Source organism: Fischerella muscicola PCC 7414, assembly GCF_000317205.1.
Lineage (GTDB): Bacteria > Cyanobacteriota > Cyanobacteriia > Cyanobacteriales > Nostocaceae > Fischerella > Fischerella muscicola.
This window is the reverse complement of sequence record NZ_AJLK01000196.1, coordinates 1-57,671: the sequence shown is the minus strand read 5'-3', so window position 1 is coordinate 57,671 and position 57,671 is coordinate 1. Positions and strand designations below refer to the sequence as shown.

The 57,671-nt window shown below is 40.9% G+C and carries 45 protein-coding genes, 1 tRNA gene and 1 pseudogene (1 of these 47 running past the window's edge); 20 read left to right on the top strand and 27 right to left on the bottom strand.

All coding sequences use genetic code 11. The features are described 5' to 3' along the window. The 6 genes from UYI_RS0130145 to UYI_RS0130115 all read right to left on the bottom strand — a co-directional run. Positions 1-623, bottom strand: partial view of an ABC transporter ATP-binding/substrate-binding protein gene (locus tag UYI_RS0130145; protein WP_016870409.1) — the beginning only. 1,381 nt of this gene lie to the left of the window's left edge; 623 of the gene's 2,004 nt are visible here — the first part of the coding sequence; its start codon is at positions 621-623; the stop codon falls past the left edge of the window. 85 nt (positions 624-708) lie between these two features. Continuing rightward, positions 709-1,548: a nitrate ABC transporter permease gene (gene ntrB / locus UYI_RS0130140; protein ID WP_016870408.1), complete on the bottom strand. Its 840-nt coding sequence runs from the start codon at positions 1,546-1,548 to the stop codon at positions 709-711. A 107-nt stretch (positions 1,549-1,655) separates the two neighbouring features. After that, on the bottom strand, positions 1,656-3,020 hold the full coding sequence (locus UYI_RS0130135; RefSeq protein WP_016870407.1) for a CmpA/NrtA family ABC transporter substrate-binding protein: 1,365 nt from the start codon (positions 3,018-3,020) through the stop codon (positions 1,656-1,658). Positions 3,021-4,191: 1,171 nt separating this feature from the next. Beyond that, positions 4,192-4,500, bottom strand: a complete 309-nt coding sequence (locus UYI_RS39385; RefSeq protein WP_235148045.1) for a hypothetical protein — start codon at positions 4,498-4,500, stop codon at positions 4,192-4,194. Between the two features lie 103 nt (positions 4,501-4,603). Continuing rightward, the gene (locus UYI_RS0130120; RefSeq protein WP_016870404.1) at positions 4,604-5,563 is read right to left on the bottom strand and encodes an alpha/beta fold hydrolase; all 960 of its coding nucleotides are present in this window, start codon (positions 5,561-5,563) and stop codon (positions 4,604-4,606) included. A 38-nt stretch (positions 5,564-5,601) separates the two neighbouring features. Then, the gene (locus tag UYI_RS0130115; protein ID WP_016870403.1) at positions 5,602-5,799 is read right to left on the bottom strand and encodes a hypothetical protein; all 198 of its coding nucleotides are present in this window, start codon (positions 5,797-5,799) and stop codon (positions 5,602-5,604) included. A gap of 220 nt (positions 5,800-6,019) precedes the next feature. Between UYI_RS0130115 and UYI_RS0130110 the strand changes: the two genes are divergently transcribed. Continuing rightward, the gene (locus UYI_RS0130110) at positions 6,020-7,129 is read left to right on the top strand and encodes a precorrin-8X methylmutase (RefSeq protein WP_016870402.1); all 1,110 of its coding nucleotides are present in this window, start codon (positions 6,020-6,022) and stop codon (positions 7,127-7,129) included. Positions 7,130-7,845: 716 nt separating this feature from the next. Continuing rightward, positions 7,846-10,800: a DUF4912 domain-containing protein gene (locus UYI_RS0130105; protein WP_016870401.1), complete on the top strand. Its 2,955-nt coding sequence runs from the start codon at positions 7,846-7,848 to the stop codon at positions 10,798-10,800. Positions 10,801-11,043: 243 nt separating this feature from the next. On the opposite strand, the gene UYI_RS0130095 is transcribed toward UYI_RS0130105, so the two are convergent. From UYI_RS0130095 to UYI_RS0130080, 4 genes are all read right to left on the bottom strand, one after another. Further along, positions 11,044-11,937, bottom strand: a complete 894-nt coding sequence (locus UYI_RS0130095) for an ABC transporter ATP-binding protein (protein WP_016870399.1) — start codon at positions 11,935-11,937, stop codon at positions 11,044-11,046. A gap of 93 nt (positions 11,938-12,030) precedes the next feature. Further along, complete coding sequence (locus UYI_RS0130090; RefSeq protein WP_016870398.1) at positions 12,031-12,804, bottom strand: ABC transporter permease; 774 nt, start codon at positions 12,802-12,804, stop codon at positions 12,031-12,033. A 160-nt stretch (positions 12,805-12,964) separates the two neighbouring features. Further along, on the bottom strand, positions 12,965-14,440 hold the full coding sequence (locus UYI_RS0130085) for a M16 family metallopeptidase (RefSeq protein WP_016870397.1): 1,476 nt from the start codon (positions 14,438-14,440) through the stop codon (positions 12,965-12,967). 81 nt (positions 14,441-14,521) lie between these two features. Continuing rightward, the gene (locus UYI_RS0130080) at positions 14,522-16,096 is read right to left on the bottom strand and encodes a M16 family metallopeptidase (protein WP_016870396.1); all 1,575 of its coding nucleotides are present in this window, start codon (positions 16,094-16,096) and stop codon (positions 14,522-14,524) included. Between the two features lie 150 nt (positions 16,097-16,246). On the opposite strand from UYI_RS0130080, the gene UYI_RS0130075 reads away from it, so the two are divergent. After that, positions 16,247-16,861: a TetR/AcrR family transcriptional regulator gene (locus UYI_RS0130075; RefSeq protein ID WP_009458512.1), complete on the top strand. Its 615-nt coding sequence runs from the start codon at positions 16,247-16,249 to the stop codon at positions 16,859-16,861. Here UYI_RS0130075 and UYI_RS0130070 read toward each other — a convergent pair. Beyond that, positions 16,858-17,295, bottom strand: a complete 438-nt coding sequence (locus UYI_RS0130070) for a DUF4332 domain-containing protein (RefSeq protein WP_016870395.1) — start codon at positions 17,293-17,295, stop codon at positions 16,858-16,860. The two genes, UYI_RS0130075 and UYI_RS0130070, sit on opposite strands and share 4 nt — an antisense overlap. 59 nt (positions 17,296-17,354) lie before the next feature. Beyond that, positions 17,355-17,477, bottom strand: a complete 123-nt coding sequence (locus tag UYI_RS39900) for a hypothetical protein (protein WP_258003646.1) — start codon at positions 17,475-17,477, stop codon at positions 17,355-17,357. A 157-nt stretch (positions 17,478-17,634) separates the two neighbouring features. On the opposite strand from UYI_RS39900, the gene UYI_RS0130065 reads away from it, so the two are divergent. From UYI_RS0130065 to UYI_RS0130040, 6 genes are all read left to right on the top strand, one after another. Continuing rightward, positions 17,635-17,859, top strand: coding sequence for a hypothetical protein (locus tag UYI_RS0130065; RefSeq protein WP_016870394.1), 225 nt, complete (start codon positions 17,635-17,637; stop codon positions 17,857-17,859). Between the two features lie 150 nt (positions 17,860-18,009). After that, positions 18,010-19,392 (top strand): aminopeptidase P family protein, encoded by a 1,383-nt coding sequence (locus UYI_RS0130060; RefSeq protein WP_016870393.1) that lies wholly within the window; start codon positions 18,010-18,012, stop codon positions 19,390-19,392. Between the two features lie 468 nt (positions 19,393-19,860). Beyond that, entirely contained in the window at positions 19,861-20,313 is a 453-nt protein-coding gene (locus tag UYI_RS0130055; RefSeq protein WP_016870392.1) for a phosphate-starvation-inducible PsiE family protein, read from the top strand. Positions 20,314-20,377: 64 nt separating this feature from the next. Then, a complete protein-coding gene (locus tag UYI_RS0130050) occupies positions 20,378-20,833 on the top strand; it encodes a nitrate reductase associated protein (protein ID WP_016870391.1) in 456 nt (151 codons plus the stop codon). Between the two features lie 129 nt (positions 20,834-20,962). After that, a complete protein-coding gene (locus UYI_RS0130045) occupies positions 20,963-21,565 on the top strand; it encodes a DJ-1/PfpI family protein (protein WP_016870390.1) in 603 nt (200 codons plus the stop codon). A gap of 300 nt (positions 21,566-21,865) precedes the next feature. Beyond that, positions 21,866-23,242, top strand: coding sequence for a PrsW family glutamic-type intramembrane protease (locus tag UYI_RS0130040; RefSeq protein WP_016870389.1), 1,377 nt, complete (start codon positions 21,866-21,868; stop codon positions 23,240-23,242). A gap of 452 nt (positions 23,243-23,694) precedes the next feature. On the opposite strand, the gene UYI_RS0130035 is transcribed toward UYI_RS0130040, so the two are convergent. From UYI_RS0130035 to ndhM, 5 genes are all read right to left on the bottom strand, one after another. Then, positions 23,695-24,339 (bottom strand): hypothetical protein, encoded by a 645-nt coding sequence (locus UYI_RS0130035; RefSeq protein WP_016870388.1) that lies wholly within the window; start codon positions 24,337-24,339, stop codon positions 23,695-23,697. 432 nt (positions 24,340-24,771) lie between these two features. Further along, positions 24,772-26,358, bottom strand: coding sequence for a CHAT domain-containing protein (locus UYI_RS0130030; protein WP_016870387.1), 1,587 nt, complete (start codon positions 26,356-26,358; stop codon positions 24,772-24,774). A 137-nt stretch (positions 26,359-26,495) separates the two neighbouring features. Continuing rightward, positions 26,496-28,829 (bottom strand): protein phosphatase 2C domain-containing protein, encoded by a 2,334-nt coding sequence (locus UYI_RS0130025; RefSeq protein WP_016870386.1) that lies wholly within the window; start codon positions 28,827-28,829, stop codon positions 26,496-26,498. 889 nt (positions 28,830-29,718) lie between these two features. Next, positions 29,719-31,077: an esterase-like activity of phytase family protein gene (locus tag UYI_RS0130020; RefSeq protein ID WP_016870385.1), complete on the bottom strand. Its 1,359-nt coding sequence runs from the start codon at positions 31,075-31,077 to the stop codon at positions 29,719-29,721. A gap of 108 nt (positions 31,078-31,185) precedes the next feature. Beyond that, positions 31,186-31,569 (bottom strand): NAD(P)H-quinone oxidoreductase subunit M, encoded by a 384-nt coding sequence (ndhM, locus tag UYI_RS0130015; RefSeq protein WP_016870384.1) that lies wholly within the window; start codon positions 31,567-31,569, stop codon positions 31,186-31,188. Between the two features lie 1,322 nt (positions 31,570-32,891). Here ndhM and UYI_RS0130010 point away from each other — a divergent pair. After that, positions 32,892-33,173: an Npun_R1517 family heterocyst differentiation transcriptional regulator gene (locus tag UYI_RS0130010; RefSeq protein WP_009458549.1), complete on the top strand. Its 282-nt coding sequence runs from the start codon at positions 32,892-32,894 to the stop codon at positions 33,171-33,173. A gap of 758 nt (positions 33,174-33,931) precedes the next feature. Here UYI_RS0130010 and UYI_RS0130005 read toward each other — a convergent pair. From UYI_RS0130005 to ctpB, 4 genes are all read right to left on the bottom strand, one after another. Continuing rightward, on the bottom strand, positions 33,932-34,627 hold the full coding sequence (locus tag UYI_RS0130005) for a response regulator transcription factor (RefSeq protein WP_016870383.1): 696 nt from the start codon (positions 34,625-34,627) through the stop codon (positions 33,932-33,934). Positions 34,628-34,814: 187 nt separating this feature from the next. Next, positions 34,815-35,615, bottom strand: coding sequence for a GAF domain-containing protein (locus UYI_RS0130000; RefSeq protein WP_373278997.1), 801 nt, complete (start codon positions 35,613-35,615; stop codon positions 34,815-34,817). 251 nt (positions 35,616-35,866) lie between these two features. Further along, positions 35,867-36,835 (bottom strand): glycosyltransferase, encoded by a 969-nt coding sequence (locus UYI_RS0129995; RefSeq protein ID WP_016870381.1) that lies wholly within the window; start codon positions 36,833-36,835, stop codon positions 35,867-35,869. Positions 36,836-37,007: 172 nt separating this feature from the next. Next, entirely contained in the window at positions 37,008-38,348 is a 1,341-nt protein-coding gene (gene ctpB / locus UYI_RS0129990) for a carboxyl-terminal processing protease CtpB (protein WP_016870380.1), read from the bottom strand. A gap of 305 nt (positions 38,349-38,653) precedes the next feature. Here ctpB and UYI_RS0129985 point away from each other — a divergent pair, with 305 nt between their 5' ends. Beyond that, positions 38,654-39,358, top strand: coding sequence for a YdcF family protein (locus UYI_RS0129985; protein ID WP_016870379.1), 705 nt, complete (start codon positions 38,654-38,656; stop codon positions 39,356-39,358). Between the two features lie 152 nt (positions 39,359-39,510). Here the strand turns inward: UYI_RS0129985 and recJ are convergent, their stop codons facing one another. The 3 genes and pseudogenes from recJ to UYI_RS33730 form a co-directional block, all read right to left on the bottom strand. Then, positions 39,511-41,850 (bottom strand): single-stranded-DNA-specific exonuclease RecJ, encoded by a 2,340-nt coding sequence (gene recJ, locus UYI_RS0129980; RefSeq protein WP_016870378.1) that lies wholly within the window; start codon positions 41,848-41,850, stop codon positions 39,511-39,513. A 167-nt stretch (positions 41,851-42,017) separates the two neighbouring features. Next, entirely contained in the window at positions 42,018-42,650 is a 633-nt protein-coding gene (locus tag UYI_RS0129975; RefSeq protein WP_016870377.1) for a GNAT family N-acetyltransferase, read from the bottom strand. Positions 42,651-42,833: 183 nt separating this feature from the next. Next, a pseudogene (locus tag UYI_RS33730) lies at positions 42,834-43,663 on the bottom strand (PD-(D/E)XK nuclease family protein). Positions 43,664-43,821: 158 nt separating this feature from the next. On the opposite strand from UYI_RS33730, the gene UYI_RS0129965 reads away from it, so the two are divergent. The 5 genes from UYI_RS0129965 (at position 43,822) to UYI_RS37385 (ending at position 49,226) form a co-directional block, all read left to right on the top strand. Further along, complete coding sequence (locus tag UYI_RS0129965; protein WP_016870376.1) at positions 43,822-44,589, top strand: N-acetylmuramoyl-L-alanine amidase; 768 nt, start codon at positions 43,822-43,824, stop codon at positions 44,587-44,589. Positions 44,590-45,034: 445 nt separating this feature from the next. Beyond that, on the top strand, positions 45,035-46,015 hold the full coding sequence (locus UYI_RS0129960; protein WP_016870375.1) for a hypothetical protein: 981 nt from the start codon (positions 45,035-45,037) through the stop codon (positions 46,013-46,015). A gap of 473 nt (positions 46,016-46,488) precedes the next feature. Next, positions 46,489-47,286, top strand: a complete 798-nt coding sequence (locus tag UYI_RS34305) for a nucleotide exchange factor GrpE (protein ID WP_016870373.1) — start codon at positions 46,489-46,491, stop codon at positions 47,284-47,286. Positions 47,287-47,373: 87 nt separating this feature from the next. Beyond that, the gene (locus UYI_RS34300) at positions 47,374-49,068 is read left to right on the top strand and encodes a CFI-box-CTERM domain-containing protein (protein WP_016870372.1); all 1,695 of its coding nucleotides are present in this window, start codon (positions 47,374-47,376) and stop codon (positions 49,066-49,068) included. 17 nt (positions 49,069-49,085) lie between these two features. Further along, positions 49,086-49,226, top strand: coding sequence for a hypothetical protein (locus UYI_RS37385; protein ID WP_162140433.1), 141 nt, complete (start codon positions 49,086-49,088; stop codon positions 49,224-49,226). 20 nt (positions 49,227-49,246) lie between these two features. On the opposite strand, the gene UYI_RS0129930 is transcribed toward UYI_RS37385, so the two are convergent. Next, positions 49,247-49,320 (bottom strand) — tRNA-Pro (locus UYI_RS0129930). A gap of 157 nt (positions 49,321-49,477) precedes the next feature. On the opposite strand from UYI_RS0129930, the gene lipA reads away from it, so the two are divergent. The 4 genes from lipA to UYI_RS0129905 all read left to right on the top strand — a co-directional run bounded on the left by lipA (position 49,478) and on the right by UYI_RS0129905 (position 54,030). After that, positions 49,478-50,350 (top strand): lipoyl synthase, encoded by an 873-nt coding sequence (lipA, locus tag UYI_RS0129925; protein WP_016870370.1) that lies wholly within the window; start codon positions 49,478-49,480, stop codon positions 50,348-50,350. 192 nt (positions 50,351-50,542) lie between these two features. Continuing rightward, a complete protein-coding gene (locus UYI_RS0129915; protein WP_016870368.1) occupies positions 50,543-51,466 on the top strand; it encodes an NAD(P)H-dependent glycerol-3-phosphate dehydrogenase in 924 nt (307 codons plus the stop codon). Between the two features lie 480 nt (positions 51,467-51,946). Beyond that, a complete protein-coding gene (gene sigC, locus UYI_RS0129910; protein WP_016870367.1) occupies positions 51,947-53,197 on the top strand; it encodes an RNA polymerase sigma factor SigC in 1,251 nt (416 codons plus the stop codon). Positions 53,198-53,574: 377 nt separating this feature from the next. Beyond that, positions 53,575-54,030, top strand: a complete 456-nt coding sequence (locus tag UYI_RS0129905; protein WP_016870366.1) for a Fur family transcriptional regulator — start codon at positions 53,575-53,577, stop codon at positions 54,028-54,030. Positions 54,031-54,153: 123 nt separating this feature from the next. Here UYI_RS0129905 and UYI_RS0129900 read toward each other — a convergent pair whose 3' ends face one another. Further along, positions 54,154-55,314 (bottom strand): peptidoglycan-binding domain-containing protein, encoded by a 1,161-nt coding sequence (locus UYI_RS0129900; RefSeq protein WP_016870364.1) that lies wholly within the window; start codon positions 55,312-55,314, stop codon positions 54,154-54,156. Between the two features lie 31 nt (positions 55,315-55,345). Next, positions 55,346-57,671 (bottom strand): cobaltochelatase subunit CobN (cobN, locus tag UYI_RS0129895; protein WP_016870362.1); only part of this gene is annotated, 2,326 nt, incomplete at its 5' end.

Sequence of the window (57,671 nt, the reverse complement as noted above, 5' to 3'; positions counted from 1 at the left end):
CTGTCAGAAAGCAGCACTGCTTCGTCTACATCGTGTGTCACCATGACGGCAGTGACTTCGTTTTCTTCGCAGATTTGCATTAATTGTTCTTGCAAGTTACCCCGTGTGAGGGCATCCAACGCCCCAAAGGGTTCATCTAATAATAGTAACTTGGGGCGAATGGCTAAAGCGCGGGCTATAGCTACCCGTTGTTTTTGTCCTCCTGATAACATTCCGGGTGGTTTGTCTGCATGGGGACGCAAACCGACCATATCTATATGTTTTTCGACAATAGCCCGACGTTCCCCCGCAGGCAAATGTGTCATCACAGAATCTACTGCTAAGGCGATGTTTTCTCTGACTGTTCGCCAAGGTAATAGAGAATAGTTTTGAAACACCACCATTCGATCTGGACCTGGTTTGGTGATGCGTTTTCCTTCTAAGGTGACTAAACCTTCTGTTGGTAGATCCAAACCTGCAATCATATTTAATAAGGTGGATTTACCACAACCAGAGTGACCAATTAAGGAAACAAATTCGCCTTTTTTAATTTGGAGGTCAATTCCTTTGAGGGCAATATATTGACCGCCACCAGTGAGATTAAAAACTTTATCAATTTGGTCAACAGCAACGAATACGCTCATCTTTTTTTGTTGATGGTTGATGGTTGATGGTTGATGGTTAGTTGAACTGCCTAATAACTACTAACCACTAACTACTAACTAATAACTACTTTTGTTCTGCTGGCACAATTAGTGTTTGAATCCAAGCCGTGAGTTTGTCCAACAACAGACCGACAATACCGATATAAACCAGGGCTAGTATGACTTCGCTGACGTTGTTGTTTTGATAAGCATCCCAGATGAAAAAGCCAATTCCCACAATCCCGGACATTACGATTTCCGCAGCAATAATTGCCAACCAAGCAAGACCGATCGCAATTCTCAAACCAGTGAAAATGTAGGGTAAAGCAGCAGGAATGAGAATATTAAAAAAGTAATCTTTCTTATTGAGTTGCAGAACTTTGGCGACGTTGTTGTAGTCTTGGGGAATTTGAGTCACACCTACATAGGTATTGATTAAGATTGGCCAAATAGCGGTGATAAAAATCACGAACAATGCAGCAGGTTCGTTTTGTCTTAAAGCTGCCAAAGAAATGGGAACCCAAGCTAAAGGTGGTACGGTTCGTAATAACTGAAAGAGGGGATCTAAAGCTTTGTAAATTGTTTTATTAACACCGATCGCAATCCCCACTCCAATACCAACGATCGCAGCTAAAGTGTAACTAATTGCAACCCGTTGCAGACTCGCCCAAATCTGCCAGAACAGACCCTTATCGATACCACCCTTGTCATAAAAGGGATACATAATTAATATCCAGGTATCTTGAATAACCTGGATTGGACCAGGTAATGTTGCTCCCGGAAGCCAAGAGAAAGCCTGCCAAACAACAAGAAAGATAATAAGGGCGATCGCAGGAGGTATCAGGTCAGGAAATTGTTTTTGTAGACGCGATATTAAGCTATTATCAAAATTTGTATTATTACGGCGTCTGCTGGCTACTGTCATTGCTCTTTTCCTTTATGTGGTGGTTGATGCTTGGGGGATAGTAGATAGTGGTTGGTGGTTGATGGTTGATGGTTGATAGTTAGTTCCAAACAACAAACAACAACCAACTAAACACTGACTTTCTTGATTTTCAAACTCTTCAAATATGCTTCTGGTTGTTTGGGGTCAAACTTAACGCCATCAAAGAATTCTTCCACACCACGAGATGTACTTGTGGGGATATCAGCCGCTGGTATGCCTGCTTCTTTTGCTGCTTCTTTCCAAATATCTTCGCGGTTGACTTTATCAATTAATGCATTGGCTTTTGTTAAATAATCTTTTGGTAAGAAACCCCAGCGAACACTTTCTGTGATGAACCACATATCATGGCTTTTATATGGATAAGAAACGCTTCCTTTTTCATCTTTCCAGTAGTAAGGAGCCATTGATTTATCATCAATTGTGCGCCCATCTCCCATGTCGTACTTGCCTTGGAATGGGCCTGCAAGAATTTCTTCTGACAAATTGAAATAGTTGCGTCCAGCCAGGATTGTAGCGGCTTCTTTACGGTTGTCAAAATTATCTAACCACTGCTGTGCTTCCATAATGCCTTTAAGCAGTGCTTTGGTTGCTTTGGGATTTTTATCAACCCAGTCTGCCCGCATGGCAAAGTATTCTTCAGGGTGATTCTTCCAAATCTCTGCTGTTAATGCTGCCAAAAAGCCTATTTTGTCTTTCACAATACGGTAGGGCCAAGGATCACCCGTACTGAAAGCATCCATTGTCCCTGTCTTCATGTTGGCGACAGTTTGGGCTGCTGGAACTGTTAGCAGTTTGATATCAGCATCTGGATCGATGCCACCAGCAGCTAACCAGTAACGAATCCAAAAATCTTGGTTGACGTGGGGGAAAGTAAATGCTGCGGTGAAGGGAGTTGATGATTTCAGTTGAGTAAACAGAGATTTAGCACTAGCAAGTTGTAAACCAATACCCTTTCCTTGATGCTTGCTAGCAACAGCAATTCCATTCCCATGGGTAATTAACTGTGCCAAAACATACATGGGAATTTTTTGATTGCCTTTGGTAATTAAACCTTCTGTAATTAAGTGTGGCATTGGCATTTGCCATTGACCACCATCAATACCGCCACCAGCAGATCCAATTTCGATGTTATCTCTGGCTGAACCCCAAGAAGCTTGCTTGGATAGTTCAACATCAGTCATGCCATATTTAGCAAAAAAGCCTTTTTCTTTAGCAATAATTAAAGGCGCTGCTTCCACAATTGGGACATATCCCAATTTGACAGTTTTCGTTTCTGGTGTTTGTTCTGGGCTAATATTGGCAACTGGCTGTGCTCCTGATTGGGTTTGAGCGCTACCTCCACCTGGTTCTGGTGGATTACCCAAACAACCCTTGAGAAATACTGCACCCGCGGAAGCAGTAGCTGTAACTATAAACTTGCGGCGAGAGATTTGATGAAAAAATTCTGACATAACATCTCCTTTAATGAATTTCATCTTTTACACATGAAAATTAGGCACAGGAAACATTTGATGTTTCTTGTACAAGAAAAACCTGTTTAAAACTATGCATGGCGGATTTACATCAGCCCATATCATTCAAAGAAAGGCGACGAAAATCCCTTGTAAAAAATTTGTGTTTGCAAGTACAGCTTTGTGTATCTTATTGAAACAATCATTAAACAATCATTAAGCCTGTTAGAAAATAGCTTACAGCTTTTCCAGCCAAAATGGTTCATTTCTAAATCATTTTTATTAAAAAAATATTGGATTAATTAGATAAGAAAAAGTTTATATATACAGTCAAATCATAGTTTGAGGTGTATTGAGCATTTAAAAAATTATGATGTCTATAAATCAGAATCTATACTTACTCAAATTTGGGTATAAACCGGGATTCACAGAGAAATAATCAGCAAAATGCCTGCTTTTGAGCAAATTAATAGATTTGTGGATTGTAGATATTAAGAGATATGAAGTTAAGTAGCGATCGCGCGTATAATTTGCATATTTAACTTTGGCTTTTCTGAAAGTTGTTGAATTTAAATAGCCTTGAAAAATCTATAGTAATTAGAGATTTTTTCTATGAATTAAGTAAGTCAGTATAAAAACTTATAGCAATCTATATGATTTGTGAGAATCGCAAAGCCCCAGAACCCCGACTTCTTTAAGAAGTCGAGGTTCTTGTCTCTCACGAATAGACTTCTTGCAAAAGTTGAATTAACCCCTTAATCACCCCATGATCGGCGAGGAAGAAATCTTACTCCCTCGGAGTTTCGCTTAACTCAAAATTTATGCTTGGATTTATCACATTGAGAAAGGAGAAGTTTTAGCATACGACCCCGACAAACACGCCTATGTCTTGCCCCAAAGCCAGCTCCTAGAATTAGAAATAGATGAAACACTTAAACCCCAGTTTCCAACTAGCGATATAGCAATCCATTTTGACCAAAGCCAGCAAGGGGAGGTTGAAGCTCCTCACAAAATCACTATCTCTGCACATGAGCGGTTTCCAATGACACAACTCTCTCCTGAGCAGATGGAGCGAATTTATCGAGGATCGACTCAGGCAAATTGAGATATGAATGAAGAAGATATCGATCAGGGAATCTGGGGACAGGTACAAGATGCGATCGCTGCATTGTCACTTGTGCTTTACAAATGACAAAGGACTAATAACTGATAAAGCTAGGTTCAGGCTCTTTGTTGGTAAACACAGCCGCTCTGGTAACTGAATGTCTTTGAAGCTGACAGTGTGTAAATTGTAGCTTTTGTATTTCAGACATTGTACCCCAAGCTCAGCTAGTGTAACTTTGCTGAGCAAGTGGTAGTGAGTGTCTGGATCGATAGCATGTTTTGTGTGTTTGAGATGATCAAAGGGAAGCAGAGTAATGATTTTGTCAAAGCGATCGCTCTGGCTGAGTTCATCTAGATAAGTTGAGCAGTGTATCATCTCCATGTTGGTGTTTTTAGACTTTGTAGCATTAGTAGGGGGAAAGGTTACTTTTGCAAGAGGTCTTTTCTATCCCTCGCCTTTTCCCTTTTATCAAACCGTATTAGTTAAGGTTTGTGTTATTTTTGTCAATCTGTTTGCCAATAATATTTATGGCGTTGATCACTGCTTGCGGCTGGGTTTGGGGGATAGCATGGCCTGTGTCGGGTAAAATAATCAATTGCGCGTGAGAAAGGCGATCACGCAATCGGTAAGAATTATCTTTAGCAGAGACAAAATTATCACTGTCACCTACAACAATAACAACAGGGACTTCAATCTCGCTGTAGCGTTTTTTCATTTCATCTAACGCTGATTGCAAGTTTTTACTGTCTTCTAGGGAAGCTTGAATTTGAATTGGTCTTGTCCACAATGCCTGTGCTGCTTTTAAATAATCCACGTTTGGGGACTTTGGTAAAAATCCTTTCTTTAAGTGTGCAAAAAGAATATACCCTACTAAATTAGGTGGAATAAGTTTAAGCAAAAATTCCAATAATGAGGACTGTGCAAATTTTGCTAGCGGTAAAAGTGCATGATTAACTTTGTAGGCTATAGCAGAAACCAGAACAATGCCCGCAACCTCGTCAGGATAACGTAGTGCATAGGCAAGAGCGATCGCACTACTCCAAGAGTATGCAACTAATATTGGTTTCTCAATCCCAATTTTTTGTAAGGCGCTACGCAGTAATTGAGCTTGTACAAGTGGTGTGGCTATAGCTGGACGGTCACTGTAACCATGTCCAGGCAGATCAAAGGCATAAAGACAATATTCTTGAGCGATGCGATCAATAGTTTCGGGTGGATAATCTTGTACAGAACCAGGATTACCATGTAATAAAACCACCGCTTGCTCAGAACCTTTGCAAATATAGTGTAATCTCACTCCAGCTACCTTCACATATTTTCCTTGGGGAGGAAAATCAGCCTCAGCTTGGCGGATTGCTCGGTCGGTGTAAAAAGAACAAGCGATCGCAACTGCTATCAAAATCCCCAATAGGGGTATCATAAGTATCAGCCAGAGCATTGATTTACCTTTGCAAATTTTCTGCTTCCAGCTCCAGTCTACTGCCTTAGAAAACTATCTTGCAGTAATGCAACTACAGAGAAAAAATAAGTAACAATTTTTTTACAATTAAATCGGGAAACATTTGGGGTAATCGCACTTACAAAAATCAAACAATGCACTTCTGAAAACAGGCGATCTTTGTTTACATTCCCTGTAGCAACTTCGGTCTTGTTTGCAGCAACTTCTGCTTTCACGTTTGCGTGTTTCGCGCAAGCTGTAGCAACTTCTGCTTTCGCGTTTGCGTGTTTCGCGCAGGCTGTAGCAACTTCCGCCTTGACCGAACATCGGAGGGCGCCTCAAGACCCCGTCCTTAAGGACGGGGTCTTGAGGCGCGGGTGCGATCGCGTGCATGACTATTTGAAAAATAACCCTAATGTTAGTCAGAGCGATCGTGATCTTTGCGATAATTAGCCTATGAAAGCTAATGGTTTGACGATCAAGGAACTAACTGAGGCAGTCGGGGGTGGAATCACACCCCGGATGGTACGACATTACCATCAGTTAGGATTATTACCCCAGCCCATGCGATCGCGCAGCAACTATCGTCTCTACACAGATACAGATGTCATCCGGCTGCAACGGATTGTGGCGTTAAAGCAACAGGGTTTTCAACTCAATCACATTCGTCAAATTCTGGAAGTCGAACCACCAAGCAATCCAGATGCCAATTTGATGATGCAACTACAACAGCAATATCGAGCAGTTATCCAGCAAATTTCCCAACTGCGGCAAACTGCGTCTGCATTAGAGGGTTTGTTGGGACGCGATCGCGATTGTCAAATTATCCAAGCTGAAGTCCTTGCCCAACTTAAGTTAATAGAGGTAGAAACAAAAGTCGGACTAGGGGAGTTAGAAAAACTCTGGAGTGGTTTAGATGCCCAAATTCATGCTCACCCAGAAGATTTTCATGAATCATTAAAGCATTTGTTACCAGATTTATCGGCTCGTTCTGAAATTGAACAAGACCTGATTTCTCAACTAGTGTTAGCGTGTGGAGATGTGAGTTTAGCCTCGTTTGTCAAGTTGAGTCAGAGAGCGATCGCAGCAAGTCGTGATGCTCTTAAGTTAGGATGCGAGATTATTGCAGATATTCCCACCGTTGCAACTGCTTTGGATCAAACCCGACTAGTTCATTTGGGATGTCGTATCGAAACCTTAATTGACAATCCTCACGTGACTACTGCTGTTGAGGCAGAACAAGCTTTTTGGCAGCAGCAAAAATGGCGGGAAAAGTTACAGCAAGTAAAAAAAGGTTGCATTTTTGTGGTTGGCTATGCACCTTCGGTATTACTGTCTATCTGCCAAGCTATCAAACAACAGCAAATTCAACCAGCATTAGTTATTGGTATGCCTATCGGCTTTAGCCATGCACCTGCTGCCAAACGGCAACTTATGCAAACAAACGTTGCTTGGATTGTGGTTGAGGGAACTATTGGAGGTGGTTTATTAGCAGCTACTGCCCTCAATGCCTTAGTTGAGTCAGTGATTGAGAAACCTGATTGTCATTGTTATCTGAGTCATTAGACTTCTTGCAAAAGTTGCCCCCCTTCACGGGTTACTGTGTGCACACAAATCTGAAATAGCTTAAGAATCCTATTTTTACCCCAATACAGTTCAGATAAGACTAAAACCTTTACCGGGAGGCAATGTAGAGACGTGCCATGGCACGTCTCTACATCTGGTGGAATAACGAAAAATCGTTCAATGAGGGGTGTCACCCCTGATTTGCCAGCTGCATCTTGTAAAGGGGAGGGAACTGGATCTCTGGTAAGTATTTATTACAGACTAATTGACAACTTGGGCTACACAGATAATATGTTAATTTCAATACAAAAATTTTGTTAAACATATTGCTATACAAATGTATCTTGATAAAAACCATCACCACTGGCATGAAGTTGACAAAGTATGTTTTTTGGCAAAAAATTCTGTTTAACCACGCCAACAATCAAATATTCTAGGAAAAATTTATTTTTAAAGGAGAATATCTCAACTACAATACTATCCAAAAATCATATGTCAAATAACTCCTGACAATCTAAGGATTACCTGCGAAATCAGTCAACAAGTATTCATGAGATTTTCTGATATCCTGGTAGTCGTTTAAAACCTTAAGCATTGAATACAATTCTCCGTTCAGAACTATAATTAGCGCCTTTACTCAAATCAAGAGCGATTAAGACTGGCTTATTTTCCGTTTACTCTACCTAGTTTCCTCTAACTACTTGATCAGAGGGCATATGTGGCAAAAAGAAAAAAAAGATAATTCGATAGTCAGCTTGGCGTTATTGCTAACATTAGCAACAACCCCAGTAGCGGCTTCTGTTGTAGTGTCAGACTTAGCACTGGCACAATCTAATGATGTTCCGTCTTTCAAGCTACCGAAAGCAGTGCAAAGCGGCACTACTGTGCGGATCGATGGCTCGAGTAGCTTGTATAAGATTAATCAAACCATGAAAGAACGGTTTGAGCAGAAGTTTCCTGGCACGAAAGTGGAAGCTGCTGCTAATGGTGCGGATGTGGCGTTAATAGCTTTGAAAGAAGGATTAATAGACATAGCAGCAATTGGTCGTGGTTTAACGCCAGAGGAAAAAAAACAAGGTTTAGAACAACTGCGCTTACGTCGAGAAAAGATTGCGATCATAGTTAGCGAAGAGAATCCCTTCCAAGGAAACCTGAGTAACCGGGGATTTGCCAGAATTTTTCGGGGAGAAGTCACAGATTGGTCAGAACTAGGAAGAGCTAGTGGTAAGATTCGGGTTATAGATCGTCCGCCTAATAGCGACATACGCGAGTCTTTTCGCAGCTACCCAGCTTTTGAGAATGCCAAGTTTGAAACTGGTGCAACTGCTGTTCAGCTAAATGAAGATAGCGCAGTCGAAGTTGTCAAACAGTTAGGCAGAGACGGTATTGGCTATGTTTTGGCTAATCAGGTATCAAAACTCAAAGGTGTGCGAGTTCTTAGGGTGAGTCGAACCTTACCAGACAATCCTAAGTATCCTTTTTCCCAGCCTTTGGTGTATGTCTACAAAAAAAATCCTGGTGTGAATGTGGCTGCTTTTCTTGGCTTCGTCACAAATGCACCAGGACAGGAGGCTATAGAAGCAGCAAGAACAGCAGAAGCAGAAGCGATCGCAGCTGCAATAACTGATGAGTCCCCAACAGCAACCACAACTGACACCGCTACTACTTCACCCAACGCGGATACTACATCTGCTGCAAATGTCTCACCAACGGCAACTGATGAAAACAATATCACTACTGCTGATAGTTCTACGTTAGCGGCTCCTGCCCAAAGCGAGCAAACAACCCAAGATAACAAATTGCTTTTGTGGGCAATTTTGGCAGTATCAACTGTAGCTATTGCCGGGTTGCTATTGTGGTTTTTACGTAGAAGACGCCCAACTGACAGAAAAGCAACAGACGTTACAATTAAATCTAGTCCCCCTGATTCTCCTATAGATACAAGTACACCACAGCCAACAGCAGATATCAACTCTGCTACTCAAACAACACCTAGTGACCTAACACAAGACGTAACTAGTGTCCCATCTGAGCAAAATACAGCCAAACATTTGACTCCTACTATGGCTGCTAGCATTGCAGGTGGTGCTGCAATGGTGGCAGGAAGCACATTAGTATCAAAATGGTCTGAGAAAAATTCAGAAATCACGGCTGAAGATAAGACAGAGGTGAATCATTCATCTTCTGTGCAAGTACCATCAGCTGATGGATCTCGATTAGACTTAGAAGCACCAGTAACGGTTGTTAATGCTCCCTATGCGCAAGTGTCGGATAAATTTCATGCATCTAATCCGCAAGCAACATTATTGCAGGACAATACTCAGATATTATCTGCCCATCACTCAGATGTGACAGATCACCAGACACCAGCAAATGTTGATCTTACCGAAGTGCAAGCGCCAACAGCAGAAGCGGCAAATTCATATTCTCCATTGCCAAATTTTTGGGACGATGCAACTCAAGTGCAAACACCGTTAGCAACACAGTCCGAGATTACGGAAATCACATCGACGCAAGACACACCAACTGTTCCCCAACAACCGGATTTAGAGTTACCTGAGATTACGGAAATCACATCGACGCAAGACACACCAACTGTTCCCCAACAACCGGATTTAGAGTTACCTGAGATTACGGAAATCACATCGACGCAAGACACACCAACTGTTCCCCAACAACCTGAGACAAATCAAGAAGTTGTGGGTTTGGAAACGCCACCGACAGTCGTCAATACTGTATATCCTCCACTGCCAGATGTTTGGGAAGATACACCCAATGAACAAAATAATACAGTAGACTTAGATGGAGAAACGACCATAGAGCAACCCAAGGCATCCGAAGAGTCACTGGATATAGTAGCAAATACAGCCGAACCTACTGTAAATTTAACGGAGGAAGTAGCTCAAACTACCCCAACAGCAGATTCCTCTGTAATTAACTCTCATCCCCCAGAAGAAGCAACTCCATCGACAGGTACAGAAATTGGTACATGGGCTACTATTTATGGGATTGGAAATAATCAAAACTTAAATACTGACTCACCACAAACTAATATTGTCGATGAAGCTACCCCAGCCACCACAGCAACTGCTAAACCAAAAGATGTAGAGTCAGAAAATATTATTGTTCTCACACCGCGTACCCCTAAATGGGCTTATGTTTCTTGGCAAGTGTCTGATGCTGCCAAACAAGCACTGCAAGAACAAGGTGGATCGCAATTCACACTGCGACTATATGATGCTACTGACATTGACCTGAGTTATCAAACTCCCGTACTTGTGCAGCAGTATGAATGTGAAGAGACAACAGAAGACCGCTATGTAGCAATTCCGGCAAGCGATCGCAATTACATGGCTGAGATTGGTTATACTACAGCAGATAATAACTGGTTATTACTTGCCCGTTCAGAAATTGTTCGTGTTTTCAGTCGTCCAGAGAAAGATTTCTGGTTTATTGCTGATGCAGAGTTAATTATTCATGGGGCGACTGAACCTGGTGCAAGTGTTACTGTTGCTGGTCATAACATTAAACTCAAACCAGATGGTACTTTCCACCTGCGTATTCCCTTTACAGACAGCTTAATTGACTATGTGATGACTGCAACAGATGTTGATGGTCAACATGCTAAAACCATTCGTATGCACTTTTCTCAGCATGATCCCGAAGGTTGAAGAAGGCAGGAGGCAGGAGGCAGAAGGCAGAAGGCAGAGGGCAGAAGGGGTTCCCCACAAATTCGCTCTCCGAATCGCGAATTTGTGGGGGCCCCGCAGGAGGCAGAGGGCAGGAGGCGAATAATAAATAGTGAGTTGTTAGTGGGTACAGACGCGAGGAACATCACGTCTGTACATTAGTGGTTAGTATTCTATGGGCGCAAAGCGCCCTATCAACAATCAACAACCAACCCCCAACACTAACTAACATTTTTGTGTTAACTCAAGATAAATATGCTCTAATCTGATTGGCTGTCGTGAAATAGAGTCAATAGAAATGCCATCAAAACGTGCAATAATGTCCTTTAATTCTAAATGCTCCGGTAGCCAAAAAGCTAAATCGTTACCATAACGCCGGGGTGTGAAACCACATGCAATTGCACGTGCGATCGCTTTCTCTGCTTCTGGTGTTTGCACCACTAAAATTTCTTTAGCTGGAATACAAGTACGTAACTCCTCAAGGCTACCTTCAGCTAAAATCTGACCATTTTTTAAAATACCAATTTTATTACACAGACGCTCTGCTTCATCTAAGAAATGAGTAGTTAATAAAATAGTAATTCCTTGATTTCTTAATTGTCTAATTAACTCCCAAATCTCATATCTTGCTTCAATATCTAAACCTGTAGTTGGCTCATCTAAAATCACTAACTTCGGCTGATGCACCAAAGCTACAGCTATATTTAACCGTCGTTGCATTCCTCCACTGAGGGTTTCTACGGGACTTTTGGCTCTATCTGATAAATTTACAGCCTTGAGAGTCTCCTTAATTCGTTTTTGCCTTTCTGTTCTGTTTAAACCATAAATTTTGGCAAAAAATTTGATGTTTTCTTCACAAGAAAGACCTCTGTATAATAAATTTTCTTGTGGGGCAATACCTATGATTTTTTTGGTTGCTTCTGAAACTAACTGATGATTAACTTTGACGATACCACTATCCGCTTGTAATAAATTACAAATAATATTGATTGTAGTAGTTTTTCCTGCTCCATTTGCACCCAGTAAACCATAAATTTCCCCAGGAGCAACATATAGTGTTAAATCCTGAAGGACTTGCCTGTCTTTAAAAGACTTATTGAGCTTTTCTATATACAGCATAATAATTAGATTGTTTGGTGTGAGCGAATCAAAATAACTTCGTGTGGTGGCTGTTAGTAGTTAGTAATTATTTATTTTCTTCAATTTCACTGATTACAGCCTTTTTTCTAGCATTACCATCCTTCGATAAGAAAACCATCCACCTAAGATCATTATCAAAGTAAACCCTGATAAAAACTGGAAATGAGACGCAATATCTTGTAAGTTTTCCCCCTGGGTTGATACTGCTAAAAGAGCTTGATTCATGTGATAAATAGGATTTATTTTGGCAAGTTCCAGTAGTGTTTTTGGTAAAAAACGAATTGGAAAAAAAGCTCCGCCTAAAATCAACAAAGGTACACCAAAAGCAGCTACTAAAGAATTTACATCTTCAGTACGGCGGGCTAATTGAGTACCCAAAATAAAGCCTAAACCAACATAAGCAACAATACTCATTAAGATAATAATTGCACCCAAAAATACAGAACCTTTAAACGTAGTACCCCAAAAAGCAGCAATAGTATAAATAATTAGTGTTTGTCCAAAACCAATACAACTATGAGCTAAAAAAATTCCCAAAAAGTAGGATGTACCACTTAAAGGTGAAATAAATAAGCGTTTGAGGGTTTGCTGTTCTCGTTCTGAGACTACAGTGGCAACACTACCACCTAAACAACTAAAAAATAGTGCTGCTCCTACCAAAGTTGAGGGTGCAGCATATGCAAAACCCTCTTCTGTTGATAGCTGCATACTTTCTGCTAACACAAATCCGTTGATCAGCAGAATAGAAATAGGGAAAATAATCCAAAAAATTAAACTGCGTCTTCGCCGCAATAGTTCAATTAAAATACGCTGAGTTATAGCGATCGCTTCACACCAGAATTTCATCTTGTTAATTTATTTGCAACAGTATCTAGTCTAAATTAGTTCTGAAATTTGACAAATCGGGAGCAGGAAAACAAGCTATGTCTAATTAAAACGGACTAACTTATATAAATAAAAAACCCGGCTGAGATCATCAACCGAGTTCTCATGATACTGAATCAACTTAACTTTGTACTTGGGGTGAACCAGGAATAGTCACATCTATTGATGTTATTTGTTTAGCTAGCTGTGTCAATGGTGGGTTGATCGCTGTTTGATTCCCCACAACCAAAGTTACTAAAGCATCTGGTTTGAGGTATTTCTGTGCTACTCTCTGGACATCAGCTGCTGTGGTTGCTGCTACTGCTTTTTGGTAACGGAAGAGAAAATCAGAGGGATAGCCATAATATTCATATCGCATCAAACGCGATAAAGTTTGCGCGGGGTCTTCAAAATTGAAAACAAATGAATTGAGAGTAGACTCCTTAGCAAAAGCCAACTCTTTAGCTGTGACTGGTTGAGTTTGGATGCGTTTAATTTCCGCTTGCAAAGATTTCACAAACTGTACAGTCGCATCTGATCGCGTTTGTCCACCAGCAACGAATATACCAGGATAATCATAACGCGGACTCCAGTAACCGTATACAGAGTAAGCTAAACCCTGACGCGATCGCACTTCATTAAACAAACGTCCACCAAAACCATTTAATACCCCATTTAACACATCCAACGCTGGATAGTCGGGATTGTTAAATTGTCCTCCCAAATGACCAATGAGAATGCTACTCTGAGTCAGTTGTGGTCGATTGACAAAAAAGACGCCGCCACCTTTGGCTGTGACTTGTGGTAACTGGGGTTTAGTAAGATTGGGATTGGGTTTCCAGTCACCAAACTTAGCTTGAATCAGGGATTTCATCTTTTTAGAGTCAAAATCGCCCACAATCCCCAAGATCATATTGTTGGGATAAAAATACTGTTGGTAAAACTTCACCAAATCCGGACGAGAAATTTTATCCAACGTCCCATACTCTGTTGTACGGGCATAAGGACTATCCTTACCGTAGACTAATTTCTTAAATTCCCGTTGGGCAATTTCATTGGGATCATCATTGCGGCGGGAAATCTTACCCCGTTCTTGCGTCTTTGCTAGGGCTAGTTTATCCTCAGCAAACATAGGTTCACGCAGTATCTCAGCAAACAACCCCAATACAGTATCTACATCTTCACTCAGCGCTTCAAAATTAGCAGTGCCACTAGTTTCATTAATATCAGTCTCTACCGAAGCTGCCCGTTGTTCCAACATCTGGTTTAACTCATCAGGTGTATGGGAACGAGTTCCCCCAGTCCGCATCACCGTCCCTACCATCTGAGCTAAGCCTACTTTATCTGATGGTTCAAAGCGATCGCCAGTACCAATCAACGCCGCACCACTCACCAACGGTAATTCGTGATTTTCCATCAAATAAACCACCATACCGTTATCCAACTTATATCGCTCATACTTCGGCAACTTAATCTCAGGTAATGGCGCAAACTCTAACTCTGTATAATGCTTCGCTGCTGTCGCCGCCCAAGAAAAATTAAAAGTTAAAAGTACCAAGACAAAAGCAGCAACCACTGCATAAACCAACCCCTTAAATTTAAAACCTTGGATTTTCATCTGCTTTTTGCCCGTTCTTTTATACCTCTTCATACCTCTTCTTTTTTCCTCTGCGTCCTCTGCGCCTCTGTGGTTCATTCCTCATCCCTGTTGTGACAACAATTTACCAATTGTGCGATTCTCGGATGTAAAAGTTGCCTTTGCTACTCGCTGAACATCCGCAGCGCTCACAGCTTGCAATTGCTCCAACTGCTTAAATAAATTTCGCCAAGAACCAGTTTTCACCTCATACTCCAACAACTGCTGCGCCATGCCCATATTAGAATCAAGCGATCGCAACAATTCTGCCCTTGCTTTGGTTTTGACTCGATCTAATTCCATCGCTGACACAGGTTCCGTCTTGAGTCTGTCAATTTCCTGGCGTAAAGCGATCGCGACTTCATCAACCGTATGTCCCGGAGCCGTGAGAGCATAAAATAACATCAAATTCGGATACTTATCTCCGGGAAAACCACTAAAACCTTGGGCTGAAAGTGCTAATTGCTGTTTTTCCACTAAAGATTTATACAGACGTGATGTCCGTCCATCGCTGAGCAAACTACCAATAATTTCATAAACAGCATCATCTGGATGGGTAAGTGCCGGACGATGATAACCTTCCAAGTACCAAGGTTGAGAATTTAACTTGACAGTTACTTCCCGAGTTTGTTTTTGTGGCGGTTCCACTGGCAGTTTTGCCACAGCTTTGGGTTTAGCTTTGTAGCGTCCAAAGTAGATTTGCGCTAGTCTTTTAACTTCGTTAGGGTTAACATCTCCCACAACAGCCATAGTTAAATTACTCGGCACGTAGTACGCATCAAAAAACTTTTGCACATCTTCCCGCGTCAAGTTGCGGATATCTTCGTCATAACCAATGATTGGACGCCTGTAGGGATGGACTTGGAAAGCTGTATCGATAAACTTCTCTAACATCAGCCCAATTGGAGAATTATCTACCCGCAGGCGTCGTTCTTCCAAAATCACATTTTTTTCTTTATAAAACTCCCGAAATACAGGTTCAAGAAAACGTTCTGATTCCAGCGACATCCACAATTCCAATTTGTTAGCAGGAAAGCTGTAAAAATAACGGGTGGCTTCTGTGGAGGTATTAGCATTTAAGTTTACACCTCCCGCCTGTTCTACAATTCGTCCCAATTCATTTTGATTGACAAGTTTGGCTGCTTGTGCTTCTACTTGCTCAAATTGCGCTGTCAACTTAGCCACTTCATCTTTCTTGCCGGCAGCTTGGGCAGCTTCAATTTGGGCAGCTAGTTGATCCAACTTGTCTAGTAAGGGCTTTTCTGCTTTGTAGTCTTTTGTACCAATTCTCGTCGTACCTTTAAAAGCTAAATGTTCTAAAAAGTGTGCTACACCAGTTTTTTTATCTGGTTCATCAACACCACCGACATCAGCATAGGTAAGAAAAGAAACTACAGGTGCTTGATGGCGTTCCAAGACAATGAACTTCATCCCATTGTCAAGACGAAACTCACTCAACTGCTTAATCACTCGATCCAGATAGGGTTGAATTGAGCTTTGGGCTGGTGGAGTTTGAGTTTTAGCAAAAGCAACTTCTGGTGATAATCCCCACCACAAAGTTAATGCTAAAAGCAAAATGGCAATCAGACGACTTGCTTTGTGTCTCAACATTGGCAATCCAAAATTGGCATGATTCATAAGCAAAATTAGAAGTAAAGTTTTGTTACCGAAAACCCGAGCTACTTGCGAGTAGAGCGTTAATCTTGTATTAAGCTTTCTGTGTTTTTTGTACTTGTCGTAAGACAATAATGCTACGAGTCCTGTTCCGGATATTTCACTATAACTGTTATGCGTGTTTTTAATTCTCCTCCGCCATCAGAGGCACAAACCCGTGGCCGTATTTTACAGGCAGCACGGCGCTTGTTTGCCTCCCAGGGATTTGATGGTACCACCACCCGCGACTTAGCACAGGCTGCTGGAGTCGCGGAAGGGACGCTATTTCGTCATTTTCCAAATAAAAAGGCCATTTTGGTAGAGGTAGCAACTGCTGGCTGGGTGGAGATTCTCACCGATTTGCTGACAGAATTAAGTGAAATGGGCAGTTATAAAGCAGTGGCGCAGGTAATGCGCCGCCGGATGTGGAACATGCAAAAAAGTGCCGACTTGATGCGGGTGTGTTTCATGGAGGCACAATTTCACCCAGATTTGCGCGATCGCATCCAGTCAGAAGTGATTGACAAAATGACTGATGTTGCTGAAGCCTTTTTCCAAACCGCAATGGATAAAGGCATTTATCGCCAAATGGATGCCAAATTGGTGGCGAAAGTCTTCTTGGGAATGTTTGCGATCGCAGGTTTTTCTCACAATACCCTGATGGAACCTGATGCTTCCCCTCAACAAATGCAGCAAATGGCAGAAGGACTCGCTGATATTTTCCTCAATGGTGTGTTAGCTAAAGATTAGGTGATCGCTTGAGCTTCCTGAATCCACTGCTGTACTTGCTCAACAGAAGGACATAAATCTCGTCGTTGCATTGTCGCCACTTGCAAGCGCAAAATTTGTTTGTGTAATCTGTGAGTGGGAAGATTCGCCAGTAAGGCTACAGAACCAACACCAGCATGAAGTAACAAGCCACAATACTGAGTACCAACACTAGGAATTCGGGCTAAATCTGCTAATGCTACCCATTTATTAACATACTGAAGATGAATTTGCAGTTTATTGGCGAGTTTCACTTTAGCCTGAAGAGTTGGGCTTTGTTCAATTAGCGCTTTTGTAGTGGCAATACCGCAATTTTGCAGTTGAGATACTTCTTGCTGAGATAATCCTGGTAATTGTTCAATCGGCCAGTCACACGATTGTACAAGATTAACTGGCGCTTTAGGTTTAGGAGACATTTCTATAATTTAACAATAAGCTCGCACTTACTAAATTAACGTTGATCACAAAAATCGGTTCATCCATAGAGAACATCGTAATGTTTGTGACCAACGTTGTAATGTTCTTTATGAATGAAACCACATTCGCCACAAACGTGAAAGCGATCGCAAATAACGATTAAATTTAAGTACCGACGCAAAAATATTTATCCATTTTCCCAGAAACAGAAATCGCTGTATCTGTTTGCTATTCCCTGTTTGCCGTTCTCTTTTGCATCCGATTCTCTAGCGTCTCTAACTTAAAAATTCCAACTCGCAGTACCTTAAAAATAAGTAAAGTTTCAAAAAATCAAGTCTATGTTCCATATCGAGCGTTGGAGAAAAAAAGACATTTGGGCTATTCTCGCTGCTGCTAGCTTAGTCATCTTACCAGGGGGATTAGTTGCCTGTAACTTTGGTGTAGGAGGTGAAACTCAAGAACAACAAGAGAATAACACAAATCAATCAGAGTCAGATGACGATGATGACGACAGACAAAATAACCAACGACAAAATAACGATGATGACGACGATGATGATTAGAAATTAAATTCAGTTAACAGTTAACAGTTAACAGTTATCAGGCATATTCTGGAAATAAGCACCACCAAAGCCCAACACCAATTAGTGCGGTGTTTCGCCAGTAATGAAACTGATAACTGATAACTGATAACCACTTAACTTTCCTCTGCCATGCTCATCCATAATACCTGCACTTCCCTTATCGAGACCCTACGCCAGCGCAGACAAAAATTAGCTAGCCACATTGATTTTCCCGCAATTCTTTGGTCAGGAAGCAGTAGTCCACGCAATTTTCCAGCCAATGTTTTTCCTTTCCGGGCTAGCAGCCATTTTCTCTACTTTGCAGGATTACCCCTACCAAACGCCGCTATTCGCCTCGAAGCAGGGAAGCTGGAGTTATTCATTGATGATCCCGCCCCTAGTAGCGCCCTGTGGCATGGTGAAATGCCCAGTCGAGAAGAAATAGCTACCCAAATCGGGGCAGATGCAGCCTATCCAATGGCAGAATTAGAGTTATATCTAGAAGAAGCAGCGACAATTCCTGTCCAAGATGCAGCTACTTGGACACAACAATCACAACTATTGAATAGATGGGTACTACCACGAAATCAACTGCAAGGCATTGATTTAGAGTTAGCCCAAGCCATTATTGAGTTACGTCTCACCCACGATCAAGGAGCATTAGCCGAATTGCGAAAAGCTGTTGCTGTCACCGTTGAGGCACATAAAGCAGGTATGGCAGCAACACCAAGCGCCAAAATAGAAGCAGAAGTGCGCGCAGCGATGGAAAAAGTCATCATCGCCCACAATATGACTACTGCCTACCACAGTATCGTTACCGTTCACGGCGAAGTTCTCCATAACGAACAGTATCACCACTCTCTACAACCAGGTGACTTATTGCTTGCTGATGTCGGTGCTGAAACAGAAATGGGTTGGGCAAGTGATGTGACTCGTACCTGGCCTGTGAGTGGAAAATTTTCATCTACCCAACGGGATATTTATGATGTAGTCTTGGCAGCCCATGATGCTTGTATTGCCCAGGTTCGGCCTGGTGTAGAATACCGAGATATTCATCTGTTGGCATGTACTGTTATTGCTCAGGGTTTGGTAGATTTAGGCATTTTGCGAGGAGATGCCGAAAATTTGGTGGAAAGGGATGCCCATTCCTTATTTTTTCCTCATGGTATTGGCCATCTGCTGGGTTTGGATGTCCATGATATGGAAGATTTGGGCGATTTAGCCGGGTATGAACCAGGACGAAAAAGGAGCGATCGCTTTGGTTTGAGCTATTTGCGTTTAAATCGTCCTTTACAGGCAGGTATGTTAGTCACAATTGAGCCTGGTTTTTATCAAGTCCCAGCGATTATAAATGATCAAAAAGTACGTTCTACCTACCAATATACAGTAAACTGGGAGCGTTTATCTCTGTTTGCAGATGTACGTGGTATTCGCATTGAAGATGATATTTTAGTTACAAATAATGGTTGCGAAGTACTAACAGATACTTTGCCAACTAATGCTAGTGCAATAGAGGAATTAGTTAGTGGTTAGTATTACATCTGTGTTGAAAATGGGTGTGGGGGGTGTAGGGGTATGGGAGGAGTTGCGAGGGGCAAGATCCCCGACTTTTTAAAAAAGTCGGGGATCTTGTGGGTAAGCATAAATTAATGCAATAGACCACTAGTTAGCTAAAAGCTAACTTGAGCTTTTAGTCCCAATTTTATTTGAGGGCGGGATATTTTTATTTTCCAGGCAGGTTTATTATTAATTTCCAAAGATTTATTTTGGGCGAACACAAAATATTAGCGAAAAACTATCTGAGTTTTATAAGCATATCTATATCTAATGCTTTATATACATTTTGACTTATGATTAAAAATAATTTTATTGCAATAACTTTTGTAGATTGATTCGAGTTTACACGACCCAATAGCATTATTTTTCCCAAGGGGTTGACCCTGGAATCATAACCAAGTTATGTAATTGCTATCACCGATTATCTAGCAGAGGGTGTGGCAGATGAGAAAACTGTTTAAGCGCATTCGGGAAACAGGACAAGATGAAAACTTTATGCACCTGATTGAAAATATAGAGGTGCTTGTATCAAAAGTTCTCTCTGTGATGATGGTGGTAGTAATTTTTGTGGCTGTGTTTGATTTAGGTATTTTTTTATTGAGAGAATTATTTGATACGCCATATGGTAAGTTCAACACAACTTTATTTAAAATTTTTGGCTTATTTTTAAATATTTTGATTGCTTTAGAAATTCTTGAGAATATCACAGGTTATCTCAAAAAACATGTTCTACAAGTAGAATTAGTAATTGTAACTTCTTTAATTGCTGTAGCACGTAAAATTATTATTTTGGATTTAGACAAAGTTTCTGGAATTGATATTATCGGTTTAGGCATCGCTCTACTTGCTCTTTCAATTAGTTATTGGATAATTCGTCGAACTAACAGTAAAAATTAAATATGGGGTAGAGGCGCAAAGCTTTGACTCCCACGGTAATTACTTGTTTATTTTGCTCAAAGTTATGGCAACAGAATTTTTTCAATTTGAAGCAGATTTTGTTGATTCTCTGCGTTGTATCCCTATGCAGGTACGTTGTAAGCTCGATACCTGTGGTATCAAACTGAAATTATCAGATTGGAATCACATGACTCAAGTAGAGCGTCAACAACTTGTTGAATTACCTTGCACTACAGAATCTGAAATTCAAGCTTATCGCAAATATATTCAAGATTTAATTTTACAACGCACTGGTACACCTGTAGCAGAATTAACTGTTGAATTTCATCCAGCTTGGATGGATACTACTACTGTGCCAGCTAGTGTGTATGAAAAAGCTCAAGAGATGGGTGTAACTCTTACCACTGAACACTGGTCAAATCTCAATGATTTACAACGCTTTGCCCTGATTAAATTAAGCCGTTCTCACCATGAGAACAAAAACTTTTTACCGGCTTTGAAGGAATTTAATTTGTTATAAAAATTTTGGGATTGTTACTGAAGCAAAGTTTTTGATATAAAGTGTTTGATCATACCGAGACACCAAGACATCAAAATCATGTAGGTGTTTGTGAAATTATTTTTTACCATGCAAGCGAGGATATAAAATATGGCTGCCAAGAAAATTTTAATGCTCGTTGGGGATTATGTAGAAGACTACGAAGTGATGGTTCCCTTCCAAGCGCTACAAATGGTTGGACATACTGTTCATGCAGTTTGCCCTAACAAACAAGCAGGCGAAAAGGTGCGAACTGCTGTTCATGACTTTGAGGGAGATCAAACTTATAGTGAAAAACCAGGTCACAATTTTACTTTAAATGCCACTTTTGATGAAGTAAAACCTGATACTTATGATGCTCTAGTTATCCCTGGAGGACGCGCACCAGAGTATATCCGTTTGAATCAAAAGGTGTTAGAAATTACTCGGCACTTTGCCCAAACAAATAAACCAATAGCTGCTATATGTCACGGTTTACAACTACTAGCAGCAGCAGATGTATTAGTAGGAAAGAGTTGTACTGCTTATCCTGCTTGTGGTCCGGATGTACACCGTGCAGGTGGTCATTATGTCGAGATTCCAGCTGATGAGGCAATAGTTGATGGTAACTTGGTAACTGCACCCGCTTGGCCAGCTCATCCTCGTTGGCTAGCAGAATTTTTGAAGGTACTTGGTACAAGGATTGAACATGCCGAGATAGCTAAAGTTGGTTAAATTAGTAAACCGTTATCAGTGAACAGTAAAAATTTCTGAAAAATTATACTCAAGGAAGTTACTCACCTGACAAAACTGATCACTGATAACTGAATAACAAGCTCAGCTCATCTAATGTCTAAAGCTGATATTATCTAACTGTCAGCAGCAAAAGATATCATTTATTTTGATTTTTATAATTTATAATTCCTGAGCAAAGAGTGAAGCTATAGTGGATTTAGCGATTCTGCTAATTAGTGCAGCTAGGATTAGTTCTTACTGCCAATTATGTTTTTGCAATAGTTTATACCCTGCAACTCGATGACAGGCAAATACGCAAGACAAAATGCATTTCTGCGGCTAGTGTCTGGTAATGGGGCAGCTTATGGGTCTGATTTTCGCTATTCGCTGTTTCCCACTAAAGAAGTAGTAATTGGACGTGACCCTAGCTGTCAAGTTGTCTTAGATGCCATGATGTACAGAATGGTATCTCGTCGTCATGCGGTGGTTCGTCCTCTTCCTCCTTCCCCAGATAGCGAATTAGGTTGGGTAATTTGTGATTTGAACAGTGCTAATGGCACTTATCTAAATGGACAACGCTTGCAGGGTTGTCAACAATTAATGAATGGCGATCGCATTACTCTTGGCTATGATGGTCCGGAATTATTGTTTGAGTGCGAATTTAACCACCAATCTACTTTAATATCTTCCATTGCTGAAGCCACATCCTTACCACCAGCTAGCTACCAAACAACAAACATACCAGATTCTTCGGTTAGTTTTACACAACTGTTTCCCATTATTTCCACTGGCAAAGATTTAACTCGTAAAGCTTATCTCATACCTGGTGTTCTCACAGTTATCTTTGTTGTACTAATGTTTGCTACTGTCGGTAATCTCCAAGCGAATCAAGTAGTTGTGGGGACTTACATAGCTTTTGCCGCCTATTACTTTATTTACCAGTTGTGTGGCAAACGCAAGCCTTGGTGGGTGTTGATGGGTTCGGGATTGACAACAATGTTAATCTTGGTGAGTCCTCTCACAGATTTTTTTATCTTCTTCTTTCGCGAAGTTCTGCCTGGTAGTTTGCCTGCAAATCAGCAGGAATCCGTTACCTTTACAGAATTACTCATCCGGTACTTTTTTGGTGCTGGGTTGATGGAGGAATTACTCAAAGCCTTACCAATACTAGGAGCGTATGCGATCTCCAAAGGTTTATCATCACCTTGGCGGGAACGTGTCGGTGTCTGGGAACCTCTTGATGGTATTCTTCTGGGAACTGCCTCTGCTGTAGGATTTACTCTGTTAGAGACATTGGGGCAGTATGTACCGCAAATAGTTCAAAGCGTGAGTTTCCAAGCTGGGGATGGTGCTGGTCAACAAGCAGGATTGCAACTGCTGATTCCCCGTATTTTGGGTTCTGTAGCAGGACATATGGCTTACAGTGGCTATCTAGGCTATTTCATCGGTTTAGCTGTTCTCAAACCCAGGAAAAGTTGGCAGATTTTGCTCGTCGGCTATTTAACTGCCGCAGGACTCCATGCTTTATGGAATGCTACAGGAACGATCAACGGCTTATTGTTAGTGGTTGTCGGTGTATTATCTTACGCTTTTTTGATGGCTGCTATTCTCAAAGCCAGGGCGCTATCACCAACAAGAGAGCAAAATTTTGCTACCCGCTTTCTTGGGCCGAAGTAATCCCGTTTCACTATTAAGTTCACTACATCTGAGGACAAGGAAGACAAGGAAGACAAGGAGGACAAGGGGGACAAGGGGGAAGATTTGTATCAAGAATTGTTTTAAATTCTATTAACAATATAAATAGGCAACGGGGAATGTACTGTGTTTTTTTCAAAAATTAAATAGGAATTCTTTAGTTAATTGATTGTAAATAAGGGCACACAACTGTGTGCCCCTAAAATTTTATATATTCCAGACTCTACGTCATTGAGAACATCCATAATTTTTTCCCTCTTTAGGTAGATGACGCTGGTCTTGCAACTTGGTAACTTTCGGATACGATGAAAGCTCTATAATCTTGAAAGAGAAAAATAGAACATTCCACAAAGTTTGCAAGACGAGCGCCATGCAAATATGAGGCTACTTGCAAGTAAAAGAATTCAAGCAGACTACAAGAAAATGGGTTTTTTTTAAGCTTCCCCCTGAAAGCTGTTGAGTTTTTGCAAAGCATAGTAAGCGATCGCCATACTAACTTTAGCTTGTTCGATATCAGATAGATCTGTCCATTCGTGTTCATCAATTTGGTTAAGAACGGTTTCTGCGGTCTTTTGTGATTCGCTACTCCGCATAGCATAAGCGTAAGGACGGGCTAAAACCAATAAATCTTCGGTTCCCCAGTTCGGTAATACAGACTGAACACATTCCACTAATTTATCTGCCATTAATTGTTGGGTAGTACAAATATCAGCAGCTTTTTGAGCGATCGCCTTTAACCATTGTTTTGGTACGCCTGTAGTCAGACAACTTTGTAAAGTTTCTTGAAGTTGAACTACTATGTTACTGTCTGTAGTATGATTGTAGGGTACAGCATGAGAAGTCCATAGCGCTTCTAGATGATTGTAAAAATCTTCAGAGCGTGTTGTGAGTTCTTCTTCTAAAACATCTTGCAGCAAAAACTGCTCTTCCAAGTGGTGAAAATATTCTTCTGATTGCTCATCAGCTGGATTCCAAGGATAAGTGCCATCCTCTGGTTGCAGTAGTGCTTCTAAAAATTCTAGTTCGATTTGAGAGGGGATTGTTTGGAGTTTTTCTAAACCGTTGATTTGTTTGTTCATTTTGTCGTCTCCTGATTAATTATTTTGTGGTATTTACAGCTACACCAGCTTGCAACTAATTTCCGCACACAAAGTTTAATTTTGCTGGGTTTTCTGTAAGTTTTTTGCTGAGATTGGAAAATAGAAACAAAACACTGGAGTCAAAAGGCTAGGAGCTAGAGAAAATAAGAAGTTGTAAGGATTTTCTTTGCCTGATTGTGGACAATTACTTCCAAGATGTAAGTTGTCCAAAATGGTAAATTTGGCTACAAAGAAACTGACTGATAATTACTTGATAGTACAAGTCTCCAGATTCCAAAAGTAGAAAGGCACTCTCTGTGGCGAACCTAAACTGCCACCCATGTCTCACCAATCCCAAATCCAAAATCCAAAATCCAAAATCTAAAATCGGATAATCTGCTGTTTTCTCTTCTGCCTTTATGACTCCTCAGTTTAGGAACTCTCAATCATAAACTCCCAAGGATGACTATTTCTACTACCAAACTTTAACTGCATTCCTGGTTCAAGCAGAACTTCCTGGTGGTGGATTTGTTGCCAATCATTATTAGTAGAGCTAGAAATCCAAGTTGTACCGTAGGTAGAGTTTTCTCTTAGGTAATATGTCCGCACTGGAGTAGCGCCTGTGAAAGTATTCCGACACAAGATTTCAGCTTGGCGTCGAGAAACAGAGGGTTGTGGAATTACAATGTCATTATCTGTAGTACGGCCGATGCGAGTAACTCCGGCGGTTTTGAGTTTATAAGTGATCCCAGCTGATCGCAAGCAAGCCATAGGCAGCAGGGAAGCCATACCTGGTATGGAAGTTTCTGGTAATTCTGTATTACCCTCTTCGTAACTCCGAATCAGTTCGCCATCAAATTGTGGATGTAGATAGAGAACAGGTAATGTCCAAGGCAGTTGGTTAAATCTATAAACTGCCAATAGATGTTGTCTTGCTTCTGCTACAGCATGGTCGATTGGCAGTCGTCTTCGCAAAGCTTGGACAAAGGTATGAATAAAAGTCAAACTTTCCTCGTCAGCAATTTGGTCACGCATTCCTAAAGCAGCAGGAACGCCATTGCGAATCAGCACCTCGATCAAACTGCTGCAAGGTATTGCCTGACCGTTAACAGTAGCAGGTTGCGCTCCCCAACAGGCATTTAAAACTGCTAATTTCACTCCCGTATGGCTGAGAACTTGTGCTAATTCCATACCATTGAGACGCATCCCAGGACGCAAATGCAAATACCCACCATCGGGACCTCGGGAACCATGACCTCCATAGAATAAAATGTTGTAATTTCTGGTTTCTAGTTCTTGGATCAACTGCTGTGGGGTTGGTTGCACTAGTTTCTTTACTGTACAAGGTGCATATCCTTGGGTATGACTTCCCACTATAGAGCCATTAGAAAGAGTTTGCTCTAAAATATCAGCTTCCCTATCCAGTTGGAGATTATTTTCATCCTCTCCCAGAACTAGCAGAATATTTAATGATTGATCAGGTCGCAAACGCAGTGGTAGCGGTTCAACCTCATTAGTAGTACGACTAAATAGAATGTTTTGAGACAGTGACATTGCCGATTGACCAACTTCGCGCTGCATAATTTCCCACGGCAAAGCAGTTAAATTTGGGTCACGAATTTCTAGTCGAAAGCGCAAACGTGTATTTTGACCAGCGGCAATACCACTACTGTATTCCAGACTGCCCAAGATTGGCCCATCGAACAACCAACGCCACAGGCTAATTCCCAAATATTGCATCAAACGACTAGTGTAACTCATCTGACCAGAAGTTGGTGAAAGCAACTCATTTGGAAGTGGATTTGATGTTGCGGGTATGGCTGTGGGGGAAATATCGATACAACTGTCAGGAGCAAACATCTCCTGCCACTTTCGCCAAGCTTGAGTTAACTCCGCTGACCAGACACAATCGTGAATATCACGAGCGCCGGGGTAGGGAGCTTCAAACACACAAATAGCGAAATGGTCAGGGCCAGCATTGACGAGACGCTTAACCGCCAAGTTCAGGGATGGATTCATTACATACAAACATCAAAATCAAAAATTTTCGATAACCAGCCACAAAAGACAACAAAAATAATTGCCTTTTGTTGAATTTTTTCTTTTAGCTTTTACCTGTATTATTTCAGGTTTCTACTAGTTTATCGAGTTTTTGACTATTCAGTGTTACGACGGGGTTTAGTCTGTTTCGAGCCTGATTCTCGTTGATTTGAAGACGCAGGTGTACGGTTAGGCTGTGCCTGACATTGATCTATAACTTCCGGCGAGGGTGTAGAGATATTCTGTGCCTGTGATAATTTTTGATATTCTGACAATTGTAGTGTGTATACTTCACCAGCTTTCACCACAGGTCTCCTTTCTATAGGAGATAGTATTGGCTTGGATGAGTTTGAACACACTCGCAGATAGACTAAAGCATTTAAATTTGTCGGTTCTGCTGTTATTACTTGACTATTATGAATTTTAAATACACTACCAGCGGGTGCGATCGCTTGTTGTGGAGGTGATGTATTTGTCAACAATTGTATATCAGTTGCTGTCTGAATTACATCAAGGCGATCGCTTGCCGTATAAGGTACAACAGATGGCTCGAGTTTCACAGAGGGAGTATTATTAATTGTCGGAATCCCAGGAGCATTTTGTTTCTTACCGAAGATTCCGCCATTGAGCATCCAAAAAGTTCCTAATAAACCAGCACCTAGCACTAATCCTACAAGGATAATCAACTGTAGTGGGACAAAAGTCGGTCGCTTACTTGGCTGGGTATCTGGGATGACTTGAGTTTTTTGATGATAACCGCCTTCTGTTCTTGGTAGTAGGGTTTTGGCTGGGTAAACACTGCTACCAGTTGCCAGATCAGATATGTCAGACAAAACTAATTGTGGTTTTGTCTGTGGTTCTGAGTACTTAAATTGGTAGTGTACTAGGGCAATAGTGACATTGTCATGTCCATTTTGGGTGTTAGCAATTTCTAGTAACTTCTCTACCACACTCATTGCATCAGTTTTACCGTAAATTAACGGTAAAATTTCTGTTTCCCAATGCTGTTCTACACGATCAAAGTCACTCAATCCATCAGAACAGAGCAAGAAAATACAATCTTCGTCGAGAATAAAGCGTTCTGCTGAAGGATGTAATGAGGTGCTAGGACTCATTCCTAAAGCTTGCACCAAGGAACCAGAAGCACCCTGTTGAATGGCATCTCGATAAATAGCATAGCCCAACCGGACTTCACGCGAAGCGACATCATCATCAAGGGTTACTTGATAGCAACCGTGGCGCGTAATCCAGTAGGCACGACTATCACCAACATGAGCAATATACATTTCATGAGCAACAGGCAAAGCCATGACCAAGGTTGTTCCCATCCGCTGGCGTCCTTGGCGACTCTCGCTGTCGTTGCGCTGGCTGATTTTGTCGTTAGCAACAGCTGCTGCTCGTTGTAAATCTTCTAGTAGGGAATTTGGATCAATGTGGTCGTAAGGAACTTTAGTTAGCTCTTGTACCTGCTGTTGAATAGTTTCAATCGCCAGATTTGAGGCAACATTACCACCTTCGTGTCCGCCGATGCCATCGCAAACAATTGTCAAAGCGCTGGAGTGGGGTGGTTTGCTGATAATGCTACCACTGGGTGGATAGCAGGCATCTTCGTTGCGTTGACGACTTGGGCCTGTGTCACTGACTGTGGCAATGGTGATGGCAGGAGATTGAGAACGTCCTAGTGTTGAGAGTCCTTTATCTAATACTTTCACTAGTTGCTCGGCTGTGTGGATTTCTCCTTTGATCAAGGCATAACAAATTTCTTTGACAAATTCTGCGATCGCTGGTTTGGCTGTGCTTACCAGCTGTTGCCAAAACTCTCCTAAATGGGCCAAACCCGCTACAGAATCCTCTTCATAACGCAATTCCAGTAGCCGGACTAAGGAGCCTTCTACCCTTAATAGTTGGGGAGTCAGTAAGCTTGACGCCACACCTTCACTAGCCAGAGGTTGCCACAATTGTGCTATCTGCCACAACCAATTAAGTTGTCGCATTGATGTAGCTTCACGCCACGCAGTCGTTAACTCATTACATAGCTGTACCTTGAACGAAGTTGCGTCATATATTATTTTTAGCGGCGGTTTTTCTAAAAGTAATATGTCTTGCCCTTGACTACCATTTGATAAAGAAACTACACCATATACCTGTGGTACATGTAAGCGGTAGGGAATTAATCTTAAATAAGGTCTGATTGATTGTAATTTTTCTGGATCTGGCGTTTGGGGTAAATAACCAGGCTTAGTATCTAAAAGAATATATTTATCTATAACTAGATAGCGAGTGGCTAATATCTCTCCAGGATTACCCAAATTCAGACCATCTGCCACAGCCGCCCAGAGGAAGCGTTTGGGTAAAGATGTAGAGCATCGCTGGCAGAATTTGTGGGTTATCGGGTTGGGAGCCTGACAAAGTTCGTTTGGGCAATACAGGTTAGCCGCATCATTTTCCATAGTTTTCCCACCGGTCAGCGATTGGCAATTTCTTTAATAGTATTGGCGGCGGTATCTAGACCGCTCAAATTTTTTTAAATTGATATATCCAGACTTTGGAACAATCGAAACAATCATAATTTAAGTTTTTGATGGATAAAGTCAAGTACGAAGGTCGCCCTAACAACAATGTAATTACTCCACCCCACGGTTACTTTGTAGGCTGCTCCCTCACCGGAGCGAATAAACTGACTACTTGTCATCCAAATATAACGCCTTCACAACTACAACTACTGGCTGAGACTAATTACCCCATAAGAAAGAGGAGATGATACTAGTCTTTCTTTTAGTTTATAGGTAGTTCGGCATCAATAAACAAACTGAAAGAACATAGCTAATAGCTAGTCTTTACTCGCTGTTAGCAATTTGCTATAGCCAAAATATTAAGTTTATTACTTCTGCCTACTACATTAAAAGCAAATTTAACATATTTACTCAGTTAAAGTGTAGTTAAAGATCATAATGAAAAAAAAATTCATCGCACTGCTAACCCGGGCGATGTAATTTCTGAAGAATCACAAAACCATAGAAGATAAATCCACATTAAGTTGCTGTAGATGCTCCTGCTCTTATAGATGTTCACATGCAAGTGGCAACATGTATTGTTGTAGAGTAGGCTGAAAGAGAAAAACAGCTTTACATCATCTTTAAAAATGCCGAAGAAATTTTAGGACAACCGCAAGTTGATGAAGAAGGAAATTTGGTTGGATGGCAGTGATTGGTTATATACCAATAAATTATTGATTTTTTAGTTTCTGCACAAATGAAGTTTATAAATAAACTAATATAACAATGAGATTACAATCTCATTAAAAATCTTAATTTTAATTTGCAAATTAATAGTTAATGACTATTCAACATTAAATAAACTTAAAGGTTTTTCTAAGCGAAGAAGAATAAATTCGCTATTGTCAGCTTGTCTAGGAGTGCGACCAAAAGTATCAGCATAGTTATTATCGTTGATTACAAGTAGGGTTGTTTTATCAACAGGTAATACACTCTCTATAGTCACGAATGGAAAGGTGAAGATGCCTGCTTTGGTGCTATTGCCTCCTATGCGATTAGGATCTGAGATATTTAATAAATCCACTACTAATTCTTTCTTAACAAAACCCTGAGCATCAATTTGTTTAAGATTAATTTTATAAATACGCTTGAATTGAGCAGGAGATTTAAAAGCAGAATTGTTAGGGTCTCCTTGCTTTTGATCACGTTCTATCACAAGATATTCATGATCATTAATGGCTGTAAGTTCACCAATTGCATGGCTTCTATGTTCTAGCTGATAAAAGAAAATTTGACCTGTGTATTGCTCGGTACCTAAGTCAAATTCATGAATTAACAGGCGCTGTTTTAAAGAGTCATCCTTTAAAGATCCTTCTAACAAAGCATAAAGTTTGGTTCCACTACTATTAAGCGCTAAGCCTTCAAAACCTCTAGAACCAGCCAGGTTTGCTGCGGTAATTCTTGCTTGTTCATCAGGTAAATTGATCAAATCTGGGTGATCAGGAGATTTTACAAAATTTAACTTACCAATACCTAAAAAGTTGGGTAAAGGGATAGGAGGATCTAGCAGTTCGCCATTTTGTCCTACATGCAGTAAAAAGGGGCCAAATTCGTCTCCCAACCAGTAGCTACCATCACTCAAGCGGCGGAAGGACTCTATATCAAAATCTCCCCCTGTTAATAAACGATTTGTTGTGATTTCTTGGCTAACAGAGATAGTGCTACCTGGATAAAATGATTTTTCTGCAACAATAGGAAAGTTAACTTTACGATTTTTATCATTTAGTTCCAAAAAGCTTTGACGATTAAACCAAGGCAGTCTTTCTCCGGTTTGTAGATTCACAGGAAAAACTTTACCTGTAGTAAAATCAGGTTTGATCGCATAAATACGTAATCTATAATCAGGCGAATTGGCCTTACTGCCAAAACCATTATCTGAAATAACTAGATAAGTGCCTGCTTTTGGCCCTTTAACAACAGCGGAAAAACCCTGTACGGGTTGAGTATGAACAAAAGGAGTCGTGCGATTTGTCTTTTTAAATTGAGCTGTTGTTGAACCAGCAGCAAATGTATCCGCACTCAAGACAGCACGTCCAACTAGTTCTGCTGCTTGAATTGGAAACAAGAGCATGAACAGTAAAATAACAAGAGGCTGCGGCAATAGCCAAGCAGCCAGTTGTCTGAGAAAGTAGCGGTAAAGCATTGGGTGACAATTTATCAGTGGTTTAATGCCAAGATATATACCCTAATGCTTTGCCTGAACACGAGTTAGGAGTAAAAATTTTATAATTCATAACTCTTAACTCTTCACTCATGACTTCATTAACCCGTAACTATCTTGATCGTCAGGTGCAACTTGGGGAAGTCCCATGCTGTAATTATTGACGCGAGAAGAGAGATTGTAACTGATTTCGCCTTTATGCAGGAGCGATCGCAAAAAATGCTCTAGGTCTGACCCGATGCGGCGTAAATTGTAATCAGTCAGGTCTGCACCACTAGATGCTTCTACCAGTTCATCAAACTTGCGATAAACCTTTTGCAGAGCATCTTCATTCCAGGTAAATTCGTTGTCTGGGTCAACATCCAACGTTAAGACCTGATTGCTGGGAACTAGTTCGCCATCCCGGTCAATTTCTGCCGCAAAAATACGGATATGCCGGGTTGTGGACTTAAGCAGCATTGGGTTATCGTCCATAACGGTGTCAGATTCAGGTAATAACAGTTCTCGTTTGACTAGAATACAAGCAATTTATCGAAGATGCCACGATCAGCAAATACCTATCAGGTTTTTAGCCTTTTCGAGGATAGGGATAGTTCTATCTTAATCTTGATTGGGGAACGGTGAATAGCGGGGAAGGGGGAATGGGGAAGGTGGGGTTCCCTCTGGGGAACTCACTGGCCCCCACTCCCTGTCGGTCGTGGGGATTAGGGGCGAAGGGGCAGGGGGAACGGGGAAAGGTAATTAGGATATTAATCATTGTTCCAATCCCCTATCCCCTACTCACAGTTGAATCCCCTTGAATCTTTAGCTAAGATGGCCGCCACAACCCTTTAATCAAAAATGCATGCCTGTTATAGGTAAAAGATTCACCTACTTGGAGAAGGCTACTGGAGGTGAAGGTTTACTGCGCTAAAGGACAGACAATTAGTAGAAGATCAGTGATCTTACGAATGGAAACCCTCATCTGTCTAATGATTTAGTAGGAGTTTGGACTCTAGCGTTGGGTAGTTACATCTTGACGTGGTATAGCTCAAAATTTGTCTACTCTCTGCTTTTTCATAGGATTAGCGCCTAAGTTAATCAATGAGGACAGTTAAAGTCCTTAGTGATTGTATTGATTTGGTTATATTGTTTTTATTTTTTAGGAACGAAGAAAATTATTTAGCGAGGAGGAACCCCTTAGTATGCATCACTGTCAAGTTTTTCGTACATGTCCAGCCAAAGGCATTTTAAAACAGTATACTTGGCTGGAATAATTGGAACTAAGTTTATATTGTCTGTCAAAAGAAAAATTGTTACCGATGAAGAGTTTCCCTATTAATAACTTGTACGTATTCATCAACAAGAAAAATCGTACATCTAGTGATTTTACGTAAATTTTTCCCTAACAACCACAGGCTTTCATTATGTAAAATAAAATCCGGGTTTCTACTTACGTATAACCACGACTAAATCAGTAAAATCCCAAACTGTTATTGACGTAGAGATAAAGTTGATGTAAAAACCTTTAAAAAGCCACAACAAGTTCTTACAGAAACTTTATTGTATACAATCTCAAAAACTGAATAATAGTTATGGCTTGGTTCAACCACAGTATTTGCTGCAAAATCTGAGTCTTGACATTAAGAGTCGAGATAGAAACAATAGCAGGAGAAGCAAAATGAAATGCAAATTTAGTTTAAGGAAAGAAAAAGATTGATTCCAATATTTTGGATTTCAAAAAAATATAAAGAATTTTTGCGCCTAGATATAGTCCCTCACCTCTATCACCAAAAAATAAAGGAATCCTAAAAACTATGAACTCTAAAGTATTACCACGCCAAATAAATAATATTGAAGTAGGCGTTTATGAATGTGAAATCCATCTCAAATTTCGGTTGATTGAGGAAAAAAGTTTATTAGGCGATCGCGATCAACTTTTGCAGGTGTTATTAGATGCTTTACTTACTGAAGGGTCTGACGAATTTCTAGAGACTTTGCAAGCTTCTGTGAAGGCTCAGGAAATTTCAGAACTGAAAGCATCGCCACAAATGCGACGTCAATTAATGCGTTTACGTAACTCTACCGAAAATGCTTAGTTTTGTGAGCTGTAATTACCAGTAATGGTATGTCTTGTATTGGGCAGGGAATGGTGACTTTTTTGAGTTTCCCATCAGTTGATTTATTATTTTGATGAGTCTGCTCGTGTAACCCAACCCCATAGTTACAAGCTTCAGTAAAATTTTACTCTACGAAAAGGTTCTTTCTGGGCGTCTAGGGAGAGACACTATTGCTTTTACAGTAGCCTTCACCCTTTGCACTACGGATACAGACTGGGTGCCTACTAATGTGTTTGAAACTTGCTTTCTGGCAGGTTTTAAATCTTGATATTATATTTTCAGGGTATTACTAGAACCAGCACTCTTGATAAATATCTAGATATTCATACCATTTTGGATTTTGAATCGGAAAAGTTTATCTGCGTATAGATTCTGTCAATCTATATGTCACAATCATTTTTCAAATTGGTATCACACTCGATACCACTCGCAAAATTACAGAGTTCATAATCCCAAGTTTAGAATTCTGACTTCTGGATTATGCTGATTAGACAATAGAGTTGGCAAAAGAACTCATCATAATCATGTCGGGCTGATTGCTCATGATATAAAGCTTGAGCATTGGGCATCGGGCATGGTGAAAAAATAACCAATGATTACCAATTACCCACCATCAATTACCGAACCCAACGGATAATATAAGTCCTCAAGCGGACATGATATCTTTGTGTAATCTAACTTTGGATCACACAACCAAGGTAAATGATAAAATTTTCAGCGTTCATCGCCCTTGTACTTCACTTAGCCAAACCATGTTCAAGAGCAAAACGAACTAACTCGGTTCGGCTATTCGTGCCAGTTTTACTAAACAAACGGCTGACATATTTTTCAACATTGCGGACGCTGGTTTCTAAGCGACGAGCAATTTCTTTGTTCATTAAGCCTTCTGCTACCAAATTTAAAACACTTTGCTCACGGGGAGTCAAGTCGATTGTAAATGGTGGTGGAGATTGGGCGATCGCATTTCTTTGAGTCAACAGTGCTTTGATTTGGGCGATTTGATTAGCCAAATCGGCAATGTCAGGCGTCTCCCCTTCTTCAGTTGTAGTTAGAGTTTTGCTTGTCCGTCGTGCTAGCAAATTTTCGACTATTGCCACTAACTCATCAGGATCGAAAGGCTTAGGCAGATAAGCATCTACACCAGCTTGATAACCTTGGATGCGATCAGTCGTCATGCCTTTTGCGGTTAAAAATATCACAGGTAAGGCTTGAAAGCGGGGATCTTCACGTAGTTGCTTGAGAAATTGATAGCCATCTACCTGAGGCATCATAATGTCAGAGATTACCAAATCAGGTGTACTTTGTTGCATCAACTCCCAGCCTTCACGAGCGTTACTGGCAACCTGAACGTTGAAACCGCTTTCCTGTAAATAATCTTTTACTGCTTCACGCAGCCCCGGTTCATCATCTACCAGTAACAATTGTGCTGACATTTACAGTTTCCTTTCTTCGACTTTATCTCCAATTTAGCAGGCTGTTGTTAATCGTGCATAAAGGGTAATAAATCGGCTAGCCGAACTCAGAAATTCAATACCAATAAAGTTTTGGCAACAAATTTCAAGTCGGCTATTGTAGCCCAAGTATCTTACAATTTATATTCAGATAAAAGCGTAAGAGATGTCAAACTATCATCTGAAATCTAGGAAGATTGTATTTCTTGTCTTGCTGCCTAGCTGAATTTATCCAGTTTAGTGAAGCAGCCGTTAATTTCAATACTTGCTTTTTCAAGGTAGAAATATTTAATGTCAAGACTTGACTTACGCTATTAAAGCGCTCAATTTCGCTATTACAATCGCTCTGCTCAACATTTAAAACCTCTGTATCTATTATTGTGCTGATACGATGTGCAGCTAGTTGTAGCTGTTCAACATCACGCTCGGTAAATTGATGAGGCTTAAGAGTACCAACGTGCAGTACTCCTACCACACCTTGTTTAAGCGGTATTGGTATGCCAACGAGTGATTTCAAATCCTTTTGGCGCAGAATTGGGCTTACTATTTCTACCTGCGACAAGTTATTTAATATCATTGGCTTCATACTTGCGGCAATGCGACCAGCTATACCATGCCCAATAGGAATACGGATATGTTGTGCTATCTCTTCCTCAAGTCCAATAGTGGCGAATACATCCAGATTCTGTTGATCTGTAACAGGTAGTAGGAAAGTCACTGTATCTACAGACATGTACTCTTTCAACCACTCAAGTACTTTTTGAAGTGATTCATCAAGCTTAGTAGCTGTGTCGTTTTGTTTTTCACCTATAAAGACATTCCAGCCTTTATAGAAATTCGGTAAACCAGCGTCATCTTTCCAATATAACATTATAAAACTCCAGTAAATACAAAACCCGGAAATTACAGTAATATCGCTAGAAATTATAACGTTTTTATAAATTTCTGTAGGGCAACAAAATTGTTTCAATTATGAAGTTTCAATGAAATTGAGTAAATAGAAGTGATTATTTATTCCAGATTTGAGCCATTATCTTATGATAAAAAATATATTAATTCGTCAATGTTTATTCCCGTAGATAGTAGAAATATTTATTGATAATATCAATTTAGATCTTCTTTAGTCTTTACTCAACAAGAAAGGTTAATAAGTTAATAGCTAGTTAAACTGGCTAATTAGCAATTAACTATTAACTATTCACAATTTCAAATTCCACATTTTTATAGCGTCTCAATAACCTTGGCTTTTTCTGATAGTTTAGCTTCTCTTTGACCAGCACTACGCGCCCTAGCAGTAAATAAACCAATAGGAGTATTTAATAAATCTACGAGGTGAATTTTACCCGCCAAAGCCTTGATGCTATCCTTTGGTAGTTCTTTGATTAACCAGCGTGCTAGTCGATAGGTGCATTCTTTTAATGTCATGTCTCGCATTAATTCCACACCATACAATTCGTGTAAATAGCGATTTGAACGTCCATAACGCCGCCATTGGCTTTGTAATTCTTTGAGTGTGGTGCGGTGGCGATGTTGTACGATCGCCTTGGTCGCAAATTCTAAACGTCCGATATTTTCTCGTTGAATCCGCCAACAGATATCAGCATCACCACCAGTTGTCAGATAGGGACGAAATAAACCTGCTTTCTCTAATGCTTGGCGTCGAATTGCTAAGTTTGCTGTTTGACCGTAGGGAAAAAACTGATGATTGAGGGTATGCTTTTGCGATAAAGTATCTTGGTGGTCGGCAAATTGTTCTAGCAAGCTCTTGCCAGGTAGTGCTGTGATTTCACCAGCGACAATTGCCACATCATTGTTAATAAAAGGTGCAATTAATAACTCTAACCACTGTGGTTGAGGACGACAATCAGCATCGGTAAAAGCAATAATCTGCCCATTAGCGGCGCGAATGCCTGTGTTACGGGCAGCGTAGGAACTTTGAATTTGCTTTTCGCTGAGGGGACGAATTAATATAGGAGAATTTTTAGCAGTTTGTTGTAAGATTTCAAAAGTGCGATCGCTACTATTATTATCTACTAGCAAATATTCTACCAATTCTTTTGGGTAAGTTTGAGCAAATAGACAATTCATTAATTCTGGTAAATCTATTTCGCTGTTATAAATAGGAATAACCACCGATACCCTTGGCAAGAAAGCATCAGTGGTTGTTGTGTTAGCTGATTGGTGATTCATATATTTAGGATTTGGAATTAACTACTTTTTGTTGGTTGTTCGCTGATGGTTAGTTGTTGATAGTTCTTCCATAGACCTGCAAGCAGTTTCGGTGCAGGGTACAACAAACAACAAACAACAAACAACAAACAACTACCTAATTTTTAGTATTCCCAAATCCTAAACCTGAGTACTAAAGTCGTAGATTATCAGCACCAAAGTTGTTTGCTTTTTGAGAGGTTTGATTTTGCAAAGGTTGGGCAAACTGATTGTTAGAAAGAATTGTCAAAGCACGGGTATACTGAGGATCTTTGTTAGTTCCCAACAAGTCAGGGTTAGATGCTAATTGCCGCTGTTGGTCTTCTGTTAACTCTAATTTAATATCTGGTGTTATTCCCTTATGGTTAATATCTGTACCTTTGGGAGTGTAGTAATGGGCAATGGTAATTGCTACACCAGAACCATCTCCTAGTTCATGTACAGATTGGACTAAGGCTTTGCCGAAGGTTTGACTACCAACTACTATTGCTCGTTTATTATCCTTAAGTGCGCCTGTGAGGATTTCACTCGCGCTAGCTGAGTTATTATCAACCAGTACCACTAAAGGACGGTTTGTGAGGGCTGTGTGATTGGCTTTGCTCTCTTCACTACCGCCTCGACGGTCTACAGTACGGACAATTGCACCATTATCTATCCACATCCGGGCAATTTCAATACTTGCTTGCAACAGACCACCAGGATTACCCCGTAAATCAAGTACAAAGCCATCAACTTGTTTGCCATTCAAATCACGGATAGCCCGGCGCATCTGATCGGAAGCATGGGCGTTGAACTCCCGTAAACGAATATAGCCAACCCGACGCCGACCTTCTTGTTTGAGGGCATAACGTACTGTTGGAACTTCAATCGTAGCTCGTGTCAGTTTGAGGTCAAAAGCACTGCGCCCATCTCTTTCCAATCGCAAAGTCACCATTGTACCTGCTCGACCGCGAATCAGCTTGGAGGCGTCTTCAATCTTCATCTGATGGGTGGGTTTGCCATCAATAGCTACAATCTCATCCCCAGGCTTGATTCCGGCTTTGATTGCTGGCGAATTTTCTAAGGCTTCTACAACAACTAACCGCTTGCTGTTTTCATTCACCTCCATCCGAATGCCAATCCCAGAGACTTCTCCAGATGTTTGGTTGGTTAGGGCTTCAAATTGTTTAGGATCCATAAAGCGCGTGTATGGATCTCCCAGCTTTTGCAGTGCTTCCCGGATAGCGATGTAAGCTTCTTCTCGAGAAGAATAGTTTCTGCTCAATAGGCTTTGTCTGATTGTTAGCCAATTTTGGCGGTTAAAAGAACCATCCACATATTCGCGATTTACCAGTTGCCATACTTGATCAACTACCTGTTTAGGGCTATCTTGTAGTGCTGCACGAACAGAACGACACCAACCCGGCCCAAATGCAGATACTGTAGCTGTGGTGGCGATCGCTCCTCCAATTAAAGCTACTTGCAGTGGCGAGTAACGTTTTGCAGATTGTTTCATGTATATAAGCTGGAATAGTTGTGTTGGTTGACAGTTTAGCAATCAGAAGCTTTTTAGAAAGTTATTAGTTTGCTTGGCTATACTCCCTTCATCCTGTTTTCCTTTTAATTATCTTGAAAATACCGTAGTTCTTCTCAAGGACTTATCTCGCACTAGTCAACTTGCTCAGTCAGCTTACTGCATTCGTATGACACTTTCATCAGTGTCATAATTGCACTCATTATTACCTAATACCAATTATTGCTAGATGCATTAATTTTAATGATTAAAAAATATAGGTAATTTAAATTTTATATAAAGTTGCCATGAATCGTAAAGTTACGAGTAGCCATAATCTTCCCCGTAGAAATACTTTATTGAAAAAGTTGAGAGTGTTACGAAAAATTAAAATTTTGCTGAGTGTTATCCTTAGCATTTGGCTAGTGTTTACCACTATCACTTTAGTCTCCGCATCCTCCAAGCCAGTGGACACTTTTTTCGTACTTGGTGGCAGTATTCGCCGAGAAATGTACGTCGCCAAACTGACCAAACAATACCCACAAGTCAGAGTTTTAATTTCTGGAGGTTCGCCAGACGGCTGTATTTGGCTCATTTTTCAAAGGGAATTAGCTGCAATGGCAAATGTTTGGTTGGAGAAGTGCGCTAGCTCGACTTTCAGTAATTTCTACTATAGTATTCCGATTCTAGGTCGTTGGCATGTGCATAAAGTCATGTTAATCACCTCCCCTACACACCTACCACGGGCAAAATGGTTAGCACAGATTTTATTAGGCGCACACGGTATCTGGGTACAAACAGAAGTTGTACAAGAACAAGGCATTCCTGGGAATCGTGAATATTGGGCGAAAACCGGATTAGATTTGACCCGTAGTTTATTGTGGGCAGGATTAAGCCAGTTTATTCAGCCGCAATGCTCCTATGTGACAAAGTTGACAGATGTGGATATCAAAGCTTGGCAGGATCGCAGTTTTAAATGTGAACGGCAGGGGAATTTGGAGTGGGGAAGGTAGGGGAGATGGGGAGATGGGGAACTCACCGGCCCCCACTCCCCTAAGGGAGTGGGGATTAGGGGCAATGGGGAGTGTGGGGAGGTGGCGAGTGGTGAACAAGTAATCACTAACCACTAACAACCAACAACCAACAAACAACAACTAACCACTAACTAAATTGTTTGTATTGCGATCGCTTGAATTGTTGATATGGGTACTTCGGCGAAATACTGGCGCTGAAACTGTTCTTCGCGAACAGCAGCTAAAAACTTGTTGATAGCAGTTTCTGCAAGTGCAGATTCAGTGTTTGCTTGTTGGCTGATTTGCAGATAACGATCTTGTCTTTGGATTGTAAAACCTAAATATCTTAATGCCCTTAAACCCATGTGTAAACTTTGGTCACTGATGCCAAGTTTTTGCAAAAGTTGAACACGGGTAACTAGTTGATTGGTGCGGCTAAGATATTTGGCAATTCCTACCAACGTCAACCAAATTTGTTCTGGAGGTTGATGTTCTGTTTTAGACCAGGCGATCGCTAATGGTTGCTGATTGTGAAGTGATCGCCTCAACCATGCCCGTAAATCATCCCAACTGGTAGGACATTCTCTAACAAAGAGTGGGGGAGTGGGGAGAGTAGGGGGAGTGGTGATATTGCGCCAGTCTAATATTTGTATGGAGTGTGGAGTCAGTTGTGCAGATTGTTCGCTAGAACGTACGGCAATTAAGCGAATTTCATAACGTTTTTTGAAGGTATTGTAATCTAACTCCACAATGCAATCACAGCGTCCCGGTGGCAATTCATCCTTGTAGTGTCCCCACCACACACCAGGAAAAGGATTTTTGGTAGACTCATCCCGAATATCAAACTCGGCTTTAATGTAGTGGATCTTTTTGCCCTGAGAATCTTGCTGATTGCGATGCCAAGCATTTTCAAACCAACAGTTTTGAATCAGCAATTTTGGCACAGGATTACCTATGCCACATGGTTCTAAAAGTTTTAATTCTAAAAATAATTCTTTACCCAAATCCGCCACTGTCACCACCAAGTCCGCCTGTACTGTTGGTGTTAAAGTTGTACCACCCAAAGTTTGCCGTAATTGTTGGTTAATCGCCTCTGTAAATAAAGGAATATTTTCCACTGGTAGACTCAACCCCGCCGCATAGGGATGTCCACCAAAACGATGTAACAGATGGGCTTGATTTTTGACTAGTTGGTATAGATCAACGCAGTTAACTGAACGCGCAGATCCACGGGCTAGAAGAGGAGAAATAGTGTGAGGAGTGTGAGGAGTATCTTCTCCCCCTACCCCTTCGCTACTTAACAAAATAGTCGGTCGTCCTGTCTGTTGTGCGACTTGTCCTGCTACTAATCCCAAAACGCCAACAGCCCACTGAGGGTCGGCTAAAACGATAACGCTGGTAGTTGACAAGTCCATTTGACTGATCTTGTGGTTGACTTGTTGGGCAACCTCTTTTTGTAGAGACTTGCGGCGAGAGTTGGCTAATTCTGTTGCTTCCGCCAACTGGTGAACACGTACCTGATCGCGACTAGTCAGTAATTCTACGCAGAAGCTAGCATCGCCTTGAATGCGACTGACGGCATTGATACGGGGGCCAAGTCCGAAGGAAATATCTGTGGGGCGATCGCCACTTTTCTGACACAATTCCAACAATCTTCCTACCCCTGGGCGTCGTCGCTCGGCGGGTGGTAGTTTAAAATCTTCTTGCAACCGTCCAATTCCCAATTGTGCTAAATAGCGACAATCTCCGCTCAACTGCACTAAATCAGCTATTAACCCCACAGCGACTAAATCCAACAAATCTTCTAATGGCTGTTGCGGAATGTCTGGCAAAGTTTGATACAAAGCTTCTACTAGCTTGTAAGCAACTGCCACTCCAGAAAGATGAAACAATTGATGCTCACTGGACAAATATCGAGGATTAATAATCGCCGTCACAGGTGGACGTTCTGCTGGGAGAGTATGATGGTCTGTAACAATTACATCAATACCCAGTTGATTAGCATAAGTAATTTCATCAATATTTGTACTACCAGTATCACAAGTTACGATTAACTGACATCCTTGATTCGCCAACTTATCTATGCCCTGACAGTTGAGTCCGTGGGATTCTGTTAAGCGATTGGGAATGTAATAAATTAACTGCGAATTTTGGCGAAAAAACTGCCCCAAGCCATCCCATAACACAGCTGTGGAGGTAATACCGTCGGCATCAAAGTCTCCCCAAATGGCAACTCTATCACCGAATTTCCATGCCCTTTGTAAGCGTTCTACCGCCAGATGCATTTCCTGTCCAAACTCAAATGGACTCGCAGGTAAGTAAGTTTTGGGATTGACAAAAGTTGCTAATTGTGAAATATCTCGTATGCCACGTTGCCACAACAACTGTGCTGCAAATTGTCCACTAGATGTGGGTGTATACTGCTTGACAGCTTCTAAGAACCACTCAGGCGGTTGTTCAGTTGATGTCAAAATCCACTGCTGGGCATACATATAAAATTTTTATATAAAGTTCGGCTAATTGCTTACAGTATTAATTATGCTTGGTTGTTGGGCATTGGGCATGGGAAAATCATCACTATCTTAATTACCCATTACCCATTACCCATTACCAGCCTACGCAACAGTATAAGTATTAAAGCGAACATGATGTTTGATGTTTAAATTACAGAATCCTCTTGGTGTTGAGATTCGCTAATAAGGCCATTCAGGGCTACTTCATTGACGATCGCTTCAGCTTTACGAGTGCGGATAGGACGCGATCGCTTATAACCTGCCCTTTCCGCTTTTTGTCGTTCGTAATCAATTAGTCTGCCATAATGTTCATGTTTGCTTAAATTCATTGACAAGAAAATATGCTGGCGGATGTTACCAAAACCTTTGCGGCTAAAAAATTTCACTGCTGCTACGTTTTCTGGATCTGTGTCTACCAACATGAACCGCGCCCCATCTTCAATCATGCGGGCGATGACAGTATCAACCAGTTTGTCACCTACACCACGTCGTTGAAATTTTGGGCTGACTCCTAGCCAGAGAATATATCCATAAGTCCAGGATGCTTTGGTAATGATGGTTCCTAAAATAAATCCTGCAAGTTGCCCATCAATTTCTGCAACTAAACAGTATTCTGGATCGGTGTTATAAAGTCCTATCACCTCCCATTCATCCCAGCAACGATATAAATAAGGATATAAATCACTGGTAAATAGTTCTTCTCCTAAATGATAAACAGGGGCGATATCGTCAATTTCTAATTCACGGACATAAACCGCATCAAATTCTTGTGAATGCATAAAATCATATTGTTGTTTGTTGGTGAGTCCAGCCCCCCAAAAAGGCGGTCTCCGTCACGATGGGGGACTGGCGAACCCGAAGGGTTGTTGTTTGATGTTTGGTGTTGGTTGTTTGATGTTTGGGTGTCGTAACACTCAACTACCAACTACCAACCATTAACTACCAACTACTAACAATTCCTTTTATAGAGATACTTCTTGAATCTTAGCGATATTCGTGAGATTGGTGTCTAATTCCTGGAGAGGAGAGTTTACTTCTGATGTCTTTGCGGGATTAGCATAAGTACGATTACACCTTTTGGTAAAGTGACAATATTCACAAGTTTTACTACCTTCTGAAACCTGCGGAAAATCTTTTTTTGTTGGTAATCTTCCAGCCAACTGGTTAATTTACTGAGTAGTTGTTTGAGTTTTTTGGCAGTCTTTTCGTGTTGGATATAATTGTAACTAAATTTAAGACTTTGTGGTTTACCTTCAGATTGAACAAACCAATATGTCATGGAAATATTTTCTGGCAAATAATCGCTAGTCTCAGCTAATACGTACATATAAAGACGTGTCTGCCAGTTTTGTTCTAATTTGCGTTTATTGGGTAGTTTGGGATAAGTTTTCCAGTCGAAAATTTGTGCTTGCTGGTTATCTGCAATTAGTAAATCATAGACAACTGTGAGTAAATAATTTTGGACTTGTAAGGTGCGGTAATGTTCGCTTTCTCGAAAAGTTTGATTATTACTAATAGGTGTTAAAATGTCCGATGCCGCATTCGTAAAAGCTGTCATCCAACTTTGCAATTGGGCATCTGTTTGCAAAAAACTATCAATAGGTAAGCCCATTTCTCGCTGTTGCATTAGCAAGTGAAAGCGACTCCCTAAAGTCTGGTGTTCTTCCCGTTCTATCTCGGTGGGAGAATAAAGTTGTTCTAAATAGGTGTGTTGAAACTGCCGTGGACAACGTTCTAGCAGGTTGAGTTGTCCTTGCGAAAGTCGCAATAGTTGAGTTTGAGTGGATAGCATTCTTTTAGATTAGCCTTGATTGTAAAACAGCGATCGCTTCACCTCAATTCATCGGATTTGTAACTTTAGATTTATTTTATGTCAAATATGATACAGTGTTGCTATAGTGCTTGGTAAGTAGTAAATACTTAAGCAAGCAAAAAGCTGGGAATATAAAAATGAAATTTGGAATTGATATAGGACATAATTGTCCTCCAGATACAGGTGCAGTCGGAGTCGAAAAAGAAGATAAATTAACGAAAGCGGTTGGCACATTTTTGATGCAAAAGTTGGCAGCCGCGGGTCATAGTGTGATTAATTGCACTCCTACAACAGCCGTAACTGTGGGAGAGTCACTCAGAAAACGAGTCGAAAAAGCTAATAGCAACAATGTAGATGTCTTTGTCTCCATACATTTTAATGCATTTAATGGGCAAGCGAATGGCACAGAGGTTTTTGCTATTAGTAATACGTCTAAAGCTATAGCTAGGTCTGTTCTCAACGAAATTGTCAAACTCGGATTTAAAAATAAGGGAGTCAAAAGCACCCCGTTTTTTGTGATTAAAAATACCTCTATGCCGGCTATTTTAGTAGAGTGTTGTTTTTGTGATTCCAAAGCAGACATGGATCGCTTCAATGCTGAAAAAATGGCTGAAGCAATCAAGGATGGATTAATTGGAGATACAGACACAGATGAACCAAAACCTGCTGAAGGAAAAAAATATCTTTTGAAAATTTCTCAAAAAACAGTATTGAAACCTTCTACAGAACAATCATCTGAGATACCAAAAGAAGCTTTAGTAGATATTGAACCTGGAGAATATCCTATTTTAGATTTCAGATACGAAGAAAAACACTACTGGGTGAAGTGGGTTGATAAAAGTAAGGCTGAGCGAGATGAGCATTTTATTTTTGATGCATATGGAAAGGTTGTAGAAGAAGGTTAGTATGATTTATTTTCCTAAATAATTAGCTATATTTAGGCTATTTCATAACTCAGCCAGGCTGCTCAGGATAAGTTTTTCATTGACTGAGCCGCTATTTTGTTCTGTAAGCAATTCGCAAACACTATTTTTCGTTTGCGTCTCAAAAGTGCATAAGCTGATTTAGTTTACACCAATAGGAATATAGAAGGATTGTTCGCCAAGTAAAATTTTCATCTAGCGGATGATTGGACTGATTGCATGAATTTTAAAATCCCCTCAATCTCTCCGTAAACGCAGTGGAAAAGATTTAATTACCTTCCCGTAAGGTTTTGAGGTTAGGTTGAGGTCTATTGTAGAGCGAAAATCACACAATTAAATTTGTGCAAATCCGTAATTCCTAAAATTAGCGTTGTTTTATTGAATAACTAGAACTTAATTTTAGTTTTTGACCAGGGGATGAAATATTATGCGTTTGGAAAATTTCTATCAAGCCAGCAAACAAGCTAAAGATAATAAGGGTTCTTTAGATTATGGAATTGAAGCGATCGCTGCTGATAAAGAATTAGCAACCCATATTCAACAGGTACTGATTTGGTTGAATTTTCTTGATCCTCCGGCGGATGGACAGTTTGGGCGCATTTCGAGTGATGCACTTGTTGAATTTCAAGTGGCAATTTCTGCAATTCGTCCAGAAGTCGCTGAAGAGAAAGGATTTCTGGGTTTAGCCACAGCTAAAGCTTTAATTGAAACTAAACCTAGTGATATACCTGCACCGAAAATCGATTATTCTCTCAATAACCTGGCTGCTCGAATCATTAAATACATGGTGGAGATGAACTATCGTGTATCCGTGGGGGATAAAAAGTACAACATTGTCTATGTTGAGGGAATGAATGGCGATGGAACTCAAAATAGTGATGTTCCCAACCACTTTAATGATCGCCGTATAGTAATTGAAATACCAAATGCAGATTCTAGACCAGTAATTAAAGGTAATTGGGAAGGTACAACAGAACCTGGTACTAGTTTTAGCTACAATCCTATGGCAGGTAGAGCAAAAGAATTAGGAGCTGCCAGAATTGCTTTTGGACAGTATAAAGCTTGGGCAGTAGGCATTCATTACGGAGGTGGTTCAGATCCACATGAAGCCTTGGTGCAAAAGACACCGATTTCTGTATATCGCGACAAAAATAAAGACATGATGCGAACAGGTGATTTTCTGGATACAGGTGTCTTTGATATCAACCAGCACTGGGGATTTGACTATCCTCGTACTGATATTAAAGGTGCAAGTGCAGGGTGTTTAGTCGGACGTACTCGCGATGGACATAGAGAGTTCATGGCAATTATTAAACAAGATATACGTTATCAAAGAAACAAAGACTATTTGTTTCACACCACAGTAATTCCTGGTGATGAATTTTTAGCTAAATACCCTGCGAAATAATTAGCAAGTAACTGCATAGGTATAAACTTTTCAAAAATTACATATTGATTTAGAAGGGGATACTCAATGAGTTTGTTTAATTAATGTAAGCAGGAACTTCTGCATTTACTTGATGAAGTCAATGGATTACACAGTGAAACTTTTTCTTTAATGGAGAAAGTTCAAACAGTATCTATCTTTGAAATTAAAGGTATTGATATTAAAGGAGAATGGCAAGGAACCAAGCATTCTTTAGTTATCTTCTTGGTTGATTAGAACAGATAAATATTCTTGAGTCTGAGCTTGGGAGAAAAGATGTTAGATATTTCATAGGTGAGAAAAACAATGAAAATTCTAAATTCAGAAAAATTTGTGGAAATCTATAAGACACTGATTGGGAGGATCTAAAGCTAAATTTTTAGTGCTTTACGTCAGAAAATAAATGGACAACAAGAATTTTGTTTTGTAAATTTACCAGAGGTTTAATTTGATTTATGAGTTTCCTAAAAAAAGGTGGTAACAACGACCTAACTGGAGATAATCAAGTTCCAGGTGATAATATAAATGTTGTTTTGGAATCTCTCAACATAATCAATAAAAACATTATTGAACTTTACAATCTTCTGAATAAAAAAGTTAACTCATATCAAAAAGATGAAGATGTCAAGAGAGAGGTTGAGGAGTTTAAAAAATCTATCCAAGAGGAAATTCTAAAAGAACTTAATAAGAGTATTAAAAATGGACATTATCAAAATAATATTATTGTTCAAGAAAACACCTCATCTGCTAAGGAATTGAAGGAAAGCCTCTTGGAAACCAGAGGTTTTATGGAAGAAACTTTGAATTCTCAGATCCAAGAGATGAAGATACAACTGAAAGAAATCATGGATCAACGCCAAGAACTTGGAAATCTCCGAAGGAAAATAGAAGGTTGGCAAGATTTTGCTGTTGATTTTTTGAAATACATGGAAAGAACGTTGGAATTGCTTCCCAACTCTAATAGTGAAAATGAGCAATATTCTCAGCAATTAATATCAAAGGTGTTAAAAGATTTTGAGAAGCATGTTTATCTTAACTTTGGACTAGAACGAATTTCTCCATCACCTGGTGATGATTTGGATGAGAACTTGCATCAAGCTGTTGAGGAAAAAGAATCAACAGAGGTGCAGCCGGGAAAAATTCTTGATTGCAAGGAATGGGGATATAGAATTAACGGTGAGCTTTATCAAGACAAACGTGCAAAAGTAATTTTGGCTAAACCTCCAGAGCAAAAAGAGGTTGTTGGAAATTAAAGTTTTGGAAAGAACTGACAGAGCTTAATGCTACTGAAGAAGAGTTGAGCAAATTAAAAGTATTGAATCAGAAATCTAGGTGTAAATATGACTAAAGATTTTGCAATTGGCATTGATCTGGGAACTTCTACATCAGAAATTTGCTTCTACAGAAAGGATGCTTCTGAGCCAATTCCTGATCCAATTTCTAAGATTCCCATTATTCCATCTATCGTTGCTATCAATCCTAAAGGGGGAAAATACTCTCCAGAAAAAGATCCTGAACGGTTCAAATTAATTCGCGAAGCTTATGAAACTCTTAGTGACTCAAAGGCGAAAGAAAACTATGATTCTTTGCAACGACATGGAGAACAGATTTCTCAGCTAGTGGATGAAGCACAACAGAAGATGTCTGAAGAAGATTGGGAAGCAGCTATTCCACTCCTGAAGAAGGTGCTTGTTCTTTTGCCAGGACAGAATGGAGCTCGAAACCAATTAGGAATATGTTTTGCTCGTCTAGAGGACTGGGATAATGCCTTAAAGGTTTATCGTAAACTCACCAAAGATGCTTCTGATGTACCTCTTTACTGGCTCAATTACGGTGCAATGTTCAAAGAGTATGCTGGTTCTCTAGAGGATGACGACACAAGAAGATCAAGTCTATATCAACAAGCTAGAGAACAGTTTAAGAAGGCGATAGATTTAGAGCCTTATAACTCAGAACCTTATTTAGAAATTTCGCGTACTTACACTGATGAAGGCGAATATACCAAGGCTCTCTCATGGGCAGAGCGTGCAATTGGTGCTGATGGAAAAACTGATATTCAAGACTTTGAAACGCTTTTCTATATTTGTGTTATTCACTTACGTAGCGGTGAGTTCAAAAAAATTCAATCTGTAGCGGAAAGGATTATTTCGTTATTATCTAAAGATGATGAAGATGCACGTAAATATGTTGCCGCTAGATTCTATAATTTTGGGATAGAAATAGCTCAGATAGGTTTCGCAAACTCTAATATTACACTGCTAGATGCAGCCCGCCTCTTCTTTAAAGCTGCGAAAACTTTTGATCCAAATGATGAAGATATTAAGCGGCTGAAAGACCGCTTAGATAATTTAATTCAAGCCTATGAATTATTTGACTCCTTTAAGGAAGATTCTCAAATTTCTGACGGTTTTTATAGGCTTGCAGCATTTTCTTTATCCAATGCCTTAAATCACAAAATTGATCATGAGGATGAGGTATTTGATGATATTTTAAATGAAATTTTTAGTGTGCAGCCTACAGTAATTATAAGTTCAGTAAGAAGAATCAAGTCTTTTTACTTCCCTATCTATCAATTAAACGATTCGCTGTTTGACAAGATACAGGAAGTTGCACAAGAGGGCTTATCAAGAAATCAGAACCAAACTCAAGAAAAAAAAGGTTGTTTTCTAACCACTGCCTGTGTTAATTACGCAGGATTGCCTGATGAGTGCTTTGAACTTCAAATACTTCGAGATTTTCGCGACAATTACCTAGCCTTAACACCAGAAGGGCAAGCTTTGATTCATCAGTATTATGTAGAAGCTCCAATTATTGTAGATTTTATAAATTCAGATCAACAGCGTGAATTTATTTTAGAAGGTGTTCTAGAGACGGTTAGAGAATGTGTAGGTTACATATGCTGTCAGCGTCCTAATGATGCTCTGACTAGTTATATGAAAATGTATCAGCGCCTTAGATTTAAATACTATAGACAATACTTTGTTCAAGTTCAAAAGGCAAGTTTTGCAACATTGGAGACGTATGAGGGCTTCTAAATAAAGACTTCATGGCTATGAACAAGCAAACACCAGACTTTTTACTAATTGCAAAATTAGAAATTCTTCGGAGTTTACGTGAAAAGAGCGATCGCAAACGACAAACAATTTGTCGTTTTGGTTTTTTGACAAATAACTCTGTCGTCACGGACAAATAGTTTGTCGCTCTACATATAAATCGGGATGACTGGATTCGAACCAGCGGCCCCTTCGTCCCGAACGAAGTGCGCTACCAAGCTGCGCTACATCCCGGCACTATAATGCCAATATAGATAATAGACTATCACAAGCTTGGTTAAATGACAAATAAAGAAAAAAGGTAGGGCATACTTCATACTTCAGCCTTTATCTCAAAGCTTGCTAACATTAAGTTTGATAACTAACTTTATTTAAGTGGTAAAAGTGGATTGTGATTCTTAAACCAGACTGGTTGCGGGTGAAAGCGCCTCAATGGGAGCGCGTCGGTAATGTTAAAGAAATTTTACGGGATTTAGCCCTAAATACGGTTTGTGAGGAAGCGTCCTGTCCGAATATTGGTGAGTGCTTTAATGCGGGAACAGCGACGTTTTTAATCATGGGGCCTGCTTGTACACGTGCTTGTCCTTACTGTGATATTGATTTTGAGAAAAAACCCAAACCTCTAGACCCCACAGAACCCACACGACTGGCGGAAGCAGTGCGCCGGATGAAACTGAACCATGTGGTGATTACTTCTGTCAATCGAGATGACTTGCCGGATGGAGGCGCATCACAGTTTGTCCGTTGTATTGCAGCAATTCGTACAATTTCACCTCACACTACTATTGAAGTATTAATTCCGGATTTGTGCGGTAACTGGGAAGCACTGGAGTTAATTCTCCAAGCCAAACCGGAAGTCCTCAATCATAATACAGAAACAGTTCCGCGTTTATATCGCCGTGTGCGTCCCCAAGGTAATTACGATCGCACCTTGGAATTACTCAAGCGATCGCGTCAACTTACTCCTAGTGTCTACACTAAATCCGGAATTATGGTCGGACTCGGTGAAACTGATGAGGAAATTCGCCAAGTCATGCAAGATTTACGTGCAGTTGATTGTGATATTTTGACGATTGGACAATATCTTCAACCAACTCAAAAACACCTAAAAGTAGATCACTTTATCCACCCAGATCAATTTGCTGCTTGGCAAGCATTCGGAGAAGAACTAGGATTCTTACAAGTTGTCTCTTCACCCTTGACAAGAAGCTCTTATCATGCCGAACAAGTGAGGGAATTGATGGAAAGGTATCCACGTGGGTGATGATGGAAGGGAGATGGGGAGATGGGGAACTCACCGGCCCCCACGACCGACAGGGAGTGGGGATTAGGGGCAATGGGGAGATGGGGAGGTGGGGAGACTAGGAGGAGAAGGGGGAATTTCTCTTTCCTGTTCCCCGATCCACAATCCCCAATCCTTGATCCCCAATCCCCAATGACAATTGACAATTGACCAATGACAAAATCAGTAGTAATTCTAGGCGCGGGTGCTTGGGGAAGTGCTTTAGCAACTTTGGCTAAAATCAACGGACACAAAGTACATATTTGGTCGCGTCGTGATTCCCAAACTTTAGCAGAAGTGCTAAAAGATGTGGATGTAATTCTCTCTGCTGTTTCTATGAAAGGTGTCAGAAATGTAGTTTCTCAACTCCAATGTTTGCCCCTTTCTCCAGAAATCATTTTTGTCACAGCCACAAAAGGTTTAGATCCACAAACCACCTGCACACCCTCCCAAATTTGGCAAGAAGCTTTTCCCAATCATCCTGTAGTTGTTCTTTCTGGCCCCAATTTATCCCAAGAAATTCAACAGGAATTACCAGCAGCAACGGTAGTTGCCAGCAATGTTGTCAGTGCTGCTGAGGTTGTACAGCTGGTATTTTCCTCCAATCGTTTCCGCGTTTATACAAATGCTGATCCATTGGGGGTAGAACTAGGAGGAACACTGAAAAATGTCATGGCGATCGCTGCTGGTGTATGTGACGGTTTGCAGTTGGGAACCAATGCGAAAGCTGCGTTACTCACCCGTGGTTTAACAGAAATGGTTCGCATCGGTGTTCACTGGGGTGCAAAGCAAGAAACATTTTACGGTTTATCTGGTTTAGGTGACTTGCTTGCCACTGGTAACAGTCCTTTGAGTCGCAATTACCAAGTTGGCTACCAACTAGCCTGTGGCAAAACTCTGACAGAAATTCTCACCCATCTCCAAGGAACTGCTGAAGGGATTAATACCACTAAAGTGTTGATGCTGCGCTCAAAGCAGCAAAATATTTCCATGCCCATTACCGAACAAGTGTATCGTCTACTCCAAGCTGAAGTTACTCCGCGACAGGCACTCTTAGAACTGATGCTACGTGATATCAAGCCAGAATATAACGACTGATGTGTTGGTAGTTGGTAGTTGATGGTTGATGGTTGATAATTGTTTGGAATCTCAACACCAAACAACAAACACCAATTCCCAAAATTCCCTGACCAAAAAATATCAAATCTTCAGGAAAGTATCTGCATAGCTATGTAGATATGACTATGCCTGTAATAAATAAGTTTTTCACTGATGCATGTTTATACCACGTTATAAAAGTGACAGTCAAGCTGAATTACATTTGAAATCTTGACTGGAAGATTGGTAATTTTTAGTCTGGCTTTGCCTTTGAATAGCTATTGGTTCACTGGAAAAAGCAGCCTAACAGCTGAGTTATGGAGATGTAATAAAAAAAACCAGTATGGTTTTTTGCAAAAAAACCCCAAATGTTACTTAAAACCGTGTTAGTTCTTCGTAAATCACGGGAACAATAGCAACAGTTGATTAGATTTAGCTGACCGCAATCTATTGTTACCTGGAGCCATTGAGACGACCCTTATGCCAGCAACATCTTTTTACGCAGAAGCCGCCTACGAAACCCAACAATCCTCTCAAATGTTTGACCCGGATCTTACGATTGATGACACTGAATTACCAGTAGACGATCTGGAAGAGTTGGAGATGGCTGCTCAAGATCCCGCCAGTTTTGCTGTTAGCGCTAACCGTCGCAGCACAGATTTGGTACGTCTGTATCTTCAGGAAATTGGTAGGGTTAGACTGTTAGGGCGGGATGAAGAGGTTTCAGAAGCTCAGAAAGTTCAGCGCTACTTGCGGATGCGGATAGTCTTGTCTAATGCTGCCAAGCAAGGAGACGAAATACTTATACCTTATCTCCGAGTCATCGAAGTTCAGGAGCGTTTAGCATCGGAATTGGGACATCGCCCTTCTATAGAAAGGTGGGCCCGCGCTGCTGGTGTAGAGGTGTTGGAACTCAAACAAATTTTAGGACAAGGGAAACGGCGCTGGGCTGAAATTGCCAAATTGACTGTGGAGGAATTGGAGAAAATTCAGAGTGATGGACTCCAGTCCAAAGAACACATGATCAAGGCAAACCTCCGCCTAGTTGTATCTGTTGCTAAAAAGTATCAAAATCGTGGTCTAGAGTTGTTAGATTTAGTCCAAGAAGGAACTTTGGGCTTAGAGCGAGCTGTGGAAAAATTTGACCCAACCAAGGGTTATCGTTTTAGCACTTACGCCTATTGGTGGATTCGTCAGGGGATCACACGGGCGATCGCAACTTCTAGCCGGACAATTCGCCTCCCTGTTCACATTACAGAAAAGCTGAACAAAATCAAAAAAGCTCAACGTAAAATTGCTCAAGAAAAAGGTCGTACCCCAACCCTAGAAGACTTGGCGCAAGAGTTAGAAATGACACCTACCCAAGTTAGGGAAGTGTTGTTAAGAGTGCCTCGCTCCGTCTCTCTAGAAACCAAGGTTGGTAAAGATAAAGACACAGAATTAGGCGAATTACTGGAAACCGACAGTGTAACGCCAGAGGATATGCTCATGCGAGAATCATTACAAAGAGACTTGCAGCACCTGTTGGCAGATTTAACCAGCCGTGAACGGGACGTGATTCTCATGCGGTTTGGACTAGCAGACGGTCATCCTTACTCGCTAGCAGAAATTGGGCGCGCTCTTGACTTATCACGGGAACGAGTACGCCAAATTGAATCCAAAGCACTGCAAAAGCTACGCCAACCCAAGCGACGCAACCTGATTCGCGACTACTTGGAGTCTCTGAGTTAATGAGTTGATAGTTGATAGTTGTTAGTTGGTAGTAACTCCAAACAACAACTAACAAACCTTTATTGATTGTTGTTAGTTGGTAGTAACTCCAAACAACAACCAACAACCAACCAATAACCAATTATTTTTGATCCCCCTTCCGAAAAAGTCTCACTAAGCTATGGCAAATAATTCGCAGTTAATGGAACTGTATCTCCAAAGTTTATTTCGTCAAGAGATTTTCCTGACGGGGATCACAACAAAGTGTGTTACCTATTAATTTTTCATAGCTCGTGCCATAGCATTTAGTAAATGTTCTCAATAAGACATCATTGTTGCAAATTACCCTCAAGTTTTGCTATATTCTCAGCTGAAAGGGTTTGTTGAGAAAAATTAGTATGACTGTCTACACAGCTTCTTCACTCAAGGCAGAACTCAATGATCGCGGCTGGCGTTTAACACCCCAGCGAGAAACAATTCTACACATTTTTCAGGATCTTCCGCAAGGTGAACATCTCAGTGCGGAGGATTTGTATCATAGGCTAGAAACCGATGGCGAAGGAATCAGCCTATCAACCATTTACCGCACCCTAAAGTTGATGGCGCGGATGGGAATTTTGCGGGAACTGGAGTTGGGAGAAGGGCATAAACATTATGAATTGAATCAGCCTTATCCCCATCATCACCACCATCTTATCTGTGTCAGATGCAACACAACTATAGAGTTCAAAAATGACTCTATCTTAAAAATTGGTGCAAAAACTGCTCAAAAAGAAGGTTATCAACTGCTTGATTGCCAGCTGACAATCCATGCTGTTTGCCCCAAGTGTCAACGAGCATTAATGCCTTTGTAGTACTTGAGTAAATTATTGGGGATGTGCTGATATCAAAGAGAAAAAATTGTTTGAACAGTTTTCGACTGGCTGTGAGTGGGGATAGGCAGGCTGTTAAGTATCAATACTGACAAATGAGCGGAGCTAATATGTTCCGCTTCTCACGTCACTCAGACTGATGCCATAAAATTCTTGAGCTTGTTTAATCGCTCGTTTGGTTTCATCCCCCATCACACCATTGAGAGGTCCTTTGTAAAAACCACGCTCTTGAAGTCGTCTTTGTATTTCCAGAACACTAAATTCACTCTTAGATTTAGAAGTAGGATTTAGCATACTGTACAACTTGGCTCTAGTTGTAGGGCCCGCAATACCACTTGCTTTTAGGTAGTTATCAGCCTGGAATCGCCTTACTGCATCTGCCGTATAAGGCCCATAGTAGCCATTTGGTTCTCCCTGTAAATATCCAGCTTTAATCAGCTGTGCCTGCAAAACTCTAACAGCTTCTCCGCGATCGCCTACTGTGAGATTATCTCTATTTTTTGCTGGTTTAGGTGTTTCTTCTCCATAACCAACACCTACTGGTGGTAATTTCCGGAGTGTTGCTGGCCCCACAACACCGTCAACTCTGAGGTTATAAGCTTGTTGGAACCGCTTCACAGACTCTTCGGTAATCGGGCCAAATATACCTGTAGATTTTCCGTAATAATAGCCTGCTATTCGTAAGCGCTCTTGCAAGGCTTTGACTGCTTGTCCTTCGTCACCTTTCTGTAATAGATTCGGATTACGGCGCTTGTTAGTTGTAGTAAGATTCGCCGTACTGGGTTGTTGAGTTCTATAACTCACAGTACTGAGTTTAGGAGTTGGATTACTCAAACTACTAAGTTTTGATAGTTGGCTACTATTACTACCTTTAGGCCATTTTTGTAATGTTTGTAAAGTTGTTGGGCCAGCAATACCGTTTACTTGAATGCCAGCAGCTTTTTGAAAACGCCGCACGGCAGCTTCTGTATCAAAGTCGTATACTTGGGTAATGGGCGCTTGATAAAAACCGGCATTTCTTAACTTTTGTTGCAAGGAGCGAACAGAAGGCCCTTGATCACCTCTTTCCAATGCCAAGGCACTACCAACAGCACTGAGAATAGACAAGCTGAGAACAAGGGGAAGCATATGCTTCCAAGCCTTACCGGAAAGACGTTTCCAATCTGGTGCTGCTGCGTTCTCCAACCAAGAACTTAGGAAAACTAATTCAGTTGATGGAGACTCCTCGTAGGCAAAAGCTACGTGCAAATACGCAAGATTGTCCATAGATTTCCCTACACTACTTTTCGATATCAGTTTATTTTTGTTCTATTACTGCTTCTGCTTGATGAACTAAGTTTCTCAAATTTTCGAGTGTCTGTAAATTTGCATCCTGCCAGAAACCACGTTTTTGTGCTTCCAAAAGTCTCTCAGCCATATCACGTAAGGCATACGGGTTTCTACTCTGGATGAATTCACTGACAACAGGATCGAACAAGTACGCTTGTGCGATTCCCTCATACATATGATCTTCTACACATTTGGCTGTAGCATCGTAGGCAAATAAATAATCTACCGTCGCTGCCATTTCAAATGCACCTTTATAACCGTGCCGCATGACTCCTGCTATCCATTTCGGATTAACTACACGAGAACGATATACTCTAGCAATTTCTTCTTTGAGAGTCCGGACTCGCGGTTTGGCAGTAATGGAGTTGTCACCAAAATAAGTTTGGGGATTTGTCCCCTGTATGGAACGTACTGCTGCTGTTAAACCTCCTTGAAATTGGTAATAATCATCGGAATCAAGGATGTCGTGTTCACGATTGTCTTGATTATGTAAGACAATCTGCATTTGTGATAGACGTTGCTCAAAGGCTTCAGGTGCCGCAACTGGGGAAGATGCGGAGAGTTTTTTATCTATGTTCCCCGTGTCCCCTTGTCCACTGGCTGAAGTATAGGCGTAGCAACTCCAGTTAATGTAGGCACGCGCTAAATCTTGGTCGTCTGTCCAATTTTGTGATTCTATTAAACCTTGCAGTCCAGCACCATAAGCGCCTGGCTTAGAACCAAAAACCCGATAACGCGATCGCACCTGCGCCTCTTGTGAACTCAAGCCTTGTCTCATCCAAAAATCCGTTTCTTGACGAACTTGTGCGGCGAGGGGGTTTAATGATGGAGGTTCATCCAAGATTGCTATTGCTGCAACTGCTTGGTCGAATAAATCTATCAGATTAGGAAAAGCATCCCGGAAAAATCCAGAAATTCTTAACGTTACATCCACACGTGGGCGTCCTAACACTGACAACGGCAAAATTTCAAAATCTACAACCCGCCTTGCTGCACCATCCCAAACAGGCTGCACACCCAATAAAGCCAAAGCCTCAGCAATATCATCACCTCCAGTTCGCATAGTGGCAGTTCCCCACAGGGATAACCCTAGTGTTTTGGGGTACTCTCCATGTTCCTGTGTGTAGCATTCAATCAAAGTCTCAGCTGCTTTTCTACCTATATCCCAAGCTATTTCTGTGGGTAAAGCACGAATATCAAAAGTGTAAAAATTATTACCTGTGGGTAGAACCTCTGGTCGTCCACGGGTAGGCGCACCAGCAGGGGCGCTCTTGACGTACCTACCATCAAGTCCACGCAGCAAGTGAGTAATTTCTTGGTGAGTTTTTTGCAAAGCAGGAAGGAGGCGGGAGTGTATCCAGGTGAGGGGGTGGTGGGGTAGTGGGGTGGTGGGGGAAGAGATGAGGTTTTCTACGAGGGTGGCGGCGTAGGTTTCTAGAACTTCCACTGCATCGCCGACGGTGCGACAGGGAAGCTGAAATTTTTCTTGGAGAATTTGATGGTTGTGGGGTGATAGTTGTGTAGCGAAATCTGCTGTTAATGGATCAAAATCTAAGCCCAAATCTTCAGCGATGGCGCGAGTCAAGCCATGATGATGACGATTGGGATGACGAGCGATCGCTACAACTAAATCTCGTAGTTGCCTACCGGTTGGACACTGCCCAAAAATATGTAAACCATCACGAATTTGGGCTTCTTTCAATTCACACAAATAACCATCGATTTTGCCAATTGGTAATTGTTCTTGGCTATTAACCAATTTCAAATCGAGGTGAAGATTTTCTTTGAGAATTAATTCTTGGATGCGATCGCAAACTGCACTTAAACGTCCTGGATCTAAACTCTCTGCCTCGTAATACTCATCAATCAAATTTTCCAGCTGCTGCAAACCACCATATAATTCCGCACGAGTCAAAGGCGGCGTCAGATGATCCACAATTACCGCTTGGGCGCGTCGTTTAGCTTGGGAACCCTCACCAGGATCATTGACAATAAACGGATACAAATGGGGAAGTGCCCCCAAAGCTACCTCTGGGTAACAACTACTCGATAAAGCCACACTCTTACCAGGCAACCATTCCAAATTCCCATGTTTACCTACATGTACCACGGCATCCGCGCCAAAACATTCCCTCACCCAGTAATAAAAAGCCAAATAAGCATGAGTTGGTTCTAAATCTGGTGCATGATAATTCAAACTCGGGTCAACATCATAACCCCGCGCTGGCTGAATACCTACGAAGATGTTCCCGAGTTGAATACCGGGTATTGGGAAGGATGGGGTGATGGGGTGA

Bases quoted from the DNA above. Each gene is read 5' to 3' on its own strand.
- ntrB (WP_016870408.1), bottom strand. From the start codon at position 1,548: ATGACAGTAGCCAGCAGACGCCGTAATAATACAAATTTTGATAATAGC.
- UYI_RS0130135 (WP_016870407.1), bottom strand. From the start codon at position 3,020: ATGTCAGAATTTTTTCATCAAATCTCTCGCCGCAAGTTTATAGTTACA.
- UYI_RS39385 (WP_235148045.1), bottom strand. From the start codon at position 4,500: ATGATACACTGCTCAACTTATCTAGATGAACTCAGCCAGAGCGATCGC.
- UYI_RS0130120 (WP_016870404.1), bottom strand. From the start codon at position 5,563: ATGCTCTGGCTGATACTTATGATACCCCTATTGGGGATTTTGATAGCA.
- UYI_RS0130110 (WP_016870402.1), top strand. From the start codon at position 6,020: ATGAAAGCTAATGGTTTGACGATCAAGGAACTAACTGAGGCAGTCGGG.
- UYI_RS0130105 (WP_016870401.1), top strand. From the start codon at position 7,846: ATGTGGCAAAAAGAAAAAAAAGATAATTCGATAGTCAGCTTGGCGTTA.
- UYI_RS0130095 (WP_016870399.1), bottom strand. From the start codon at position 11,937: ATGCTGTATATAGAAAAGCTCAATAAGTCTTTTAAAGACAGGCAAGTC.
- UYI_RS0130090 (WP_016870398.1), bottom strand. From the start codon at position 12,804: ATGAAATTCTGGTGTGAAGCGATCGCTATAACTCAGCGTATTTTAATT.
- UYI_RS0130085 (WP_016870397.1), bottom strand. From the start codon at position 14,440: ATGAAAATCCAAGGTTTTAAATTTAAGGGGTTGGTTTATGCAGTGGTT.
- UYI_RS0130080 (WP_016870396.1), bottom strand. From the start codon at position 16,096: ATGAATCATGCCAATTTTGGATTGCCAATGTTGAGACACAAAGCAAGT.
- UYI_RS0130075 (WP_009458512.1), top strand. From the start codon at position 16,247: ATGCGTGTTTTTAATTCTCCTCCGCCATCAGAGGCACAAACCCGTGGC.
- UYI_RS0130070 (WP_016870395.1), bottom strand. From the start codon at position 17,295: ATGTCTCCTAAACCTAAAGCGCCAGTTAATCTTGTACAATCGTGTGAC.
- UYI_RS0130065 (WP_016870394.1), top strand. From the start codon at position 17,635: ATGTTCCATATCGAGCGTTGGAGAAAAAAAGACATTTGGGCTATTCTC.
- UYI_RS0130060 (WP_016870393.1), top strand. From the start codon at position 18,010: ATGCTCATCCATAATACCTGCACTTCCCTTATCGAGACCCTACGCCAG.
- UYI_RS0130055 (WP_016870392.1), top strand. From the start codon at position 19,861: ATGAGAAAACTGTTTAAGCGCATTCGGGAAACAGGACAAGATGAAAAC.
- UYI_RS0130050 (WP_016870391.1), top strand. From the start codon at position 20,378: ATGGCAACAGAATTTTTTCAATTTGAAGCAGATTTTGTTGATTCTCTG.
- UYI_RS0130045 (WP_016870390.1), top strand. From the start codon at position 20,963: ATGGCTGCCAAGAAAATTTTAATGCTCGTTGGGGATTATGTAGAAGAC.
- UYI_RS0130040 (WP_016870389.1), top strand. From the start codon at position 21,866: ATGACAGGCAAATACGCAAGACAAAATGCATTTCTGCGGCTAGTGTCT.
- UYI_RS0130035 (WP_016870388.1), bottom strand. From the start codon at position 24,339: ATGAACAAACAAATCAACGGTTTAGAAAAACTCCAAACAATCCCCTCT.
- UYI_RS0130030 (WP_016870387.1), bottom strand. From the start codon at position 26,358: ATGAATCCATCCCTGAACTTGGCGGTTAAGCGTCTCGTCAATGCTGGC.
- UYI_RS0130025 (WP_016870386.1), bottom strand. From the start codon at position 28,829: ATGGAAAATGATGCGGCTAACCTGTATTGCCCAAACGAACTTTGTCAG.
- UYI_RS0130020 (WP_016870385.1), bottom strand. From the start codon at position 31,077: ATGCTTTACCGCTACTTTCTCAGACAACTGGCTGCTTGGCTATTGCCG.
- ndhM (WP_016870384.1), bottom strand. From the start codon at position 31,569: ATGGACGATAACCCAATGCTGCTTAAGTCCACAACCCGGCATATCCGT.
- UYI_RS0130010 (WP_009458549.1), top strand. From the start codon at position 32,892: ATGAACTCTAAAGTATTACCACGCCAAATAAATAATATTGAAGTAGGC.
- UYI_RS0130005 (WP_016870383.1), bottom strand. From the start codon at position 34,627: ATGTCAGCACAATTGTTACTGGTAGATGATGAACCGGGGCTGCGTGAA.
- UYI_RS0129995 (WP_016870381.1), bottom strand. From the start codon at position 36,835: ATGAATCACCAATCAGCTAACACAACAACCACTGATGCTTTCTTGCCA.
- ctpB (WP_016870380.1), bottom strand. From the start codon at position 38,348: ATGAAACAATCTGCAAAACGTTACTCGCCACTGCAAGTAGCTTTAATT.
- UYI_RS0129985 (WP_016870379.1), top strand. From the start codon at position 38,654: ATGAATCGTAAAGTTACGAGTAGCCATAATCTTCCCCGTAGAAATACT.
- recJ (WP_016870378.1), bottom strand. From the start codon at position 41,850: ATGTATGCCCAGCAGTGGATTTTGACATCAACTGAACAACCGCCTGAG.
- UYI_RS0129975 (WP_016870377.1), bottom strand. From the start codon at position 42,650: ATGCATTCACAAGAATTTGATGCGGTTTATGTCCGTGAATTAGAAATT.
- UYI_RS0129965 (WP_016870376.1), top strand. From the start codon at position 43,822: ATGAAATTTGGAATTGATATAGGACATAATTGTCCTCCAGATACAGGT.
- UYI_RS0129960 (WP_016870375.1), top strand. From the start codon at position 45,035: ATGCGTTTGGAAAATTTCTATCAAGCCAGCAAACAAGCTAAAGATAAT.
- UYI_RS34305 (WP_016870373.1), top strand. From the start codon at position 46,489: ATGAGTTTCCTAAAAAAAGGTGGTAACAACGACCTAACTGGAGATAAT.
- UYI_RS34300 (WP_016870372.1), top strand. From the start codon at position 47,374: ATGACTAAAGATTTTGCAATTGGCATTGATCTGGGAACTTCTACATCA.
- UYI_RS37385 (WP_162140433.1), top strand. From the start codon at position 49,086: ATGAACAAGCAAACACCAGACTTTTTACTAATTGCAAAATTAGAAATT.
- UYI_RS0129915 (WP_016870368.1), top strand. From the start codon at position 50,543: ATGACAAAATCAGTAGTAATTCTAGGCGCGGGTGCTTGGGGAAGTGCT.
- sigC (WP_016870367.1), top strand. From the start codon at position 51,947: ATGCCAGCAACATCTTTTTACGCAGAAGCCGCCTACGAAACCCAACAA.
- UYI_RS0129905 (WP_016870366.1), top strand. From the start codon at position 53,575: ATGACTGTCTACACAGCTTCTTCACTCAAGGCAGAACTCAATGATCGC.
- UYI_RS0129900 (WP_016870364.1), bottom strand. From the start codon at position 55,314: ATGGACAATCTTGCGTATTTGCACGTAGCTTTTGCCTACGAGGAGTCT.